Here is a 57,671-nt window from a genome sequence, read left to right as displayed (position 1 = left end):
AAAAACGGATGGACAAAGCCATTTGTGATGTTGAAAAACAAACAAACAGTATTGCAACACTCGAAGCTATTACCAATCCAATTATGGAAACACTCACGGGTGTTGCCATTGCAGGTATTATTTGTTTTTCCGGTTATCTTGCAACCCAACGCGCAGGTGTTCAAGGTGAATTTATGTCCTTTATTGTTGCTTTACTTTTAGCTTATGAACCCGCAAAAAGACTAGCAAATGTACGTGTTAAAATTGAATCTGGCTTGGTCAATATCCGTACGATGTTTGAAATACTCGATTGTCCCCTTACAGTTGTAGAACATAAAGAAGCTAAAGATCTGAATAAAACGCAAGGAACTATTCGTTTCGAACATGTTTCTTTTGCATACACTAATAACAAAATGATATTGAAAGACATCAACCTAGAAATAGAATCCGGAAAAATGACAGCATTGGTGGGACCATCCGGTTCGGGAAAATCAACCCTTATCAACCTTATTATGCGCCTCTATGACCCCACAAAAGGACGCATATTGATTAATGATCAAGACATTCGCTACACAACATTTCGCTCTCTGAGAAACCTGATGGCCTATGTAGGACAGGATACTTTTCTCTTTCAAGGAACTGTTAAATATAATATCGGGCTTGGAAAAGAAGGAGCTAGTGATGACGAAATTATCGAAGCAGCAAAAGCAGCAAATGTTCATGACTTTATTATGAGTTTGCCAAATGGTTATGATACACAGATAGGTGATAATGGCTGTAATCTTTCAGGGGGGCAAAAACAACGACTCGCTATCGCTAGAGCAATGATTCACGATAGTGAAATTCTGATTCTTGATGAAGCAACAAGTGCGCTCGATTCACACACCGAAGCACAAATTAATGAAGCTATTCATCACCTTACTAAAGGACGCACAACGATCATTATTGCTCATCGCCTTTCAACGATTGCTCGTGCTCATAAAATTGTGGTCATACAAAATGGACAACTGATTGAACAAGGTACTCAAAAAGAATTGCTAGCAAAAGAACATGGGTTTTATAAAAAACTTCATAATATCCAGTTCAAAAAATATACCTCCTAATTTCTAGATCCTTAAATAAAATTTGAAATAAAAAATGGATAGAAGGTAATGCTCCATTTATAAAAAAGACTTGTTACCAATAAAAAGCATTACTTTAATCAAAGTTGGCAAAGAATTTATAGTTTATTGAAAATAAACTTCTTGGATTTAGATGAAAACTTTACTCGCTATTTTGTTGAATGTAATTGACTTTAACCATGAAATTTCAAAAACCCCTTCCCTTCCTCAAATAAGTGTTGAAACATTCATAAGTGTTGTGAATCCTGAAAGAGAGAGCATCAAAGTTTGAAAAAATTATCGCGGATGATGATGAATCTGGATTAATACAACCTTTATCCGTGTTTATCCCTGCACTGATAATTTTTTTCTCCACACAACTTTTAAAGGACAAAGACTCTACCCAATCTGATCTGTAAACAATCTAGATTTTTATTGAGCTCATTCCTCTTGATAACAACTTATGTGATTCACTTATACAAGGCTTACCCTAAATATTCACCACGTGCTTTCAGAATACTGTGTCAAAAAGGCTTACATACCTTATATCACCACACCTCAAATGTCGGTCTTTTATGGTACAACAGAATAAGCTAACAATTATAAATTGTGTTGCAAATTATAGATACACTCCGTTTAAAAGAAAAACATTGAAAAAATAAGAGAGGTTTTATTATAAAACTTTTTTACTGTTGTAGCTTGCTTTAAAGCAAGCTTTGCTATTTTTTCTACATTTAGAAACTAAAATGATATTCCTCCAATACCTTAACTGCTTGAAGAGTTTATAAACGCACAACGTTAGTGCCTATATAAGGCTATAATTTCAATATGCAAAATGACATTCCTCTTTCTTTTAACCGCTAAAATAGAAAAATACGACATATAATTCTGATAAATATTTTTACAAAAATATCTTTTAATATACATTTTAATACTTTGATTTATAATCATAATTTGTTATTTTATATCTTAAACAAAAGATAAGATGTAATTTGCTTATTGCAAATTTTCTTTATATTTATGATGAATCAATCAAAAGCGCTTGTTGTACGTCATAAGAGATATTGGTATATGCATAAAAACTCTTAAGATAAGCAATAAAAATACCTCTACACTTTCAAGTGAAAAGATTGTCAGCAACATGAGAAGCTGGAAAATAGAATGATAATGCCGGCTTATAGCTTTAGTAAATACTTATACCTTTATTAATAATGGTAGTGTGGATTTTATACCATTCATAAGAGGTACTTTATACCATTTCACAAGCAATCTTATGAAATAGACTCAAGCGCACACTGAGAAATGTTGCTTTAAAACAAGTACATAAACTTGCAATACAATAATGTTATATTTTGGAGTACTCTGTTCGCGGAGCTATTCGTTATAAGAAAAGTGATCTCATTCAAGACACAATAAACAAAAATCTAAAATAATAGATAATTTTTATTATTAAAAAATATTGCTTTAAATGCGTTTGACAATAAAATCGATATCTTATGAATTCTCCGCTTAACGCTTTTGTTTATCACGTTCTTTAATGGAATCATGTCCTTCACATAAAAACAGAATGCCATTGTGTTGCAAATTCACCTGCTTGTTTTAAAGAAACCTCTCTCAAAGTCTTCCCCAAGCCCATTTCGCGATAACGTCCGTGAATTGTATAATGATAAATCCATTAAGCTGCCCTATCTTTACGCTTATGGAGTAACAAGCTGGCACCATTCACACTATTCTGCCAACTCCTAATGTTGCGACAGCTCTTAGCTCTCGAGATGATTCATAAGAGGCATTTTTAGTCATTTCTTAATAGTTTTATCCACACAGGATTCTCCGCTTGTAGTATACAAACCGAATGGTTTTGATTGATTCAATACGAAAGAGATTCGTACGATATGCAAAGTTCTAATTCAAGTTGAATAACAATAAATTATCTTTATAAATCAATATATTGCACACACTCCATTCTTTAGGCAACAGCACGATATGGGCTTGAAAACAAGGTAAGGTACTTCTCTAAAATAAATATATAGCAGCAAAATAACATACTATCTTTCGTGAAGATTTTGTCCCTTTAGAGAATAGCATAACAAAAATCGAATATTTCAGATATATCTCTTCACGCCTCAACAAAAAGCTTCTTCTTTTATAGGATTTCTAGTCTATGCCTCCTTCCTCAGATTTAGAAATGAGAGACAAAACGAAGAAATTGTTTTTTTAAAATTCAATCTTTAATAATCTCTTTCATAAAAGAGACCTATACTAGAATTTTGTTCATTTCCTATGGCACCTTTAGCTTTGAGATGACGCGAAATATCTAAATTAATTGTCCCTTTCGTCGTTCCATCAGACCCTGCTTCAAAACCCAAATAAATATTATTGTGTATGTAGCGTCCAATACGTAAGCCTGTATTCCCCTTCTCATTAACGATAACATCAAGATCATCAAGTCCAATTTTAGTTCGTAAAGTATTCAACAAAGATGTATTAGAACTACCTGCAAGATCAGCCGCTGCTGCTGCAAGTTGAGCAATCTGAAATGGTGATAATTCATTAAGAGAGCGATTAAAAATCAAACGCGCCAAAATCTCATCCTGAGGCAAATTTGGTTGTGATGAAAAATTAATATCAAGATTATCAACCGTCCCACTTACAGTTACAGTGACACGAATATCACCACTGTTATTGTTGGTTACAAAATAAACCGTAGGATTAAGATTACCACTAAAACTCGCTTGTCCTTGATCAAAATTAAGACGTTGCGACAGGATATCAAAACGTCCACGAATCATTCTAAACTCACCAACTGGATGCACATCATTCAATGGACCTGCTAGATTAATGCGTCCTCCCAGTTCAGCATCTAAGCCTTTTCCGCGTACAAAAAATTGATTGCGTGCTGTAATACGCATGTTTGATAGCACGACAGATGAAGATTCTTGTGTAACTATACGGCTTTTGCTTTTGTTCGTGTTCTTAACATCAGCACGTTCAAGTGTTGTTTGAATCGATTTAGTTAAATTCTTATTTCTAACATCAAGAAACTTGGCACTTTTAAAATGATCAGGAACAAAAACTTCAGCTTTTTCAACGATGATATCACCACCAAGAACAAGACTATTTAAAAAATGACCTGTCATTGTCATCTCACCTGATAATGTTGCCAGAATCATAGAACCATCATTATAATTGGCATTATCAAGATGAAATATCAAATCTGTCTCTAGACCATTAGAGATACGACCTGAAGCAGAAATTCCTCCCCCCTCAAACGAAGAAGCTGAAGCTTTTTCTATAAGGATATGATCACCTTTCAATTTGCCTTCAATGGTTATATTATTCAATCCTACATTTGTTTGTGAATCAAAAAAGCTACCGTCGCCTATAGAAATATTTCCTATCAATTGTGGCTTTGATAATGACCCATTAAGAGCTGTATCAATTCTTGCTGTACCCGTTATATGTGCACCACGTTTGGCTAATAAGAGATTAACAAAATCAAGAGGCATTATCCCTTTAACGTTTAATTTTGCCTCTGAACCATTAAGAGATACAGGCCCATGAATGGAAAGATCTAATCCTTTATCTCCAGTAGCTATCATATTTTCAATATGAAATGTCGATTTTTTATAAGAACCACGAGCATTTATATTGATTGACATCGGTCCTTTATGCGTCATAGCGCTTAAATTTTGACTAGAAAGCTCAAAATGAGCAGATGGATCCTTCATTGTTCCACCAATATCAACTTTACCTATCACTGTCCCATCAAGCGCTTGTCCTGCAATAAAACCATTCGCCAAACGTGCAGATAAATTTTGCAAATTAATATGAAAATCAAGCGCATTTTTCTCTAGAGATATACGCCCCTGAGCTTGTGCTTGTACTCCTTCTCCTGTTAAATTTGCATTCAAAGTAAGATTTTGATCTACAGTATTTCCCGTAGCAGAAAGAGAAAAAGGCATAATTTTTTTATCTTGAAAAGCAACGGTTGTCAGTCCCTCACCGTTTATATCGTAAGTTATATCAGGTTTTTTTAAATGACCACGAATCATAACCTGCCCTGTTACACTCCCTGCTGCTCCAAGATCGGATTTCCACAAATTGACTAAAGTAGCAGGAAGGGCATTCATTGTAAGTTGTAAATTCAGGGTATCTTGAATATTTCCTGCTAGGATGATGTTGCCCCCATTTATTGCAATTCCTAATTCATTGATTGTCATTCCATCTTTATCAAAAGAAATTATAGATGGCTTCGGCAATGTTGCATGAAAAGTATGTTGTTTTAAGTCCACAGCTTCAATTTGCACTTCTCGTTTTATACTTTCTGGAAGTTCCTCAACCATTAAACGACCAGAAAGCCGTGCATTGAGAGTATCATGCAACATCGCCTGGACAGTAAAAACCGTTTGTCCATTATTCCTATCAGCGTGAGCATTTAAACGATTGACCATTACCAAAGGTGTTTGAATATGTTCTGCATTGATAACTCCTTCAAACTGAGTCATGCCAAAAGGATCGAATATGTCAGCATCTATTGCCAATTTTTTTATTTTATTCTTGGAAAAATTCAAATGGTTAACATGCGCCTTCACATTGGTTTTTTGTCTGCCATTTTGTTCATCAAAAATAAAATCTCCTTTTACTTTTCCACTACCATCCTGCAAAAATAACGCTGAAAGTACGGAAATATCATCGGCATCAATATGCAGGGCTCCTTTCAAAAAACCGCCAAGTTGTTGAGAAAGATCACCCGTTATTTTTGCACTTCCCCCTCTAATATCGATATTTTTAAGTTTTCGAATTTTATGAGAATCTTCAAAAGAAGCCGATAAATGCAAAGGTTTCTTAGCAAAAATTCCTTCACCCTTTACCACCCCTGTTAAAGAAGTAACTGGTGCTGTATTATCTACAAATGCATCTATGTTAAATGTTGTGTTTTGAAGTTTCTTCCCTACAATTAATGCTTCAGAAATATGGGCACGCGTATTTAGTTTTATATGGCTATTGCGCCCTCTCGCCGTACTTTGAATTGTAAGTGCACCGCTTATCTTTGAGTCTAATTTGGACAAATCAGATATTTGAGCAGATAGATCCATTTTAGCGCTTTCATCTGAAAAATAACCATTAGCCTCTATATTTGTATATTGATTTTTCAAATTAAAATGACGTAAAGTGAAGCCCATTGTATTTCGAGCAGTGCCACCTGAAAGAGTAGTATTTCCTTTGAATAAACGATCAAAAGACTGCACGCCTATTTTCATATCGTCAGCCATTCCTGATAATTGGAGATCAAAAATGCCACTCAATAAACTGATCGTTCCTTTGGCTTTAATATCTGCATTACCAGAAAGTGATTGTTTACTGAACACTTCCAAAGGAGTTAATGTTTGAGCTTTTAAACCGAGATCGCCTTTAAAAACAAAATTCTCCATTGTCCCTTTTAACCAAGAAGAAAAACCCTGAGCCGTAACACTCAGATCATGAATCAAAATTGGTTTGTTCGAAACAATATCCGTATCTAAATGCACATGAACCGCTTGGCTTAAATTTTCTACTAACGCTCCCTTAATCTTTTTAACCCCTTGAAGCGTCCCTTTAACCTGAACACCAACATGACGAGAAGCTGCATTATCAAGATTTTCGCTTACTCCTCCCATATCAAAAATTGCATCGCGAATATAAATATTTTTATTGCTTAAATGATTTACAACCAACCGCCCATTCCAAGATTGTTGACCTTCGCGACCATAGTCAATGTTCAAAGCAAGAGTATTCGCAGGTTTTGGCACTTCTGATATAGGTAAATGAACAGACTCTTTTTCGTTATCAAGAGCCATTTTGCCATCAACAAAAAGCCGTCGCAAGAATCCATCGGCGGTTATTTCAGCATTGGCTATAACATTCATTGCTTTGTTCTGAATAACCATCTGATCAAGGTGTGTCACACCTTCTTTTGTTCTTCTTGCCTTTGCTTTTAATGTTATATCAGATTCGAAGAGACTACGATATTGAACAGGTATTAAAGGGCTCAGTGTTCCCTCTAATTTCGTAGAAAAACTCTGTCCTTCTGGAACACTTGCAAGAATAACATTACCATCTAAAATAGAATGATGATCGGACTCTAAAGAAAGTTTGATAACCAAATCATCAAAAGTACCATCACCTTTCACGACGAGACTTAATGCTGGACGTTGTTCAATGTTAAAAATATTCGCCAAAATACCATTTTGTGGTTCGTTAGCAGAAATATCAATTTGAGCTGTACGATTACTATCAGATATCTTGGTGAGAACAGAAAAAGAACCCGGTGCATCTAAACGATGCGCCGCTATATCGACATCAAAATTACCACCAGCCAAGGTGAAATTGCCTTTTAAGGACATATCAGCAGAAAAACCAAAAAGATTCTGTTCAAATGTCACATGTTGAGCTGTAAGCGTATTGATAGAAAGAGCAAGCGGCAATTTTGGTAAAGAGAACTTACCCGTCTCAAGGAAAGAAACAAAAGAAGAATTGCCTTGCGGTTTGCGTAAAAATGTAACCTGTTCTGCAGAAAGCTGGTTAATATCCATCCGCCCTCTCAGCAAAGCTAGACGATTCCAATCCATTTTAGCATTGGTAATTTTAAGCCAAACCCCTTTTTTATCACTGACAGTAATAGTATCAATTGATGTTTGAGAAGACAGTGTCCCTTGCATATTGTGTAAACGAACTTGACGATTAGGCGCTGAAAGCTTTCGTTCAATTAAAGAAACAAACCATGAGCGATCATCTGTTTTCATTTCGCTAGAGGGAAGAATGTCTCCTCTTTGCGCAAAAACAAAACCACCCACCCCAAAAAACAAAAATACAAAGAAGAAAGCTGATAAACGTACACCTTTTTTCATTAAAATGCTTGCCCTATACCCACATAAAAACCAATGCGAGGGTCACCCTTCTCTCTCTTTAAAGGAAAGGCTAAATCAACGCGTAAAGGACCAAGACCCGTCATATAACGACCTCCTATACCGGCTCCCCATTTAATTTTTTGAGAAAAATCAAAATTCGCCTTTTCCCCTACTAAACCTCCATCAAGAAAACTGACAAACCCTATTTTATCATTTAAAGAAACACGCAATTCTGCTGACCCCTCAATAAGCGCCCGTCCACCAACAACCCCATCATTTTCTGTTTTGATACCAATATTACGGTAAGCATAACCACGAACAGAGCCCCCACCACCAGCAAAAAAAAGCGTATTTGCGGGTACTTGTGCTGTATCATTCCCAAGAATTGTACCAAGCTTTGCCCGCGCAGCAACAACAAAACGATCCCCTTCATCCAACGCCCAATAAGAACGACCTTCTGCTGTTACTTTTGCAACAAAGTTGCTAAAACGCATCTCATAAAAAGGCTCAATGAAAACTTCACCATATAAACCTTTTGTTGCATTAAACTTATTATTACGACTATCGTAAATCAAGCCGCTAGGGAAACCGATTGTTGTAAAATTACGGCTCCCAAAATAGATATCACGTGAATAACCATTTGAAACTTCTACAGCAGCCTGTCCCGATAGATTACCATTAAAAATATGCGTAATACCTAATTTTCCTTTGATGGCTTTTGTCGTATAATTTTCTAAAACATCTTGTTGTATTTTTAATTCTGACCTGAAATCTGTATCTGGCGTGAGTACACCGGGCTTTACAAATGTGCCACCGAAAAGATAATCAAAATTTTTAAAATTATATGATTGCTTTTTATTGCTACCAACACCACTTATTTTTGTTTCAATTTTAAGAGTCTCTGCATGACCAAAAAGATTGTTATGCATCCAATAAGTCTCAAAACCAGCACCGTCTAAAGTTGAATAGCTACCGCCTACACCAAAACGACGCGGTTTACGTTCTTGTACAACAAGTGCAAGTGGTAAACGTCCATCTAGATTAATAGTATCAGCCTCACGTATATTGATAGCACGAAAAACACCAAGGCGCGCAAGACGTTCATTTGCCTTAGCTAACGCATCAGAATCGTATATCTGCCCTGGTTTCAATCCGGTCATCCACGCGATATAAGCTGAATCTACACGTGGTTTCTTACTTATATTACGCACATTTAAAGGACCATAATAAGCCTTTTGTCCAGGAGCAACAACAATCCGTCCTTCAACACGCAACGCAGCATGATCAGCCACGACCTCACTCTTCATAATTTTAGCTTTAGCATAACCTTGTTGCCGCCATCCTTCTATCGCCCATTTTTCTGCTTTCAAAATGGTTTCAGATTTAGCAATAGCCCCAACTTTATAGCCCAATTCTTCAATTGTGGGCATTTTATGCGCTTTACGTTTTTCAAACGGAGCTACTTTATCAATATTGGCAATACTAAAAACATATTGTGGACCAGCATTAATTGTAATAACGATATTCGATTGTGCTGGAAGTTGAGTTACCGGACTTAAATCAGCGACTTCTAAACCATTAATTTTAATGCTAATAACACCACCATAGCGTCCATCAGCATAAAGAGCAGAAAGAATTGCTCGATAATCTGAACGCGCCTTGGCGAGCAAACCAGAAGAACTGGCGGATGCTTTCTCTTTATCAGCAACAAGAGAAGAAACAGATTTAACTATTTTTATACCTTCTAATGGTGCACCTGGCGGTGCAACAACATCAACTTTATAAAATTTCTCTGTACTTTTGGCATAATGTGAAGAAGAATTTGTTTTCTTTTGACCAAAAAGAGGGATGCCGAAAAAATCAAATGCAGCAAGTGGCTGTGGAAAAGAAAAAGTAAAACACAAGCCTATAAATACACAGCGCACAGTCCCTGATTTTAACAAAATTCTTGTCTGGTATACCATAAAATCAGATACCTTATAATACACTTTGCATCTACTACGCTTTAAATAATATAAAAATAAGAAAGGTAAATATAATTACTTTGCACATTTTACACGTTTTATCACATCAAATAACACTCTGCGATACATAACGTTATCCTCGCCTTATATTTTCATAAAATTTTGCACTGTTGTATAACACGAACAGCCTCATTCTTTTTTTCTTAACATATTTATTTAGCTTATTATAAATGTTTTATTGCGTCCCATATCATCATGGTTAAATTTGTACAAATGACTTTCCATGGGAATGCTAAAAAACTGCCCACGTATATAGTTCTCTCTATAAAAAAAGCTATAGAGATGCTTCTTGATTTTTATAAATAGATATGATTGTCTCTACCAAGTCTAAAGGGGGAAAATAAATAAATGATCGCACGTATTACAACTGTTGCTTTTCGCGGTCTAGAAGCAGTCCCTGTCGATGTACAGGTTATGATTTCGTCTGGTAAAATAGGAATGGCTATTGTTGGATTAGCTGATAAGGCAGTTGCAGAAAGCCGTGAACGTGTACAAGCAGCCCTCCACGCTTGTGGACTTTCTATGCCTACTAAACGAATTACGATTAATCTTGCACCAGCTGATTTGCCTAAAGAGGGATCGCATTATGATTTGCCAATCGCCGTAGGCTTAATGCTTGCTATGGGAATCCTCCCTCCCGAAGTAGCTCAAGACTATATCATTTTAGGAGAATTATCACTGGATGGTTCACTTACCGCCGTTAATGGTGTTTTACCAGCTGCCATGACAGCTTTATCACTCGATAAAGGACTGATTTGTCCCTTCCAATGTGGACCTGAAGCAGCATGGGCAAATGCAGAAATAAATATTCTTGCCCCAGAGACTCTGCTCACTATAGTCAACCATTTCAAAGGAACCCAAATTCAAAAACGTCCACAACCGCGCCAATATACTATCGAAACTGAACTTCCAGATCTTTGCGAAATCAAAGGACAAAAAACAGCCAAACGTGCCTTAGAAGTTTGTGCTGCTGGACGCCATAACCTTTTGTTTGTAGGTCCCCCTGGTGCTGGAAAATCTATGCTAGCGCAACGCTTACCTTCCATTTTGCCACCTCTTGATAGCCGTGAGCTTTTAGATGTCTCTCTGATTGCTTCTATTACAGGAGAAACGGTTCATAATACCATTTCACTTCATTGCCCCTTTCGTTCCCCACATCATTCTGCTTCCATGGCCGCAATGATTGGTGGAGGGCTTAAAGGACGACCGGGAGAGGTCTCCCTTGCTCATAATGGTGTGTTATTCCTTGATGAATTGCCTGAATTTTCTCCACAGGTTCTTGATTCTCTTCGTCAACCTTTAGAAAGTGGGGAGTCAGTTATCGCCCGCGCTAATCACCATATTAGCTATCCTGCTCGCTTCCAACTTATTGCCGCAATGAATCCTTGCCGTTGTGGTATGGCAGGCGAAAAAAACCATGTTTGCCCTAAAGGGATACGCTGTCAAATCGATTATCAGTCCCGTATTTCTGGTCCTCTGCTTGACCGAATTGATTTACGGATTGATGTCCCTGCTTTGACGGCTATGGACCTTATGCAACCAGAACAATCAGAAAAAAGCTGCGACGTTGCCAAACGCGTCGCACGGTGCCGTACCATTCAAGCTAAACGTTTTTCAACAATGGGGTTTGATCATATTAGTACCAATGGCGATTGCCCTGCCAAAATTATAGAACAGATTGCCATTCCTGATAAAAGTGCGACCATACTCTTACGAGATGTGAGTGAAAAAATGCACCTCTCCGCACGCGCTTATCATCGCATTCTCAAAGTTGCACGCACAATTGCTGATCTTGACGGATCAGATACTCTTTCACGCTATCATCTCGCAGAAGCTATTTCCTATCGACTAGGCGCAGAAAGATTAACAGCCCTTAATTAAAAAACTACTCATCAATAAAAACTTATTGGAAAATAACGCAAATAAAGTTCTGTAAGTTTACCATCCTCTTCTAGAGATTTCAGCGCATAATTGAGTATATCAACCAATTTTTCATTCTTTTTTGCAACAGCAAGCTGCATTCCTTGCCCCAATAACTGTGGCGCCATATATGCCCCCCCAACAAAATGGCAGCAATCAACAGATTTTTGTTTTTTGAACCATAATGATAAAGCAAATCCATCATCAAAAATAAGGTCAATTTTACGCTCTTGTAATGCTTTATAGAGCTCTTCTCTCTTTTTAAACCTTTGCCATTTGGCTTTAGGAAAATAATATTGAAAGAGTTTTTCGTGAACACTTTTAGACAAAACACCACTGGTTAAATGTATCAATTGATCGCTTATTGGCTCATCGAGATTTAAACGTCGAGAAGCAACAAATCGCGCTGGAAAGCGCAAATATGACTTTGTAAAAACAAGATCTTGCTGGGTTTTACTTGTTTCTTTTAAACCCGCAATAATGACTTCTGCACCACCATTTTTAACATGTTCTACAAGCTCTTTCCAAGGAATCACTTCTATTTCACAAAGCTTCTCTAATTTTAATTTTGAGCAAATAGCGCGCAATAAATCGATATTATAACCTGTAAGATACCCCGATTGATCAATAAAATTAAAAGGAGGAAAATCAAAAGTTGTTACAAAACGCAAACGAAAGATATCCGTTGTATCAGGTTGTACCAAGTGTTCATGCGAATCAAAAAAAGAAGGCAGCCTTTCAGCTTCTGCGTAAGAGGAAAATAGAACCCCCCCTGCTACAAATAAAATACGAATAAAAATATTGTATGGATTATTGAATAAAAAGTACTGTAAACGCAATTGAAGATGTTTCACATATATAGATTTTTTTATTTTCAAAATCTCTCCCCCATTTTTCAAAACTAAGATGCAACACTTCTTAACTATTATCTAACGCACTTCACCAAAATATCTGGCGTTTAATAAATAAAATTCTTGCTATTTTTGAAACCATTGAAAATGCTTAGATTTCTGATGTTAATTTTCCAAAATGAATATATAAAAAGTAATTTTAGAGAAAAGCGATTTAATTTTTTAATATAAGAAATAAGCTGTATATACTTTAGTGGTACACTTTATTTTATCAAAATATCCCGCGTACCTTAAAATATTAAGACCATTTCCTTGCGTATCACAACCTGGGAAGTATATAGATATATTGAAGAAAAGAGTAAAAATACCCCTCAAATGCCGAGGGTTTTCTCAACATTAAGGTTGCATCAACATTTAAGAGCTGAAAAATAAAATGATGATTCTGATTTGCACTTTATTGTCACGATGGGGAAAGATGGGGGACATAAATCTTGTAGTATTCACAGGGCATTTTGCGTTATACTATTCAAACATCGTTGTAAAATGAGTTTGGGAACATTGAGAGATGCTCCTTAAAAAAGCGCGTGAATAAACAGTACAATGGCGTTTTGTTTTGAATGAGCGATGCAACCTCACGAGAATGCAAGAAACAAAAGCGTAAGATAATTCGTCATTACCCTCATTATTCAAAAACATCACCGTAGACGTTTTTTTAAATTGTAAAGTTGAATATAAAAGATGATCGTGGAAACGTGTTTTTACATTTACGCATTTATATTTTCCTCAAATGAAGCTTTTTTCACATTTTAAAGATGACGCAAACCAATATACACAATATTTTCGCTTCAATCTAACATACAAAAGTTTGAACTGCTTAGAGAGCTCGCAACCATTGTTTTAAATATATGGTAGAATTAGGATTGAAAAATTGATTTATGGATAAAACAAGTGAGACCTTTATTAGTGTAACACAAAAATGCATAACTAATTCTGAAACATTACGCATATGCAAAAATAAACAAAGTAAATAGCATCGTTTATGAAACAGCTTTTTGTATAAGTCATAAGTGTTTATTCGCCTTATATCACCGCCCTAGTGTTTTACAGCATAACAGTACACTATCATTTTATCATTCTCTCCATTATATATCGACAGATATTGAATCTAGATCTGATATACGGTAAATGTTTAATGTGGTTATTCCATAAATAACTGATCAGAACATTGAGCTTTAAAAAAGCGGATAAAATATTGAAATTGAACACAGGAATGGACTAACTTATGAGTGATGAAATAACCTCACCGGCACAAAGCCATGACTATGATGCCGCTTCTATCAAAGTTCTCAAAGGTCTTGATGCTGTACGCAAACGTCCTGGGATGTATATCGGTGATACTGATGATGGATCGGGTTTACACCATATGGTCTATGAAGTTGTAGACAATGCTATCGATGAAGCTTTAGCCGGTCATGCTACTCTTGTAAACGTCACACTCCATGCTGATGGTTCTTGTTCTGTTCGTGATAATGGACGTGGAATTCCAACAGATATCCATCCAACAGAAGGTATTTCTGCCGCTGAAGTTATCATGACACAGCTTCATGCCGGCGGGAAATTTGATCAAAACTCTTATAAAGTTTCAGGTGGATTACACGGTGTTGGTGTCTCTGTTGTGAATGCACTCTCTGTTTGGCTTAAATTACAAATCAGACGGAATGGTAAAATTCATGAAATATCATTTACCCATGGGGTGGCCGATGCTCCATTAAAAGTTGTTGGAGATTGTGATCAAGAAAGTGGAACAGAAATTAGATTTTTACCAAGTTCTGAAACCTTTACTATGGTTGAGTTTGATTTTGAAACTTTAGAGCGTCGTTTACGGGAATTGGCCTTTCTAAATTCTGGGGTTCATATTCTTCTTGTTGACGAGCGTCATGCTGACATTCAATCAGTTGAATTGCATTATGAAGGCGGATTAATAGAGTTTGTTAAATATATTGATCAATCAAAAAAAGCGCTCCTAGACACGCCTATTTACATTGCAAGTGAAAAAGATGGTATGAGCGTTGATGTTGCCCTATGGTGGAATGATTCCTACCATGAAAAGGTCTTGTGTTTTACCAATAATATTCCTCAGCGTGACGGTGGAACCCATTTGATAGGTTTTAGAAGTGCTCTTACGCGACAAATTAATGGCTACGCTGAATCTTCAGGTATTGCCAAAAAAGAAAAAGTGAACCTAACTGGTGACGACTGCCGTGAAGGATTAACAGCTATTCTTTCTGTCAAAGTTCCTGATCCTAAATTTTCTTCACAAACAAAGGACAAATTGGTTTCTTCTGAAGTGCGCCCTATTGTTGAAAGTTTGGTCAATGAAGGGCTTTCGATATGGCTGGAAGAACATCCTAATGAAGCAAAGCTTCTCATTAGTAAAGTGGTAGAAGCTGCAACAGCACGTGAAGCAGCACGCAAAGCACGTGAACTCACAAGGCGAAAAGGAGCGCTTGATATCACTTCTCTACCAGGAAAGCTTGCCGATTGCCAAGAACGAGATCCTGCAAAATCAGAAATCTTTATTGTCGAGGGGGATTCGGCTGGCGGTTCAGCAAAAAGTGGGCGCTCACGTCAAAATCAAGCAATTTTACCCCTTCGTGGTAAAATCCTCAATGTTGAACGAGCACGTTTCGACCGCATGCTCTCATCTGATATGATTGGAACACTTATTACAGCTCTTGGAACGTCTATCGGTAAAGATGAATTTTCACCGGATAAATTACGTTATCATAAGATTATTATCATGACGGATGCGGACGTTGATGGAGCCCATATTCGTACTCTGTTGCTCACTTTCTTTTTTAGACAAATGCCCGAGTTGATTGAACGTGGACATCTTTATATTGCTCAGCCTCCTCTTTATAAAGTATCGCGTGGAAAATCTTCCCAATATATTAAAAATGAAGCAGCGTTTGAAGAATTCTTGATCGATACTGGATTAGAAGAAACAACACTTGAGCTTTCAACGGGAGAAGTTCGTGCAGGAGCTGATTTGTATCAACTCGCTAAAGATGCTCGTATATTACGTCAACTTTTAAATGGTCTTCATACCCGTTATGATCGCAATATTGTTGAGCAAGCAGCAATTGTTGGTGCTTTTAATCTCGAAGCCCTTGCAACACCAGAAAAAGCGCAAAAAATAGTAGATTCTGTAGCACACCGCCTTAATCTGATTGCTGATGATATGGAGCAAGGTTGGAGTGGACAATATACAGCAGATGGAAGTTTATGTTTTGAGCGTATTTTGCGTGGTGTTAAAGATGTTGTTACGCTTGATGTGGGACTTATAAATTCAACTGACGCACGCCAAATTGATCGCATTTCTCAAAATTTTATCGACATATATCATCCTCCTGTTCTTTTACGTCGCAAAGATAAAACAGAGCGTATTTTTGGTCCTATGAGCCTTTTAGAGAGCATTTTTACAAACGGTAAAAAAGGTGTTACTCTTCAACGTTATAAAGGTCTTGGGGAAATGAATGCTGAACAACTTTGGGAAACAACGCTTGATCCCAATGCACGTTCTCTTTTACAAGTAAAGATTAATGATGCAACCGATGCAGATTCACTTTTTTCTCGTCTCATGGGTGATGAAGTTGAACCTAGGCGTATTTTTATTCAAGACAATGCCTTAAGCGTTGCCAATCTTGATATCTAAAGGTACTCTTCTGTTTTTGGCTGTGTAAATATCGTAGTTTTATACGTTGTTTTTTCGTAGTTGAACATTCCCTCTCTATTTCATTTACGATAAAAGAAAAATAAGGAAGATCATATACATGGCAATTGAAACAGAACGTGTAGGAACCAAGGGTGGCATGGAGCACTCTTTTGGTTTTACAAGAGTAGATGAAACACAAAAACAATCCATGGTGGATGGTGTGTTTCATTCTGTTGCTGAAAATTATGACAAGATGAATGATATCTTATCCTTAGGGCTACACCGTGTGTGGAAAAATTCCATGATTGCTTGGCTTTCCCCACCAGCACTTTCTCATTGGAAAGTTCTTGATGTCGCTGGCGGTACAGGTGATATTGCTTTTCGTATTCTTAATGCTTCACGCCAAAAAGCCCATGCTACAGTACTTGATATTAATGGCTCAATGCTCAGCGTTGGCAAAAAACGCGCACAAAAAAATGGTCTTGCCCCTCTGATTGATTTTGTTGAAGCCAATGCAGAAAATCTACCTTTTGAAGATCAAAGCTTTGACGCTTACACGATTGCTTTTGGAATTCGCAATGTTCCTCATATTGATCAAGCTCTTAGAGAAGCTTTTCGTGTTTTAAAGCCCGGTGGACGTTTCTTATGTTTAGAATTTTCAAATGTCGAGATGCCTTGGCTCGATAAAATTTATGATCTTTGGTCTTTCCATGCTATCCCTAAGCTAGGTCAATTTATCGCAAATGATGGCGATGCTTATCGTTATTTGGTTGAATCTATCCGCAAATTTCCTAAGCAAGATGATTTTTCCCATATGATCAAGCATGCGGGGTTTTCGCGGGTATCGTACCGCAATCTCACCGGTGCGATTGCAGCGCTGCATTCAGGTTGGAAAATTTAAAAATGGTGCAAATTTTCCCTTACTTTCAATTGATGCGTGCAGGATGGGTTTTAACACGTGAAGGTGTTTTAAGTGCTCTTCCTCATGATGGTCTTCAAGGATTTCCAGCGCTATGTCATCGTATAGCGAGTGCATTAGCACGACGCAAAACAAAAAAGAAACAGCGATCTGAAAATATTTCATATGCCATTAATAAGCTTGGACCCTCTTACATAAAACTTGGTCAATTTCTTGCAACAAGGCCTGATATTGTCGGCCGTGATATTGCGGAAGATTTGTCACAGCTACAAGATCGCGTCCAAACATTTTCTTGCACTGCCGCTATTGCTCAAATTGAAAGTTCTCTTGGTCGCTCTATTGATGATTTATTCGTAAATTTTTATCCCCCCATTGCCGCCGCTTCTATTGCTCAAGTTCATCCAGCTGAATACAGTGATGAAACTGGCCATAAGAAAAAATGTGCTGTAAAAGTTATTCGTCCCAATATCAGAGCACGTTTTTCTAAAGATCTTAGAGGATTCTATCTCATTGCTCATTTACAAGAGCGCTATATCCCTGCCTCTCGAAGGCTTCGTCCTGTTTGTGTGGTGGATACTTTAGCACAAACAACACGACTTGAAATGGATTTACGCTTAGAAGCAGCAGCTATATCTGAAATGGCTGAAAATATTCAACATGATACAGGCTTTCGGGTTCCACGTATTGACTGGGAACGGACAGGACGTAATGTTCTTACAATGGAATGGATTGATGGTATAAGAATATCCGAAACTTCCAAACTCAAAGAAGCAGGATTTGATTTGAAGGCGCTTGCTATTACGCTTATTCAATCTTTTCTTCGTCATACATTGCGTGATGGTTTTTTTCACGCCGATATGCATCCTGGTAATTTATTTGTAGATGAAAAAGGATGTATTGTTGCTGTTGACCTAGGCATTACAGGAAGGCTTGGTAAAAAAGAAAAGCATTTCCTTGCTGAAATTCTTTATGGCTTTATTACCCGCGATTACCATCGGGTTGCACGCGCCCATTTTGAGGCAGGTTATGTTCCTTCACACCATAATATCGAAAGCTTTGCGCAAGCCAACCGCGCTATTGGCGAACCAATTCACGGACAATCAGCACAAAGCATTTCCATGGCTAAATTGCTCACTTTATTGTTTGAAGTCACTGAATTATTTGACATGCAAACGCGACCTGAACTTTTATTGTTGCAAAAAACGATGGTTGTTGTGGAAGGCGTTGCCCGCACATTAGACCCCACTTTTAATATGTGGAAAGCTTCTGAACCCGTTGTCAAAGAATGGATTAGTAAAAATTTAGGACCCGTAGGCGTTGCAAAAGACTTTAGTGAAGGAGCACAAGCTCTCCTTTCGCTGGCACGCAAAACACCACAATTGGTTCAAAATTTCCAACGTATAGAAGAAGATTTCAATCAAATGAGAAAAACAGGTTTTAATCTTTCTCCTGCTACCCTCAAACAACTTGCTGTGGAACAAAGTCATAGAAACCGTTATGGTCGTTATAGTCTTTTTATCATTGCACTTTGTTGCGCTTGTCTTACTTTTTACTTTTTTCATCTTTTCTAATCTCCTTAATATGCTAAAATATCAACAATGAAATCATTGCAATCATTTTATTTCTTGGAGGTATTTTATGGCCAGTATTACCATTCGTAACCTGTCTCCTGAAACCAAAGAAGCTTTACGCATACGCGCCGCGCAAAATGGTATTTCTATGGAAGAAGAAGTCCGACGCCTTTTAAGCAATCCCACTCCTCTCACCACACAACCCCTTCATACTAGCGCTGTTGAAATGCAATCATTGAAATCAAAATCTCTCCTTCTTATTATTGGTGGAAGTATTGCATCCTATAAAGCACTTGATTTGATTCGCCGTTTACAAGAACGTGGAGCACATTTAAAAGTTGTAATGACAAAAGCAGCGCAAAAGTTTATTACGCCTTTAGCCGCTGAAGCTTTAAGCGGTGGTACTGTATATACTGATTTATTTTCACGCGAAGAAGAACACGATATCGGACATATCCGTTTAGCACGTAATGCTGACCTTATTATTTTAGCCCCTGCTACAGCCAATCGCATTGCAAAAATAGCCAATGGCATAGGAGATGATCTGACTGATTGCATTCTTTTAGCGGCACGCTGTCCACTCTTAATTGCACCCGCCATGAATCCGTCCATGTGGGCGCATCCTGCCACTATTCGCAATGTTGCACAACTGCGCGCAGATGGCGTTCATATCATCGGACCAGAAATCGGAAATATGGCTGAACGTGACGAGATAGGATATGGACGCATGAGCGAACCTTTAACTATTGTTGCTACCATAGAGGCTCTTTTGAATGGGCATGAAAAACCTCTCTCTGACCGCCATTTCATCGTTACCTCTGGCCCTACCCATGAACCAATTGATCCAGTACGTTATCTTGCTAATAGGTCTTCAGGTAAACAAGGCCATGCCATCGCAACCGCTCTTGCGCATTTGGGTGCAAAAGTAACACTTATTTGTGGACCTGTTAATCTTGCAGACCCACAAGAAATAAAAACCATTCATGTTGAAACAGCACAACAGATGTTACAAGCCGTTCAAACCGCATTGCCTGCTGATGGTGCTATCTTTGTTGCCGCTGTTTGTGACTGGCGCAGTCAAACGCAGTCTTTACACAAAATTAAAAAGAATGCTCATAAAATACCACCATCCCTTCATATGGTTGAAAATCCTGACATTTTAGCAACGATTGGACACGCTCCAAACCGCCCCTCATTGGTCATTGGTTTTGCTGCTGAAACATGTGATATCATTGCCAATGCGCAAAAAAAATGTGTTGAAAAAGGAGCTGATTTCATTCTTGCTAATGATATTTCTCTTCAACTAGATGGTACAAGTGTCATGGGTGCTGATACAAATCAAGTTTATCTCGTAAGTAGAAAAAAAGTTGAACAATGGCCCCATATGAGTAAACAACACGTAGCGCAAAAATTAGCAAACGTGATTGTATCATTTCTTGCCCCCAAAACACCTACTCCTCATGAGGAAAATATACCCCTTTGCAAATAAGAACTCTTCAAACGCGTTGATATTAAAACACCTTATAAAATAGAACTGACAATATGTGTCTATCCATCTCAATTAGTATATAATATTTCTGGTTTATAATGATAATATCGCATTGTTCATATTAAATTAGAATCCCAGATATCATAAGATTCTCTCATTCCCAATCTCTCTCATGTTGAATCAATAAAAATCATTTTCTTGCACGTTGTAAACAAGGATAACTGTATGAATACAAAACGTTTCAGAAAGAACTAAAAGCGCTTATAATGGACCGTCTCAAGAACCAAGGGCTTGTCTCGGACAACACTGAGGATGATGGTGCCAGCGTGCTCTTTTTATTAAGCGTAAAGTTAGTGATGCCCTATAAGTTTTATATTATTCACGAGAGCTTTACCCATATACCATTCACAAACGCTGTTGCGAAATGGGTGTGATGAGCCGTTGGGAAATGTTTTTTTAAAAAATCCTATCTCACCCTAGCCTTCATAAAAGCAGGATCTATTGCACCACTGTCTCGCCAGCTTATAAAAAAACAAGCTATCATTCACTTTGGCTACCATCAATTTTGACAAAGCTCTTGCACTGGATAAAATTTATAAAAAGCATTTTCTTTATTCAATGTTTTTATCCCCATATTGGTCATATTTATAATATGCAAATAAATGATTTTGATTGTTTCATGATGAGAGCAGCTAATGAGAAAATATGACAACTTTATTTTGAGCTCTTATTCGCTATGAAAAATAATGTATAAATCAATGATATTATAACATCTCAATGCAATTTGAAGCATATCTCACACTGACGCTTATAAAGAGTGTAGACAAAATTCACTGCACCACTGTCTATAAGTTTATGAAACTGAAGCCTTTATTATTTTCCTCAGTGATCGGTCTTTAAGATTAAATGTGTGTGTCCTCTCTTCAGAATACCAAGACCACAAAAACTAGAATTTTATCCATGATATCCTCACATTGTGATGTTTCATGAGAAGCATTTTTATTCCTTTATCGAAAGCTTTGTATCCATACATTGGTCTCGCCTATAATGTGTACGTAAATAATTTTTTGATGTTGAATAGAGTCTTTGAAATTAAAGAATATTTCTATATTTGGGATTTTATTCAAGTTGAAAATGATCAATTCTCTTCGATAAATTAGTGGTGTTATTATCTAAAAATTATTTGATACAATGCACCACTTGTATGAAAAGTGCTTCAATGAATGCTTACTTCATTGCACTTATAGCTTTTAAAATTCAAAATCTCATCATTTTTAAGCATCCGTGGTTTTTCCCTTTCTTTGCTTCTTCTCAAAAAACTGCTCTTCTATGGGATCGGACGGTCAATCGCCTAAGCTTATTTTTTCCACTTCTATCATATTAATCATTCTGTTGCCCAAAATTAGAATATCTACGGAGCTACTACGTTACCCCTATTCCATTGAACTCAATATTTTTTTGAAAGCGAGGGGCAAAAGCATGCCGCCAAATAGTAGAAAAGTACAGAATTTTAGGAATTGTGCAAAACAATTAAGCACTTAGATAAACGAAGTTAGATAACTCTACTGAATAAATAGAAGTAAACAACTTTTCTCCCAAATAGTTCTTATTCCTTAATTTTTTACATATATCATATAAACGGAATAATCTACACTATGTACAAAAATACTAAAAATTTCTTCTACAACAGCTACTTTTTAAATTCTTCTTTGTTTTTAAAAATCAAAATTTCTATTTATTCAAACTTTATTTTTAACAAAGAAACTTTAACCGTTTTTTATAATGTTCTTGAAAAAAATCTTGTAATTCAAAGAAAGAAAAAATTACACTGTACATACTTTAAATATATTTCTTGTTTTTTTTGCTTCTTTCCTTAGTTTATTAATCTATGATTTTTACTGCTGCTTATCGTGCTTTACAACGTCTTCTGACCTCGCAATATCGTATTATGATACTGAAAGCATTGGGGGTTACTTTTTTCATTCTCACCATTTTATGGTTATGTGTGCACCAACTTTTTGTGTCTTACTTTTGGCCCTGGATTGCTCAATTTCTTCCTGGACTTCCTAGTTGGGCGGGATGGATTGGTTTTAGCATGCTTATCATTTTTAATCTTGGTTTGGCTCTTTTGTTGGCTTTTTTGATTGCACCGATCTCAGCTATGATTGGTGGTTTTTTCATTGACTCTGCTGCTGAAATCATTGAAAAAGAGGATTACCCAAACGAGCCTATTGGACAAGCTTTGCCGTTTCAGCGTTCTCTTATCATTTCCTTTAAATTTGTTATTTTAAGCCTTCTTGGTAATGGAATTGCTTTTATTTTATTCTTCATACCAGGTATTAATTTAATTGCTTTTTATCTTATTAATGGTTATTTGCTCGGTCATGAATATTTCTTGTTTGCGGCTTACCGTTTTCGAACAGAACAAGATGCCCTTGCTTTTTTACATACTCATTACACAGCGGTTTTTGGCGCAGGATTATTGATAGCGCTTTTTGTTTCGATTCCAATTCTTAATTTAGCAACACCGCTTTTTGCAGCCGCCTTTATGACATATTTACACAAAATGCTTTCCCAAAAGACCATGGCACGCATTACACAAAAATAGTGTTCCTTGACTTTAAGGTTAATAAAACTTGCCAGCCAAAGAAAGCATAATATAAAATTTTATGCTTTATCTTTTATTAAAGCAATATATTGATTTATAATGATAACTTATCGTTTCACAACATGAGTGAAAAACCTAAATATTATGAGGGTTTCTCATTTTAATCCTATTCATATTGGATCAATTGAAATCGTTTGTTAATATGTCATAAATGGAGGTGGTGTGCGGATAAAAGTACTTTCAAAAAGGCGTGAAATATCTTTATATGAATCCTCTTAATGCAAACATTATCGTCGTATTGAAAACTGAAAAAGAATATGATGGTGCCGCTTTGTACCTTCTATTTCAGTAAAAACGGATAGCATAATGTTTTTTATACCATTCATGGAGAGTGTATACTCTTCATAAGAGAGTTTTGGAAATTATTGAAAGATATCTGTGTAAAACAAGCACGTAAATGAGTAATATAATGGTATTTTGAGCGTATTCTATTTTAATTGTAAAAAGCGTGCGCTTTAAAGAAACCTTTTGAAAAAAATCTTGCTCTGATGTTAGCGTTTCGCTAATATAGCGTTATTGTATTCATTATCTTTAATGGATTATTTTAGCCTTGTTAGCGCCTTATACTATAAGGTTTCTTTTCTTCAAAACTGTTGATACGAATGATTAATTGGATATTCATTTTTATTAAAAAATAAGGCGTTTGTTAACCATCGCAAGGAGTAAATTTTAACACCAAAGTAAAAAATACAAACATGTAAGTTCTTAAAACTTATGAGAAATTTATTATAGGGAATACTCTTCATGATGCATATGATTGTTATAATATGGGAAAAATTAAAAATTAAAAAACAAGCTATACGTACACTGATAAAAGTATTAAATAGACTCCTTTGTTCAACCGGTAAAGCAAATGTGACTGCTTAAGTTCTATATTCTTTCAAATCATGCAAAAGATGCACAATATTTAAAGGAAGGTTATAAAGATGAACTGGATTACAAATTATGTTCGTCCTAAAATTAACTCTATATTGGGGCGCCGTGAAATTCCAGAAAATCTATGGATTAAAGATCCTACCAGTGGTGAAATGGTCTTCCATAAAGATCTGGAAGCTAATCAATTTGTAGCTCCCAATTCTGGTCATCATATGCGTATCAGTGCTAAAAATCGTCTCATGCATTTTTTTGATGATGGTGTTTATACAGCTCTTGAAAATCCAAAAGTTGTAACAGATCCTTTAAAATTTCGTGACGAAAAACGCTATATTGACCGGTTAAAAGATTATCGTTCTAAACTTGGGGTTGATGACAATATTTTAAGTGCACGTGGTACGATTGAAGGCTTACCAATTATTGCAACTGTTCAAGATTTCGCCTTTATGGGTGGATCACTTGGTATGGCTTCAGGAGAAGCTATTATCAAAGCTTTTGATACTGCCATTGCTGAAAGGCGTCCGCTGGTTCTTTTTGCTGCTTCTGGTGGTGCACGCATGCAAGAAGGAACACTCTCGTTGATGCAAATGCCCCGTACAACAGTAGCAATTGAAATGTTGAAAGAAGCAAAGCTTCCCTATATTGTTGTGCTGACTAATCCAACCACCGGTGGTGTTACTGCTTCTTACGCCATGCTTGGTGATATTCACATTGCCGAGCCTGGCGCTATGATTGGTTTTGCTGGTCCACGTGTGATTCAACAAACTATACGCGAAACCCTACCAGAAGGTTTTCAAAGTAGTGAATATCTGCTTGAACATGGTATGATTGATATGGTTGTATCGCGTTTAGAAATGAAAACAACAATTGCGCGTATTTTACGCTTGATGATGAAACGCCCTGCTGTTTTTAACCCTTCCGATCCATCCCCAACAGACTCTCAAACATCGCTTTCTAGGACAAAAGCAGCTTAAGTTTATGCAACAAAGTCAAATACAAAGGGTGGTGGATGATTTACTAAAAAATTATCCGAAAAAATTTGATCTTTCTTTAGAGCGTATTGTTCACCTTTTAGAGCGTCTTGGTAACCCACATTTAAAACTTGCCCCTGTTATTCACATCGCTGGAACAAATGGCAAAGGATCTGCTTCAGCAATTTGCCGTGCTCTTTTGGAAAGTGCAGGATACCGCGTTCATGTTTATAGCTCACCTCATCTCGTCAACTGGAATGAACGCTGCCGGTTAGGTCAAAAAGGAGGTGGTCAACTTGTTACAGAAAACCAATTGGCTGAGACAATCCGTGAAATTATAAAAGTAAATCGTCAAGAGCCGATTACTATTTTTGAAATTTTTACAGCCGCTGCCTTTATGTTGTTTAGTATACATCCAGCTGATGTTGTCATTTTAGAAGTTGGATTGGGAGGACGTTTTGATGCTACCAATGTCGTTAACAAACCAGCTGTATCGCTTATTATGCCCATTGATTATGATCATGAGAGCTTTCTTGGAAATACAATTGCTCAAATCGCTTTTCAAAAAGGAGGGATTATCAAACCAAACGTTCCTGTAGTCATTGGGAAGCAAAATTATGAAGAAACTCTTGCTACTTTAATACCCCTTGCTAATAAAAATAAAGCATTTTATGCTCTCTTTGATCAAGATTATCAAAGTTATAAAGAACATGGACGTATGGTTTTTCAAAACAATCAAGGTCTCATGGATCTTCCCCTTCCTAACCTTATTGGAGACCACCAAGTTGCCAATGCTGGTGCATCTCTTGAAGCAGTTTATCAAGCGGGTTTTCAACTTTCAGAACAAACCATAAATGACGCTTTAAAAAATATTTATTGGCCCGCACGAATGCAGCATCTTACCCAAGGACTTTTGGTTGATCAACTATCTCCTGATATTGATTTATGGTTAGATGGTGGTCACAATCCTGCTGCAGGAAAAGTTATTGCGGCAGAACTTACACAATGGAGAAAAAAAACAGATCGCCCCATTATTATGATTGCTGGCATGCTTAATACCAAAGATGCTGTCGGTTATTTTCGTCCTTTAGCTAACCTTGTCGATAAAGTATATACGATACCGCTGCTTGACAATAATGCCAGTATCTCTCCAACAGACTTAGCTGAATCAGCCCAAAAAGTAGGAATCCCTGCTGCCCCAAAAGCGCACCTACAAGATGCTTTGCATAAAATTAAAATGGAATATAAAGAGGCTATTGTCCTTATTAGTGGTTCTCTTTATCTTGCGGGTGATATTTTGCGTGACAATAAAACACCACCGTGCTAGATAATTAGCTATTTTTAAAGCTTTGAAAGATAGACTTTTTAATCATGCAACTTGATTGTGCACTTTATCAACATCCTAAACTCATTACTGTTTTTGGCGGATCCGGTTTTGTAGGACGACATGTCGTTGAAACTTTGACTAAGCGGGGATATCGCGTTCGCATCGCTGTTCGTTGTCCACAAAAAGCTTATTATATGCTCCAAATAGGAGAAGTAGGACAAACCCAAATGCTTAAAACAGATATCAAGCATCGTGCCTCTGTTGCACGCGCATTGCTTGGAGCTGATGCGGCAGTGTTTTTACCCGGTAGCTTAAAACAAGCAAATCAATCGAATTTTAAAAACACACAAATTGATGGTGTTTACAATGTTGCTGAATTAACAGCAGAAACTGGTATTCCGCTCATCTATATGTCAACACTTGTGGCTAACGAGAATGCTTCATGTCTTTATGCACGTGTTAAGTTTATGGGTGAACAAATCATTCATAACAAGCATCTTCAAGCAATTATTATCCGTCCATCCGTTATCTTTGGACCAGAGGATTGTTTCTTTAACACCTTAGCAGATTTGTCACGTTTTTTACCAATTATGCCTCTTTTTGGAGGTGGACAAAGCAAATTGCAACCCGTGTATGTTGGTGACGTTGCTGAGTTTATCGTGCGCGCTTTAGATGGACAGGTTGCTTGGGGAAAAAATTATGATCTTGGTGGTCCCCAGATTATCACCTTCCAAAATGCTCTTGAAAATATACTTAAAATCATTCGTCGTAAAAAAACAATCCTATCTATGCCTCTTTCTGTCGGTCTATTGATTGGAGGAATTTTGGGAACAATCGGTAAATTGCCTTTTGTACCAACACTCGTAACAGCCAATCAGATACGTTTTTTGCAAATGGATAACATTGTCTCTAAAGAAGCTATAGAGAATGGATATACGCTAGAAGGTGTGGGTATTACCCCCAGAGCAATGGCAGCATTCTTGCCAAGTTATCTCTGGCGATTTCGTCCACATGGTCAATTTTCCCAAAACCTACTCGTCTAGAATAAATTCTTCCAAAACTGAGTTAATTATTTGATTTATAATTCATAGCGCGTTGTTAGCGGTTTTAAAATCAGAGTGTTCAATAGAGTGATGTTTTTACATTTTAAATACTCTATTCAGTATCACAAAAAATGTTTAATCGTATATCTATAGTCTTTTGATAAAAATCGTTGAAAACAGGAGAAAAGCACTTCTTATAAACTGTCTTTATCCAAGAGCAGGTGCAACATTGGAATCCTAAAGAACCGATTCTGAACTGCCTATCCATAAACATGATAATCTATGGCTTTGCATTTATATTATTTTGCTAAAAAGCTTAATAATGAGATTAAAGTAATTCTTCCTTTTTCAACAACCGCATAAGTGTGTAGAATACGAGTATACTACTTTCGATATTATCCCATAAAAATCAATATAAAAACTGTAAAGCAATGCACCATTTTTATTATTTAAAAGGTATTCCCTCTGGAGACTTTTAAAAGCTTTAAAGTTACGTGAAAAGGATAGAATTTTGTTTATATAATAAAACTTATCATGAAGATCTCCTACTCCGTCAGCAACATCACTACTCAGATCCATAAATGCATATTTGTTGCACAAATTTATGGAGATTTTAAAAGAGCTTTTTCACATAAAGAAGTCCTCTTCTTGTCTTGCATTTTTTTTTAATTTCTCCTACCGTCTCGGAAAAACTTATTTTAAAGGAATGAAGAATGGCAGCTCAAGATTTTGTTGTCAAAGATATTGCACTTGCCGCTTATGGTCGTAAAGAACTTGATATTGCTGAAACAGAAATGCCTGGTTTGATGGCTTGTCGTAAGGAGTTTTCTTCCAGTCAACCTTTGCGCGGAGCGCGTATTTCTGGCTCATTGCACATGACAATTCAGACAGCTGTTTTAATTGAAACATTAAAAGCGATTGGCGCCGATATACGATGGAGCTCTAGCAATATTTTTTCTACGCAAGACCATGCAGCAGCAGCTATCGCCGCAACTGGCATTCCTGTATTTGCCATTAAAGGTGAAACATTGGAAGAATATTGGACTTATATAGATGCAATCTTCCAATGGCCAGATGGTAATCCTTCCAATCTTATTTTAGATGATGGAGCTGACGCCACAAACTATATTTTAATGGGAAGTCGTGCAGAACAAAATAAAGATATTTTATCGCATCCCAAAACAGAAGAAGAAGAAATTTTTTTCAAACAAATACAAAAGCGTATGGATGCAACGCCAGGTTTTTTTACACGACAGCGCGCAGCAATTAAAGGTGTAAGCGAAGAAACCACAACAGGTGTAAACCGTCTTTATCAGTTACAAAAAGAAGGACTTCTACCTTTTCCTGCTATTAATGTTAATGATAGCGTCACTAAATCAAAATTTGATAATAAATATGGATGTAAAGAATCATTGGTCGATGGTATTCGACGTGGAACAGATGTGATGATCGCTGGTAAAACTGCCATTGTCTGTGGTTATGGTGATGTAGGAAAAGGTTCAGCAGCATCTCTTTCTGGTGCTGGGGCTCGTGTTAAAGTAACAGAAATTGATCCTATCTGCGCTCTTCAAGCCGCTATGGATGGCTATGAAGTTGTTAATTTGGATGATGCTGCTTCCAGTGCTGATATTATCATCACGACAACAGGCAATAAAGATGTTGTTCGTTTAGATCATATGCGACAAGTAAAGGATATGTGTATTCTTGGAAATATTGGTCATTTTGATAACGAAATCCAAGTCGCTGCCCTTAGAAATTTGCCATGGACAAATATTAAACCACAAGTTGATATGATCACCTTTCCCGATGGAAAACGCATCATTTTGCTCTCTGAAGGGCGTTTGTTAAACCTCGGGAATGCGACTGGGCATCCTTCTTTTGTCATGTCAGCCTCGTTTACTAATCAAGTTTTAGCGCAAATTGAACTTTTTACCCGTTCAGAACACTATACAAATGAAGTCACTGTTTTGCCTAAACATCTTGATGAAAAGGTTGCACGTCTACATCTGGATCGGTTAGGAATAAAATTAAGTGTTTTATCAGAAGAACAAGCCGCTTATATTGGAGTCTCACCACAAGGACCTTATAAACCAAACCATTACCGTTACTAATACGTTTCCTTGGGTTAAAAAAGGGAAAGATGCCGTGCTCAGCTTTGGTGACTATAACCCCAAAGAAAAAACTCAAAAAGAGATCCGAATCTATACGTATATATTTTGCCTTTTTTTCTTTTTTTCTCCAACATGCGCTTTTGCTCAGTCATTGGAAGGTTATTTACCATTTTTCTTCACTTTGCCGAATGGTCCATGGCTGCTTTTAGCGCTGTGTGGAGGAATTTCTTGTGCTTCACTTCTCTCGTGTATAGCTGTTACCGTGCGTGCAAAAAAAACTGCACAGAAGCCTTTGAAGATAATTCAGGCAAATTTTTCTGAAAAACTTAAATATTATGAATGGCTTCTGGAAGAAACCGAGCAATTCCTTCTTATTTGGGAAAATCCAACAACTTTACCCCGTGTTGTTGGTGCTCTTTCTGCATTGCAAAAAATAGGAATCGATCAGAAAGATTTTCAGCGTTTTGAGCTCTGGGTTGAAGAAAATTCTCTGCGAGAACTTGATTATGCATTGACTCAACTACGTTGTAAATGTCACCCTTTTGATCTTTCTATCACCACCACAAACAATGTACCGCTACAAGTTACAGGAGTCATCGCAGGAACAGTCGCCATTGCTCGTTTTCAAGATATCTCAAAACAACAGAGAGAAAATTCTCGTTTACAGAAAGATATCGCCCGCCTTCTTACTGAATTGAGAATGCAGCGTAATCTTCTTGATCTTATTCAAGAGCCCGTATGGATAAAAGATTGTGAAGGAAAAGTTTGTTTTATCAATCGCGCCTTTAGAGAAATGACAGACTTTCGTGAAGACAGTGATGACGTGGGGGATCTTTTCAATGAAAATACACAACGCAAAACAGATGAAACAGAAACTATTTTTCAAGAACATGTTCATACGGTTATTGGTGGAGAACGGCACCGTTTTCATCTCACACGTATTACAACAGCTGAAGGGATGGCAGCTTTTGCACGTAATGACAGCGCATATGAAAATCTTTCTCATGAATTAAGATATGTTCTTCAAAGCCATTGTGAAACACTTGACCAAATTTCAACAGCTGTAGCCATTTTTGATACAAACCAAAAATTAAAATTCTGTAATCATGCTTTTAAAATTTTATGGCCGTTGGAGAGTTCTTTTTTAGAAAGTGAACCAAGCCATACATTGTTTCTTGAACGTTTACGTGAAAAGGGGCTCATTGCTGAACACCCTGATTGGCGCGCATGGAAAGAAGAACTTTTAAAAGCCTATTGGCAAACAGAATCGAACCAACAAATTTGGAATCTTCCAGATGGGCGTACGGTGCGTGTTGTCTCGAACCCTCATCCACAAGGAGGTGTCACTTGGCTTTACGAAAACCTTACAGAAAAAATTGATCTTGAGCGCCGTTATAATACACTTATTAAAATACAAGGTGAAACACTTGATAAACTTTCTGAAGGTGTGGTCGTTTTTGGTACTGATGGACGCCTTCGCTTATCGAATCCTGCCTTGTCGAAATTGTGGTCTCTTCCTTATAATTTACTGGTAGAAGGAACCCATATTACACAGTTACAAAGCCATTGTTCAGCCTTAACCTTGGGGCAAGAATGGAATCAATTTACCAAGTTCATTACCGGTTTTGCTGAAAAACGTGAAACATTTTCAGGTCGTATAGATCTTAAAAATGATATGATTATTGACTATACTCTGGTCCCTCTTCCTAATGGACAAACGATGCTTACTTTTGTGAATGTTACGGACACTGTCCATGTTGCGCGTGCTCTTCAAGAAAAAAATGAAGCATTAGAAAGTGCTGATCGTTTGCGTAATGAATTTGTCCAACATGTTTCTTATGAATTACGCACACCTCTCACCAATATTATTGGATTTTCCGATATTTTACGTGATCAAATTTTCGGCTCTATCAATGAACGTCAACAAGAATATCTTGAACACATTCATTCAGAATCAGGAACTCTTTTAAATATTGTTAACGATATTCTTGATCTTGCTACCCTTGATGCAGGCATTATGGAGTTGGACATAAAATCGGTTAACATTGCCGATGCTATGATACAAGCAGTAGCACGTGTAGAAGATCGCCTTAATGGACGTCATATTACGCTTTTACAACAAATTTTTCCTTCCTTAAATTCTATTTCTGCTGATGAAAAGCGCTTGCATCAAATTTTTGTGAATGTCCTGAGTAATGCTATTAATTTTGCAACAGAGGCGAGTACTATTGAATTTTGCGTTGATGAACAAGATGATAACATTGTCTTTAGCGTTCACAATCAGGGCTCTGACATCCCAGAAGATGTCCTTGATCGTATTTTTAAACGTTTTTCTTCCCATTCACACCATGGTGGGCGTGCGGGAGCGGGTCTTGGCCTTTCCCTTGTAAAAAGTTTCGTTGAACTACACGGTGGACATGTTGAAATTCTTACCGGTTCTGGAAAAGGAACAACAGTTAAATGTTTTTTCCCACTCTCCAAAGGAGATACGATTTTTTAATTTTAACCTTTATGATAACAAAAATTTTTCATCCATTTCATGGAACTTTTAATGAATTTTAGTTTTTTTCTTGAAAATGAAGAGGCAACAAAGCTTTTTGCACAAAATTTAGCTCTTTCTTTAAAGCCAGGAGATCTTGTAACGCTGCAAGGAGATCTTGGAACTGGAAAGTCAACCATTGCACGTACAATCATTCAAACACTTGCGAACGATAACACTATGGATGTTCCAAGCCCTACTTTTACTCTTGTGCAAAGCTATCAACTTCCAAAGTTTGAAATTATTCATGCTGATCTTTATCGCCTTTCTATGGCAGAAGAAATTGATGAATTAGGGCTTCATGAAGCTCGTGAGAAAAATATTTTACTTGTTGAATGGCCAGAAAGAAATACAGCTCTTTTAGAGCTTGCCACTTTTGCACTCACTTTACACTATAAAGAACATGGGCGTCATGTAACAGTTAGATCAGCGCAACATTCCATTGAATGTTTGCAACAGTCTTTCGCAATTCGTACATTTTAAAAAAACATGAACATCATCATTTTTTAAATTGATAATACCTCAGTACTACCTATGAAATCTGAGATGATGGACAACATAAAGAAGGCTTCATGGAGGCACCAACCATGGAAGATGAAACGAAATGCTGACTCTTTTATATAACAATGACATAAATTGCAAAGGACAGCCATTAATTTATAGGAATTCATCAATTTATTTTAGAGAATCTGATACCTACAATTTTGATTTTAGAGAATAGTATAAGAGAATTTTAAATTGAAGTGATAACCCTTTAGAAGAGCATTATATAACCTGTAGTGAATTGCTTGTTTCTTTCTGCTTAAAAACTGTGAGCTTCAGAAAAGTAATTTGCAAAGTTTTTGCTTAAAATCTCCCTTTATGTGTTGAAAACACTATCTATCTCAATAGTCTTATCTAAGAAGAAATACCTTTAATGAAATTATCATTCACCCAATATTTTTAACGCGCCTATAAGGAAAGAATTGCATATATTCTTCATACAAAGCAATTTTTTATAAAAAATGGTCAATTGAATCATGCATAAAAGCACGAATTCTTAAATTCATTTAAAATTTTGATTTTTATTGTCTTTTCATTATAATATAATGCAAAAAAGAATATTTTAAAAAAGTCAAAAGGAGAGACAAAATTTCTCTCCTTTATAGTGATTATACGTGGAATTAACTAAGCCCATCTTTTATCCATTCAGAAAGACGTCCTTTAGAGGTAGCGCCAACCATATTCGATGAAATATTTCCATTTTTAAACATTAGTAATGTAGGGATAGAACGTACTCCGTATTGGGTAGCCAGTTCCGGATTTTCATCAATATTTACCTTAGCAATTTTAACTTGATTTTGCATTTCTATTGAAATTTCATCCAAAATTGGAGCAATCACTTTGCAAGGGCCACACCATTCTGCCCAAAAATCAACCACAACAGGGGTGGAAGAGGTTAGAACTTCACTTTCGAAATTGTCCTTATCAACTTTTATACACGTCATTTATTTATCCTTTATATTCACCTTTTATAGATTGGTATAATAACAATTCATATCAAGTTATTGCAAAGATAAATTATTAAAGGACTTTTTTACACTAGGGATTGTGCGTTGTGTTTGTTTGAGCGATTTTATGAAAGTAAATAAAGTGTAAAAATGCTTTGCAGGGAAAAGACTAACTTATAAGGCAACTTCACTAAGAAATGCCTCAAGTTTTTCTGGAGGAAGTTTAAAAATTTTGGCTTCTTTACTGTAGATAAGCAGAGCCTGTATATCTTTATCGGGATGAATAGCTTGCAATAATTTTCGATAAAGAGCCATTTGCAACCAATGATGGGAAGCAATAGCAGCTTCATTTTCTGGCGGGGTTCCTGTTTTAAAATCTGCAAAGATAACGCTGTTTTGCGTGATGTAGAGACGGTCAATTTGACCAGAGATTGCTTGTTCTTTTCCACGAATTTTCACAATACCCATTAAGGAGACCTCAGCACGTGAATGCTCAGAGAAAAGGGGTTTGAGATAAACATGATCTAATATTTTCCAAATATGGCTAAGAGCATCTTCTCTTTGGCTCTCATGCCAATGAGAGGCTTTGATATTGAGATAGTTTCGAGCATAATCTCGACATTTTTGTGGGGGACAATCGGGCAAATACTGTAACAATCGGTGAACGAGATTACCATATTCAATGGAAAAAGCTCTGTTTGTGTTCATGGCTCCTAAAACAGGTGAAGTGGTAAGCTGTTTTGGATTTGAGGACAGCTCTGTATCAGCTTCAATGGAAAGGCTCGCCACTGACGGTTTTAACGGTTTTGGTAACACTGGTTCTGCTGGTACTTTATGAGAGAAAAAAGCAGGCAAAGGTGGTAAGGTTTGGCATTCAGCGGAAGGAACTTTTGAGTTTATAGAAGTAGAAGAAGCAGGTGTAATGCAATAACGCCAAGCTGCAATATCTTCCGAAGAATCTTTTATAGCAAGGGCATGCGGTTCGAGGGCTTTTTTTACGAGTTGTAACCATGTATAAGATGGCGTTTTCGGACCTTTATATCCACAAATAAACAAGCGATCTTCAGCGCGTGTCATTCCTACATAAAGAAGACGCCTATATTCTTCTTCTGCACGCTCTTTTAAATATGAAATTGCTTGTTTAGAGAGTTTTGTATTAAACTTTTCATTGGGGCGCCAAATAAAGGCTTGTTTTCCGTTCCATTGTGCATTGTTTAAAGGAACTTTAAGCAAGTGAGGCGCATGCTGAGGATGCCAAATCGCACTGCCAGGATCGACTAAAAACACAACAGCAGCCTCTAGTCCTTTTGCAGCATGAACAGTCATAATGCGAATTTCTTCATTACTTTGTTCAAATTCACGTTTAATTTCTGGTTCGCTTGCACTTAATGTTTCTAAAAAAGCTTGTAATCCTGGTAATCCTGTTTTTTGAATAGTGAGCGTATAATCCATAAAAGCATCGAGCACATCATTTGCTTCAGATCCTAAACGAGACAGAATTTTTTGTCGTCCCTTATCATTGTTCAAAATATGGCTATAAAACTCGAAAACTGGTATTTTATCCACTAAAGCGCGATAATGGTTCAGCTTTTCAAAAGCATCTTTAAAAGATATCTGCGATGATATATGCGCGCACAGACTTTGCCAAAGAGAGCCGGTGCGGTGTACGGCAAGCTGATAGAGTTCCTCTTCACTAAGAGCAAAAAGTGGGCTTTTTAAAACACAAGCAAGAGAAAGATCATCTTGTGGCTGTAAAACAAAACGCGCAAGCGCCATTAAATCACGGATACTAATATGTTTGGTAAGCTGTAAACGATCAGCCCCTGCTACGGGAATATTACGGTGTTTAAGAGCACGCGAAAGAGCTGAGACAAATTGATCACGTTTACGGACCAAGATCATAATATCACTTGCACGTATTAAGCGTCCTTTTGCTGGAAGCATTTCGCCTTTTTGTAACCAGTCAGCAATCGTTTCAGCAATTTTTTCTGCTAAACGGACTTCAGGTGTATCTAAATGATTAACAGTTGCATGCCAATCTTGAGGAAACTCACTCGTTTCTTTTGAAATGGCATCCCATATAATAACTTCACCCGGACTATGAACCCGAATAGCTTCATGCACCGTTTTTGTATTTTCTGCCGAAAGTCCTTTATAGTTTTCTGGTGTTTCAAAAACAAGATCAACGCTTTTAAGAACATCTGCTGTAGAGCGAAAAGAATAATGCAGTTGTATTTTTTCAAATTGCTGATTTGTTTGTTGCACTTTTTTTTGAATAATTCGTCCATTTGCAGCAAAATTTTCTGGAGCAGCGCCTTGAAAAGAATAAATAGATTGCTTTTCATCTCCAACAGCAAAAAGAGTGCGTATGTTTGTTCGTTGGCTATACCCTGAAAAAAATTCCTGTGCCAACAGTTGAATAATTTGCCATTGCTCAGGGTTGGTGTCTTGTGCTTCATCAAGTAGAATATGATCAAGTCCCTGATCAAGTTTATAGTGCACCCATTGGCTTGCACCTTTGCGCTGTAACAAATGAAGTGTACGCTCAATAAGGTCATCAAAGTCTAAGAAGCCATTGGACTTTTTTAGATTCTTATAAATTTTGAGATAAATAGTACAGAGCTGAAAAGCAGCCATATTGAGAGTGGCAACCTTTGCGCATTGATATTTTTCTAAAAGAACAGAAAGCTTGTTTTGTTTATCTTCAAGCATTTGTTGAATAAAAGGCCAAATTTCGTCTGACTTTTTATGAGATAAATGTGAAAAATTACGCGGCTCACCTTTTGTTGTAAAATAAACATCAGAAATAATATTGAGAATATTTGTCTCATCATGCACCTTTTCTAATTGGGAAAGTTTTGCCACCATATCCTTAAAGCTTTGATTACCATTGGTTTCACAATGCTTAAGAGCATAAAGAGGAAGGCGCGCTGTTTGTTTAATTTGTTCCAGAAGATATTGATTTGTTTCATTGGGCGCTAAGTTAAAAAGCGCGCGCAATTTTTCTTCTCCATTTTCAGATAAAAGAGAAGATAAAAAATCAGACAATTTATGTTGCTTTTCAACTGTTTCATAGAGCAATTGGTTAAAAGTATGTTCGCTAATAACTTGAAGTAACTGTTGCAAAGCAGGTTGTACATCACGACGGGCTAAAAGTTCGCGACGGGATTCTTGTTGTAATTTTTTTCGACCGATATCATCGGGAAGTTCAAAATGCCCTGCAATATTGGCTTCTAACATAAATTGATGTAAGAGAGATTCACAAAAAGCATGAATCGTTTGAATTTTTAAGCCACCAGGCGTTTCTAGGGCACGCGCAAAGAGTTGCCGTGCATAAGTTAGTTTTTGCGCATTAACAGGTTTTTTTTCAAACCGTGTTAAGGTTTCTTGCAGCTGTGCATCATCGAGCTCATTCCAACTAGAAAGCGTGCGAAAAATTCGTGATTGCATAACAGCAGCAGCAGCTCTTGTATAAGTAAGGCATAAAATACGTGCTGGAGGCGTACCGTTTAAAAGCAAACGGATAACACGTTCACTTAAAACGTGGGTTTTTCCAGATCCAGCATTTGCAGAAACCCACACGTTTTTTTGGGGATGTGTTGCTGTTGCTTGTGCATCAAGAGCGGCTTCAGGAATAGAAAAAAACGTCATGATTACTCTTCTTTATGAAAACCACTTGACCATTCCCACAACCGAGCCAAATGGTCGTAGTCACCTTCATATCGTTTTGACATGGGGACAGCATGTGAGAGATAGCCTTGTTGTGGATTTTGATAATAAGTTATGAGTGCGATAAGATTTTCCCATGCATTTTCAGCAAGATTAACAGCACTTAGATAAGTTTTTCCGTCTTTTTTCTTTAAAAGAATTGATTGGGATTTAATTTCACCTTTTTTGTTAAGGGGAATGTAAAATAAATTTGAGGGTGTAAAATCTTGAAAATCTGGGAAGCCCCCTTGTATGAGTAAAGCTGTTTCTAAAGCCAATTGCGGAAATAATAATTCACGAACTTGTTTTGATAAAGGAGGCGTTCCGGTTTTGAAATCTAGAATTTCAACCGTTTTATCTGGCAAAACATCAAGACGATCAGCACGTCCTGAAAGGGTTACCCCTGTTGTTCCTATAGGGATTTTTTGTGATACCACTTCCGAATATCGCTCTCGCAGTCCTAAACTTTGTTCCCATTGAATAAAGCGTGGAGCAAGATTTTCAAAACTATTCCACCAAATTACTTCAATATCGGGTGGAAAGTTGAATTTATCAAACTCTTTACGCCCAATAGCAAGCAGTACATTGAGTGCATTTGCAGCATTTGGATTTTTCATTTGTGTGCAAAAAGCTGCAAGAATAGCGTGATAAAGTGTTCCACGTTCTGAAGCGCTAGGATCATGAATAAGTTCTTTAAGTGGTTTGAGCCTTAAGATTTTTTTGGCATAAATAGCATAGGGATCATATCGCAATGTTTCTATTTCAGTGACTGAAAAATGGCGCGGGCGTATATCAAGAGGTGGAGAAGGGCAAGGACGTTCCACCTCAGAAGTTATGCTTGTATGATCAAGCATCTTTGCCCAATGGCGTAGTATTTCACCTCGTTCACGGATTTGTTCCCAAACCTGTTTTCCTACAACTGTTTCCATGCGTTGTAGCCAGCGTGATGGAATGGAAGGCGTATGATTAACGCGCAATGCGCGACTCATCACCACTTTATCCATTCCCATTGCCCATTGAAAATCATGCGCAGAAAGACCAATACGCTGTTCTGGTGGTTCCAGAGTTAACATCATTTTCATCGGTCGCGATAAAAAAGCATCATTTCGGGTTGATATCGGCCATGATCCTTCATTAAGACCACCAATGACCACTGTATCAACCGTTTGCAAGCGCGATTCCAAAGTACCCCAGATGAATAAACGTGGATGTCCCCCAGGCGAAGGTGCGACGGAACGGGTTGCTATTATGGCAGAAAACATAGCGGGCCATTCACAAAGATGAAATGTTAATCCCGATTGATCACTGACCAATTCACACAAAAAATTTGATAAGGCTTGTCCTGCTTCATGTTGATAAAGATGTGCAAGAGAATTATCCTCATTGCGACCAAAATTTTCAAAAACCTCAACAGTTGCTATTGCAGCCTCATTGATGGTGCATTCTTTCTCTTGTTTCATAAGAGATGTTAAAGGTTCAACAGCTGTCCTCAAAAGATGACAAAGGAAACGTGCTTCTTCACATTTCTGCTGATCAAGAGCGTTGATTTCAGAATTATTATGAAAGTATGTTTCAATCCATTTTTCAAGAAATTGATCACACTCGCAAAGCTTAATACGCCCTGTATTCCCTCGAAGAACAAAAAGTTCAAAATTTTCTGCCATTTCCCGTAAACGATGACGATTTTGTTGGAGTGTTGTAAGGGGATGTTTAAGAAGAGAAAGAAAAGCAATGGGATCATCAGGTTGCAATACATTTTCTAAGATAAGTCGTAAGAGAGTTACAGGCAATGTTTGTGCAAGTGGTATTCCGCCTGAATCATTTGCTTCAATTCCAAATCGCTGTAATTCCACGGCAACACGGCGTGCTAAATTACGGTCATTTGTAATAAGGGCTGCAGTTTTTTTGGGTTTTTCAATAGCTTTGCGTAAGGTAACAGCTATAGCGAGAGCTTCTTCACGTTCATTTATAGCTTCAATAAATGACCAATCTGCACAAAGATTTTCATAATCATCACGGACAATTTGTATCCATTTATCTGTTGTAGAAGCAGGTCGGAGTGCTTCTGATAAAAGAGCCATTCGTTTTTTCTTTGTTATACTTTGTTGGCCAATTTCGCAAACATGATGACGTTGACACTCCATGAGAGTTAGAAGTTTTTTTAAATGATATTGAGGATGGCTAAAAACATTTTCTGCAGGATCAAAAAAATCACAAGCTGTTTTTTCTTTATTGCTTGTGCTTAGTGCATTCCATTGTTCTTCATCCATATGAAGATCAAGGCCAGGAAGAACAACAGCCCCTTTGGGCAGAGAAGATATAACCTTTAAAAGATGAGAAACTGCGGGCATAGAACCTGACACACCAGCAGCAATGATAGGTTTATCAGGCTGCATGCATCGCAAAGTCTCTGCATGCATTGTGAGTACTTGATTACGCCATTCAGCGGGATTACTTCGTTGTCTTTCTTTCAAGATTTTTGGCCAATTTTGCGTAACAATAGTCAAGAAATCGAGCGTTATTTGCCACCATTCAGCGACCATATCAGGTGCAATATTTTTAAGTTCTGACCAATCTGCTCCTTCTGCTTCAATTTCATCCATCAAATGTGCTAAATCTTGCGCAAGCCAAATCGCATCAGCACTATGAGCCGGAATAAGTACATCTTCTGTACCAAACATGGCACGCAGATGCGCAGGCAAATTTTCACGCCATGGACGGATAAGGCGCGCTAAAAGTAAAAGACGTTCGCTTTCTCCAATAGGTGGATCGAGAGCGCTGGTATGATTTTCAACAAAAAGAAAACTGTCTTCATCGACATCTCCTAGAGCACGAATGGTTGGCAAAAATGTTGATTGTGTATCACTTCTTTCAACAAAGGCTAAACGCAAAGCGCGAGCAGCACGACGTGTCGGAACATAAATAAGGCTATCGGCAAGGGCTGTTTGAATATCTCCATTGGGAGCGAAATTATCAATAAGGCTACCAGAAAGTAGTGCATCAACAAAGTGAGGCAAAAAAGCAGTTCCCGGAGAAATAGAAAAGACATGCGGTTTATAGGTCATATGATCTCATATTTGGGATAACAAATTTCAGCTTATTGATTATTTGTATTATTTTGACTGTATACAATATTTATACAAGGAAAAACTGAAAAGCTATGTTTATAAAGCAGATTTTTTAGTTTAGATTTAAAAAATATCAAAATAAATCATATGTCTTAAGTCATCGCGAAAAATATATAAAATTTTTCTGATATTTTTCAACGTAGAATTGGCTACAGTTTATTCTCTAACTCAAATAGGTAATATAAAAATAAATATTAAAGTTTTAAAAGGTTCTAGAGGTACCAGTGCGCTGTAACTCTTTTAATAATAAATAAATTTACCGTATTTTTTATACAGTTCAATCTAAAAATATCCTTTACATACTCCATCACTTTCAGAAAAAAATAGATATCATGATATTGCAAAACTTAAAAAATCAGTTTCATAAATAATATTTTAGAATCCCATAAAAAGCTTGGAAAAAAAATATTTCCACATTTCACAGCGCAAACAGATTACTTTGAGGGAGAGAGTTTTGCGAAAGTTTATCGTGCAAGCCTCTATCTTGCTAGAATTACATCCCTTATGCAAAATAGAATGCCCAAAAATATCATTATGTTACAATTTTATATGTTTGTTTTTAAAGGGACATTTTCCATTGTACTTGATCTTACCTCGTCATGTCATCCCGTAAATAATATAAATGAATAGTATAACGTAAACTTCCGTGAATGGGATGAGATACATCACACACCACCATCATTACATCATAACGCTATAACCACCATCATCATTTTTACCCTCACCCAATATTTTGAAAGCTCTTGGCTATAGAGAAGATCTATAAGAGGTATTGTATTTCTTGCTTCAAGTGTTTTACGCACACACCAATCCTACTTATGATTTTTAAACAAATGATTTTGATTGTTCCCATATAAAAAACGATAAATTATCATTATAAATCAAATTATTGTAGAAAAGATTTTTCTTTATTTTAAGAGCGTACTTGATAATCTTTAAAAGCAGAAAATTTTATTTTAGGAGCTCTTTCTGCTTCATAATTTAATGAAAAATGGTTCTCCGCTAAAAAAACTGGATCACCTTCTAAATCATACGCAATAGCAGAGCGGTGATTGCTGAGAAACTTTTGCAACTCATCTTTGCTCTGCGCTGAAATCCAACGGCATAAATTAAAGCGTGCAGACTCAAAATTCACTGGCAAAGAATATTCTATTTTTAATCGCTCTTTTAAAACATCAATTTGCAAAGCACCAATAACACCAATGAGAGAAGGCGACCCATCATCAGGAATAAACAATTGCACAACCCCTTCTTCAGCCATTTGTTGCAAAGCTTCTTTGAGCTTTTTTGCTTTCATTGGATCGCCCAAACAAACACGACGCAAAATCTCTGGTGCAAAATTTGGTACTCCCTTAAAGAGGATATCTTCTCCTTCAGTCAAAGTATCGCCGATACGCAATGTTCCATGATTAGGGATTCCTACGATATCACCAGCATAGGCTTGATCAGCAATTTGGCGCGAACGCGCAAAGAAAAATTGTGGAGCCGAAAGTGTCATCGGTTTTCCTGTTCGGACCAACTTTGTTTTCATACCACGTTCAAGTGTTCCCGAGCATACCCGAAAAAATGCAATACGATCACGATGATTAGGATCCATATTCGCTTGAATTTTAAAAACAAATCCCGTCATTTTAGGTTCAGTTGCTATGATATTGCGCTGATCTGCACTTTGATCACGAGGACTTTGACCAAAATCAATAAGTGCATTGATCAAATCACGAACACCAAAATTTCGTAAAGCTGAACCAAAATAAACCGGAGTCATATGACCTTCACGGAAAGCTTGAAGATCAAAATTCTTGCAAACACTTTGAGCAAGTTCTACCCCTTCAATAAAAGTGGAACGTTGATATTCAGGGAGTAAATGGACAACCTCTCTGGGATTTGAAACTATTTGCTGTGTTATCTCATCATCTTTTTGACGAAAACGATTATGATGAAGGTCATAGGTACCAACAAAATCTTTACCCGTACCAATTGGCCATGTTATAGGCGCGGTATCAAGAGCAAGCTTTTCTTCAATTTCATCTAAAAGCTCTATAGGATCACGTGCCTCACGATCCATTTTATTGATAAAAGTAACAATAGGAATATCCCGCATCCGACATACTTCAAACAATTTTAATGTTCTAGGCTCAATCCCGCGGGCCCCATCCAATACCATGATAGCACTATCAACAGCTGTAAGCGTGCGATAAGTATCGTCTGCAAAATCTTCATGGCCTGGGGTATCTAGGAGATTAAAAATATGATTTTCATATTCAAACGTCATCACCGAAGTCACAACGGAAATACCACGATCACGCTCAATATTCATCCAATCAGAACGGGTTTGAATACGATCTTTTTTGGCTTTTACTTCTCCTGCAAGTTGAATAGCACCACCAAACAATAAAAGCTTTTCTGTTAATGTTGTTTTCCCCGCATCTGGGTGAGCAATAATTGCAAATGTACGGCGTCGCTTTACTTCCTGCACTCTTCGTTCCATTATTCCTCCACAGGACGTGCAAGTGTTTCAGCAATCAGTGCACGCATTTCATTAATCCCATAAAGCGCTATAAATGATCCCCATCGTGGACCTCGCTCTTGTCCAAGAAGGACTTCATACAACATTTGAAAAAAAACATTGGAAACACCAGGCCCACCTTCAGGGCTTTTTTTGCTATGATCTTGATAGCGTTCCGTTAACCTTGCAACATCAAGAAGCATATTTTGTAATATGTTGCCATCAACAGTTTCAGGTAAATGAGCTAATTTTTCATCAATTTGTGCTAATGTTGCTCGTTCGCTATCATCTGGTATACGAAATTTCTTGTTTGGTTTAACAAAAACATCAAAATATTTAATGGCAAACTTCACCAATTGATCAAGTTCTGGATAAGTTTGTGCATTTGCTTCTTTAGCGTAACGAGAAATAAAACCCCAAAGAACTTCTGCATTCTCCGCATTTGAAGCACTTACCAAATTTAAAAGCATCGCAAAGGATACAGGCAAATCAACCTGCGGTGGACAACCATTATGAATATGCCATACAGGATTACTGAGCCGTTCTTGCCAACTTTGACGACCATAAGCAGAAAGATGAGCATAATATTCATCCGCAGCTTTAGGAATAACATCAAAATAAAGCCTTTTTGCTGTTTTAGGTTTTGAAAACATATAAAGCCCTAAACTCTCTGTTGGGGCATATGTAAGCCATTCATCAATGGTTAAGCCATTTCCCTTGGATTTGGAAATTTTCTGCCCTTTCTCATCTAAAAAGAGCTCATAGTTGAATCCTTCTGGGGGCTTTCCACCTAATACTTTACAAATTTTAGAAGAAAGATTTGTGGAATCGATAAGGTCTTTTCCGGCCATTTCATAATCAATGCTAAGTGCTGTCCAACGCATTGCCCAATCTACCTTCCACTGACACTTAACTTTGCCCCCTGTAACCTCTGTTTCTATGGTTTCTCCTGTTTCAGGTTCAATATAAGTGACAGTCCCTTTTTCAACATTACGGGCAATCATCGGTACCTGTAATACTTTTCCAGAAAAGGGAGAAATCGGTAGAAAGAGTGAATAGGTCGCTTGCCGTTCTTCACCTAATGTTGGTAAAATAATTGCCATCACCTTGTCATAACAAGCAAGAATTTTTAAAAGTGTTTCATCAAAACGACCAGAATTGTAATAATCCGTAGCACTTGCAAATTCATAATCAAAACCAAAACGATCAAGAAAAGCCCGTAAACGTGCGTTATTGGCCGCTCCAAAAGAAGGATAATCATCTCCAAAAGGATCAGGTACACGGCTCAACGGTTGACCAAGATAATGTTCCATCTTCTCGCGATCTGGCACATTCTCAGGAACCTTGCGCAAACCATCCATATCATCAGAAAAACAAAGCAACTTCGTTTTTATTTTATTCTCTGTAAGAATATGAAATGCATGACGCACCATGGTTGTACGTGCAACTTCCCCAAAAGTTCCGATATGCGGTAAACCAGAAGGTCCATAACCGGTCTCAAATATTACACTGTCTGGATAACCCGTCTTTTCATACCGTTTGATAATCTTACGTGCTTCTTCAAATGGCCAAGTTCTCGATTGAGCAGCCGCATCCTTTAATTCAGGCGTAAGGCTAAGGGCATCACACTGATTACGCATCATTATTTATCCTAAAAATTACACTCTTTCAAAATAGGGTGTATGGTTCTTGAATTTATTCGTCAATAATAGCAAGCAAAAAGATGAAAATTTCTTTATACTCTTAAGTCACTATACAAAAACCGCCCTCGTTATAAACATATTTTGTTCTGATAAAAATCAAAAACATTCAATATTATAAAGCAAAATTGACCTGTTTTGATTATCGAAGCCTTCATTGCTATTATTATCATGGGTTTTGCTTATTATATTTATTAGCGCAGAAGATAAGCTTCTAGTATTGAACGAAAGAACGGTAAAAACCAACAGAAAAATGCTTAAACTAGGCATTTCATACAAAAGCACTAATCCATATTACACTTGTCACCGTAATTTTCTATTTCTTTTCTTTATCACCTTGATGACGCATTGCTAATGTACGCAAACGTAGAGCATTTAATTTAATAAAACCAGTTGCATCTCTTTGATCATAAACACCTTGATCATCCTCGAAAGTTACTAACTCACTGGAATAAAGTGATTTCTTACTTTGGCGCCCTTCAATAATTACATTCCCCTTATAAAGCTTTAACGTGACTTCACCTTCAACATGTTCTTGAGATAAATCAATAGCTGCCTGCAACATCTTACGTTCCGGCGAAAACCAAAATCCATAATAAATGAGTTCTGCATAACGTGGCATCAACTCATCTTTTAGATGAGCTGCGCCACGATCTAACGTTAAAGATTCTATAGCTCTGTGAGCCATCAAAAGAATGGTTCCACCTGGTGTTTCATAAATACCCCGCGATTTCATACCTACAAAGCGATTTTCTACCAAATCTAACCGACCAATACCATTATCGCGCCCGTAACGATTTAATTCTGCAAGTAAAGTTGCAGGAGATAAATTTTTTCCATTGATTGAAACAGCATCACCTTTTTTAAAGCCAAGAGTAATTCTGGTTGCTTTATCTGGAGCATCTTCCACCGAAAGAGTACGCATATGGACATATTCAGGAGCAGGAAGTGCTGGATCTTCTAAAATCTTTCCTTCTGATGAAGAATGCAATAAATTTGCATCCACTGAAAAAGGCGCTTCACCTTGCTTATCCTTTTCTACAGGAATTTGATGAATACGAGCAAATTCAAAGAGATCTGTCCGACTCTTAAAATCCCAATCACGCCATGGAGCAATAATCTTTATATCAGGATTAAGCGCATAAGCGGAAAGCTCAAAGCGTACCTGATCATTGCCTTTTCCTGTTGCTCCATGAGCAATGGCATCTGCCCCTGTTTCCTCAGCAATTTCAATAAGGCGTTTTGAAATAAGTGGACGTGCAATTGATGTTCCTAAAAGATAAGTCCCCTCATAAACGGTATTGGCTCGAAACATCGGAAACACAAAATCACGCACAAATTCTTCGCGCAAATCTTCAATGTAGATCTCTTTAACACCTAGCATTTCAGCTTTACGACGAGCAAGTTCTAGCTCTTCTCCCTGCCCCAAATCTGCTGTAAAAGTTATAACTTCAACACCTAGCGCACTTTGCAACCATTTAAGAATAATTGACGTATCCAATCCACCTGAATAAGCCAAAACAACTTTTCTAATATTTTGCCACTTTTTCATTTTAACGTTCTATATGAGCTACTTTTTTATTTCTACCCAAAAATCAAAACGATGCAAGAAATATAAAAATAAATTCTTTTTAAGCAACATTAAAAAGACGCAAAAAGCGTAAATAAAGGCACCTCAAAGTATAAATAGTGAACACTGCTTAAAAATAAAAGGAGATTTACGTGTCATTTCTACCGGAGTGGTCTATTGTTGTACAATTTGCTTTAGCATCGTTGATTTTAGCACTTATTCCAGGACCAGATATGATGCTTTCTGTAGGACGAACCATTACACAAAGCAAAAAAGCTGGAATTATGTGCGCCTTGGGTAGTGCAACAGGGTTTGCCATTCAGGTTACGGCTGTAGCACTTGGCTTATCAGCGCTTATTTTTGCTGCCCCACATACTTTTGTTCTTCTGAAAATTGTTGGCGCCTTTTATCTTTTATGGTTTTCCTTTCAAGCTTTACGGAGAAACCCCACTTTTTCCTTTGAACAGACATCTTCTAAATCTCAAAGCGCTAAACGTAACTATCTTGCTGGTATTGGGATTAATCTTCTCAATCCTAAAGTTATACTCTTTAACGCGACATTCTTACCACAATTTATCAATGCGAATGATCCTATGGCAACACAAAAATTGCTCTTTTTAGGACTCTCTTATATCCCTATTTCTTTCCCCATTACAATTGCAATCGTTTTTACAGCGCATAAACTTACCAAAACTCTCAAAAAGAACCCTCTTTATATTCGCTTTCTCGACTGGCTTATTGCTGGTACTTTTACCAGCTTTGCCCTCCATCTCCTTGTGGTTACAAAACATTGATTTATAAGTGTAATGTATCGCTTTTAATTTAAATAAAAAAACAAATATTATAAGATTTTTTCATTTCAAACCTGTTTGTTTTGAATAAAACAATACCTTTCCTTTGTACATCACAAGAGAAGCTGGAGTTTTCGTATGGATAAAAACTATCTAAGAAAAGAATAAAAACACCTCTTATGAACCATCTCAAGTGCTAAAAGCTGTTATAACATTGGGAGCTAAAAAATAGAATGGTGGTACCAATTTACACCTTTATTAAACATAAAGGTGTAGGAGTACAATACATTTCACAGAAGCTTTTTGTTATACTCCTCACAAGCATTATCGTGATATGAAGAGTGCACTAAGAGATACTTAAAAAACATATCAATGGATAACTCAATGGTATTTATATTTTAGATCCTCTGTTTTGCTTGTGAAGCGTGATCTTATTTAAGAAAATAATAAACAAAAGCATGAGGCACTGCACAATCTCCACTTTTTAAAAGATATTACCGTAGATGCTTTTAAAAGACATAAAACCGAATTAACGAGTATGATAATAAGGTAGAAATTAGTTATAATCCTTAAGACCTCATATTCCCTCTAAATTAGGTTTCCTTCTTATTTCAGAGATTATGTAAACAGACTATAGACAATCTCTTACCCCATTTAGCATATAAACGCTGAAACTGTTCGTCTAGCACTTATCCATCTTAATCTCTGTCTCACATATGCCATCGCATGAAGTTTCGATATTAAATTACAAACAAAAAAGTATAGGCCTCGATATCGCTGAAAATTGCGTTACCTAATGACCAATGGCATTTTCAAGTCGTAAACGTTCAGATTTACGTAAGCGCTCTGAAGCTGATTTAAGCTGTCCACATGCAGCTAAAATATCGCGTCCACGCGGTATCCGAATAGGAGAAGCATAGCCCGCTTGATTAACGACATCAGCAAAACGCTCGATTTGCTCCCAATCAGAACATTGATAATTACTCCCTGGCCACGGATTAAAAGGGATTAAATTAATCTTAGCAGGAATCCCTTTCAATAACTGAATCAATCGCTTAGCATCATCTAAACTATCATTGATATCTTTCAGCATAACATATTCAAATGTGATTCGTTTTGCATTGGAAAGACCAGGATAATTACGGCAAGCCTCCATTAGTAAAGCAAGCGGATATTTTTTATTAATGGGAACAAGCATATCCCTTAGTGTATCGTGTACTGCGTGGAGTGAAATTGCTAACATAACACCAATTTCTTCTCCAGTTCGGATAATTCCAGGAACAACTCCACTAGTTGAAAGCGTAATTCGACGTTTTGATAAAGAAAGTCCATCGCCATCAGAGGCAATCAATAAAGCTTTTTTAACAGCTTCAAAATTATAAAGAGGTTCTCCCATTCCCATCATAACAATATTGGTAATTTTTCGTCCTTCAATGGGAACAATTGCTCCATCAGGGGTATTCTTATCAGGAAAATCACCCAAACAATCACGTGCAACCAATAATTGTGCCAAAATTTCTTCTGCGGTCAGATTACGAACAAGCATCTGCGTTCCCGTATGGCAAAAAGAGCAGGTTAACGTACACCCTACTTGCGATGAAAGACATAAAGTACCACGTCCTTCTTCAGGGATATAAACCGTTTCAATTTCAACAGGCCTTCCAGCTCCACGTGCAGGAAAACGTAAGAGCCATTTACGCGTACCATCTTTTGATATTTGTTCTCCAACAATTTCTGGGCGCGCAATGGAGAAATGACACTTAAGTGTTTCTTGCATTGCTTTAGAAATATTCAGCATCTCATCAAAATTTGAAACACCACGCACATAAAGCCAATGCCAAAGCTGACGCACACGCATACGCGTTTGATGCTCTGGTACACCAACTATCTTTAAAGCTTGCGCCATTTCATCTTGCGACAAACCAATTAAAGAGAGCTTAGAACTCTCCTTCACGACCACATTATCTGTTTTTCGTGCAAAACATGAACCAACTGGTCTAAGGTCATAGGAAATGGCCATTGCTTTCCAATTCACATCACTATTTTAGAGTTATCGAAACCTTAATGGCACTTTTGAGCTGCATTTAATGCAGCAGTGACCCCTTTTAAGGAATAAGTATAAGTGGTATGCGTTCCTCGTTTTGATATCGCTTGCACTGTCATATTGCTTCCAGCACGCATAGCAGAAACAAGCTGCTTTTCTAGCTCTGATGACGCCAGCCAAGCTGAGGAATCTTTCGTGAAAAAATCAAAGTCCTTACCTCCAATGGTCACTGTCACTCTCGACCCTTCTTGAAGGGTATAACCAGCCATAAACTGCGGTTCAAACGAAATAGGTGAATGAGAACGCTTGGTAACCAAGAAAAAGTTATCACCATGATTAACTGTCGTTGGAAGAGCCTTCAAAGGTACCGATAACACATAGCAAATCGTATTTTTGGGCGATTTATAAGAATAGGCTCCCCACGCTTCAAATTGATTTAAACGGCTTGGCGTTTGTGCATATGCCACTCCCGCTGTAACAAGAACCATTACAGATGCAGCAATAACAGTCTTTTCAAACATCTTCATTTAGCTCACTTCTTTAGTCTCTAACAAGATTTTCTTCATTGGAAAAATTCAACAAAAACTCCTCGATATTCATGTGTTATTGTCCTAATTCCTTCAATAAGCGAAATATTTTCACACTAATCAAAATAGATTTCTACGTTTCATTGTGACCTTTTAATCGTTACCAAAACATAAACTTCTTATTCAATAACCACATTAAAAAATAATATCTTCATTTTACGCTACTTATTTCGTTTTTGTATAAAAAACGATTTCTTTAAGCTATAGAACTTCAAAACGAGATGAAAATATACCATCACTCTGTTAAGAAATAAACCATACTCTTTATATCACAAGCAATCTGATGCAAAATTTTGAAAATACACCCCGGACTCCCCGCAAAAAAGCTTAATCGCCTTACGAATATCACTTCTCGACTTTATGCATTCAATATATTTATGTTCGCAAAATACTCCATCTTTTACTCATTATAGTGCATTCATATTTCGTATTCAATATCGTCCCGATAACACTTTTTCTCAATCTTCAAAAGACCTTGTAAAAATAATAAAATATTATCAAGATATTAATAATAAAACATAAAGAGTTTAGATTCTATCTCAATAATCACATACAACTTTGTTTCTTTTGATCTTATTTCCCTATATATTTCATCTCCAATTATTAATTTCTAAAATGATTTTAGTAGCTTATAATAGCTTAATCGTATTATTTTAATGTATTAGACGATATTTTTCTTTCTGTTATAAAAAACTTCTTAAGAATTCTTTGGGAAAGTCTCCTTATCTTATTTCTAAGTAATTTATAAAAAGAAATATAAAACTTTTTTCTATAGCAGTTCTAACATTACCGTTTTTTAAACAATATTTTAATCAATTAAAGACACTTAAATAAATCTTCCTATGCATAAAAACTCTTTCACCCAACCTAAAGGTATAATTTTCATTCTTACCGTACAAAATTGTTCTTTAGCATGAGCTCTATACAACAGCAGACATCTAAATCATATCTATAAAATAGTTGATCTCTCCACTTGTGAAGAAGAAAGCTGGCACCATAACACTATTTTCCAGCTCCCAATGTTTTGCTACAATTCTCGATACTTGAGACGATTCATAGGAAGCATTTTTACCCCTTTCTTGTACAGTTTTTATCCACACGCTAATTCCGTTTACAACATGCAAGGAAATGGTTTTGATTGATTCAACATAAACAAGTTTGGAATGAGAGAATTTTACAATATTCGGATCTCTCATCCAACATGCGAAATAGTGAATTATATTTAAAATCAATATCTTGCTATACTGAAGATACAATATATCTCTTATTTCTTCTTGAGCATTAAAATATTATCCCTAAACACTCAAACTCAACTTACAAAAAAATTCAATGCACAAATAAACTTTTCTGTTGATTTCTTTCCCGCTTTCAAAGGACGAACATTCCTAATCCAATCTGGACTGAAAAAGTTTGGATTCTTGTCGAGCGGTCTCCTCTTTTCTTCCCACTCATGTGATTCACTTAACTAAAGGCTCTACAGACAAGTCCTGCTTAAAAATATTTACCACGCACTCTAAAAGCACTTAATATATTAAGAAGACTTACAGAATTTATCTCACCATATCTCAAATGATAGTGTTTTTACAGTATAACAGGATAAAAGAATCCACGAACATAATAATTAGATGCTTTAATATACGAGAACAAGAAAGGAAAAGCCCTACATAACCTTTTGTTATTAGTCTTAAGATGCAAATTATATTATTTCCTACGCTCTGTAGTGCATACCTCGCAATTTATACGCTCATAATAACTTTTAAGCTGCATTTGATTCTGAAGTTTGAATCAATAAAGCATAAAGCGCATTGGCATTATGCGTACTGCGCAACTTTTGTACAACATCAGTGTGACGCAAAACACGTGCGATCTGTGATAAAGCTTTTAAGTGATCTGCACCAGCATTTTCAGGTGCTAAAAGGAGAAAAACGAGATCTATAGGTTCGTCGTCAAGAGCTTCAAAATCAACAGGACTTTCAAGACGTGCAAATATACCAATGATCCGATTAATATCAGGTAATTTTCCATGAGGAATCGCAATACCTCCACCCAAACCCGTTGAACCAAGCTTCTCGCGTTGTAAAACAACATCAAAAATCACATGCTCACTAAGACCTGTTAGCTTGGAAGCTTTTTCGGCTAAAATTTGCAGAACCTGTTTTTTCGAATTAGCATTAAGAGCCGGAATGATCGCTTCCGGTGCTATTAACTCACTCAAATTCATACTTTAATTTTCCTCTTACACGCTAAAATGCTCATCAATAAACCTATAAACGCTATAGATACTTAATGTTCTTTCACTTTTCGCAACATCGCATGTGTTTTTACTTTTCAATTTATAATGGGTGATAGCTCAATACATCTCATATCACTTCTAAAACAATAATAAATAGTATTCGGATCATCATTAACGGCATGAGAAACCAAACAAATGAAGTTGTTCATAAAGTTAATTTCCTTACGACTCTAGAAAAGTCCATTATTCATAAATTTATTAAACTTGTCATAAGAGTTGATGTATAATCCGCCATCAGAGTTTTTCTTTCTTTAAAAATGAGCCCTTAAATTAAGATGAAAAGCATACTGAGCAAAATGGACCTTTACTTTGAAAATTACTGTATAGCTTGAACATCGACTTATAACAAGAATATAAAGATTTTTAGAAATTTAATGATTATTTTAAAAGATTTATAGATTTAGCCTGATATCTGTAGCCAAGCTCCTATTTTCAAATAGACCATGTAAACCAATAAAATACGACAACTCCTATTGAATAACCGCAATATATAAACCGGTGCTCCCATCAAAATACCTAAAACAGCATCATCGATATATTATTTGATTCGACAGAGAAAAATATGATAAATATCTCTTACCTTTCAATAACACACGCATTTATTGAGCGCTTCGTTTATCACTCATTATCACGTTAATCTAGTGATATCTTTTTTATGATACAATTATGAGTAAGCTAAACTTATAAAACAACAAACTAACCTCTAATGATGAAGCCTTTTCCACCACTCAATAACAACATTAAGGTTATAGTCATAAAAGAAGTTTTGGCATAAATAAGGAAATTTTCAGTAATAATGTTTGGTTAAACTTAAATGGAAACTCGTGAAAGCTGTAAAATCAAAGAGAAAACTGATTTCCCAAATAAATTCTGCGTACATCAACGTTGTTGATAATATCGTTAGGACAACCGTGAACTAACACCCGCCCTGTATGAATAATATAAGCGCGATCGACAAGCCCTAATGTCTCACGCACATTATGATCCGTTATTAAAACACCAATGCCACGCCTCGTTAAATGACGAATAAGTTGTTGAATATCGAAAATAGCGATAGGATCAATTCCTGCAAATGGTTCATCAAGTAACATAAAATGGGGACGAGAAGCTAAAGCGCGCGCAATTTCAAGTCTCCGACGTTCACCTCCAGATAACGAAAGTGCAGACATTTTACGTAAATGATCAATTTTAAATTCATGTAAAAGGCTATCTAACTCTTCACGTTGTTTAAGGCGATCTTTTTCAACGACCTCTAAAACAGCTTTAATGTTATTTTCTACTGAAAGACCACGAAAAATAGACGCTTCCTGTGGAAGATATCCAATACCTAAACGCGCACGTCGATACATCGGAAGATGCGTAATATCAAATCCATCAATTTTAATGGATCCTCCATCAGATTTTATAAGCCCTGTCACCATATAAAAACAAGTTGTTTTACCTGCCCCATTGGGCCCTAAAATGCCAACGGCTTCTCCCGTACGAATACCAAAAGAAACACCATTAACAGTTCGTCTTCCTCGATAAACTTTAATCAAATTACTGGCAATCAAGGTCCCTTTTAAGGGATTTTTTGAAGCTTCACTTTCAAGATTATACCTATCGGTCTGTTTTTTTCTTTTGATTCCAAACATGAAATCTTAATGGCCATTCTTTTGATTTTGTTTTAAAATAATAGAAACACGACCTTTTTTCTTAGGCGTCTCACAACCTTCTAAAAAAGCCTTTCCGCTTTCCATATTTGCCGTTAGTTTGCACCCCGTTGCCACATTGTCACCATCAGTTAACACAACATGATTCCCTGTCAAACTCATCATTTTTGACTTTCCATCAAAAACACCTTTATCACCCGTAGCAACTTGCGTAGCAATTTTTATATAAACTTTTCCTAAAGCTTCCATTTTTTGTATACTCGACGAACCAAATAAAGAAACAGATGATGCCTTTGTATCTTCCTTGTTTTTATCAATTTCTTTATATGCTTTATCGTAGTAAACAACTAATTCTGCCGTTTTTAAAAGACGTTCACCTTGTACCACTGAAACATCACCCTTAAAAAGCGCTATCCCTTCTTTATCACGTATTTCCAAAGAATCTGCATGAAGTTCTACCGGTTCTTTATCGCTTGATAGACTTATTCCAAAATGAGCCACTTCAGCATATCCTAAAACTGCTCCTTCTCCTAACATTCCCATGCTAAAAGCTAACATCACACCTATCCATCTTTTGTACGATTTCATTATTTCAATTCTTCTGTTTGTATATACACATACTTCCCTTTATAAATATCCTTTAAAGATTTGTATTGATATTGCGTTATTGCTTTTGAAGCACTAAATGCACACCACCATGGAAATATATGTTTTTTCCTTTTTCTCGAATTTGTAAGGCGTTTGCGGCAAGATTCAAACCGGCTTGCTGAATATTAACACGTTGATCTGTTTTTAACTGTCCCTCGGATAAGTTAATACTAGCTGACATAAATCGTACCATCATCCCATCATTCGTCGTAATCGTGAATGGCTTATCCAACTGTAAAAAACCATTAATGTTATCGTAAACTCCCCCTTGTGCGACGAGAAAAACCTGTCGTTGTTGGCCCATAAATGCTCTAGCTGTAATGTTTTGCAACCCAATCATTCCAGCGTGTGTATGGTCTTGAAATGCCTTTTCTGCTTTAAGCCAAAAAGGTTCATGAGCACGCGTATACCCTTCTAATTTTGGATTGAGCATCGTCAAATTCATCACGCCACTTTCTCCATTATTCAAAGGCATAGAATCAGAAGTAACGGGAACCAAGAAAAACGTAAACCAGCAAAAAACCAGCGCTGAAATCAACGCTAAGAGAGGTAAAAAAATTTTTAATATGCTAATGCGACGCGAATGACGGGATGCTTTTTTTAAAACATCTCCAAAAGATGATTGCGTTGAAAAGGCTTCATAATGATTGTGTACGGACATACTCTCCTGATCTCTTAAATCCTCCGCATTTTTAATCTGTATACCCTTTATAGAAGGTATTTTCAAATTTTGTTTCTTGCAATTTGTTTTTTCTTGATTTTATTTTGCTTTTATCCGTTTATATATTGTAATATGCATGGAGTGCACAATTACAAAATTTTTTTGTGTGAAAGTGAGGCTATTGTGGTAAAATCAGAGCTTGTACAAATTATCGCTCGTCATAACCCGCATCTTTTTCAACGGGATGTGGAGAATATTGTAAACGCTATTTTTGAGGAAATTGCAACAGCACTTGCAAATGGCAATCGCGTTGAACTTCGTGGATTTGGAGCTTTTTCTGTAAAAAGCCGTTCAGCCCGTAATGGACGTAATCCACGAACAGGTGAAGCCGTTTCTGTTGAAGAAAAGTGGATTCCTTTTTTTAAAACTGGCAAGGATTTACGCGACCGTCTTAATCAGTGAGAAACTTATGATAATTAAACGTATTCTTCTAACAAGTATCGGTGTGATTCTCGCAGCGGTTTTGATTGTTTTTATCGTGGCTAATCGTCAAATGGTTCCGTTAACCCTTGATCCTTTTCGAGCAAATCCTGAAAGTTTTACTTATCATGCTCCCCTCTTTATATGGCTCTTTATTTTCTTTGGTTTTGGTATTTTATTAGGAAATCTGATCAGTTGGTTTTCCTATCACAAATACAAAAAAGCTCTCAAAAAAAGTAAAGCCGAGATTGAAAAATTGAAAACATCTATCACAAATCTGGTGTAATGGTGTTTAAATGAAATCTTTTCTCTCTGTATTTTATATTCAGTACAGAGTTAAAAGTGCTCTTCTTCTTTTTTTATACATGTTTTAATTGACTTTAGCTTTTTTGCACTTTTACGAAACATTTAAGAGCTTTATAATATATTTTTATACCTCATATACCGTGATACAAAACATGCCCGCACAATGCTTTCAATTCTCCCATAACAATAGATATCCGCAGGAAAAGCTGCCCCTTATTTTAGAAACGGGTATAAGCGAAAACTATGCTCTCATTGATTCTGGTCATGGACAAAAATTAGAACGTTATGGAGCTCACCGCATTATTCGACCAGAAGGTCAAGCACTATGGAAACCCGCTTTACCACAAAAACAATGGGCTGATGTTGATGCTATTTTCACAGGAAACCTTGATGAAGAAGGGGTTGGGCGTTGGCATTTTCCTAAAAAGCCACTTGATGAAACATGGGCTCTTGCTTGGAATGGATTGTCTTTTCTAGGCCGTTTTACTTCCTTTCGTCATGTGGGGGTTTTTCCTGAACAAGATGCCCATTGGCGCTCTATGGAAGAACAAATTGTTAAAGCCGAACGCCCTATAAAATTGTTGAATCTTTTTGGCTATACAGGTATTGCCTCTTTGATTGGAGCACGAGCGGGTGCGAATGTTACCCATGTTGATGCTTCTAAAAAAGCCATTGCGTGGGCAAAAGCTAATCAAGAAAGAGCAGGATTACCAGATCATTCTATTCGCTGGATTTGCGATGATGCTATGAAATTTGTCGAGCGTGAACTGCGTCGTAAGAAAAGCTATGATATGATTCTTCTTGATCCCCCTGCTTATGGGCGTGGACCCCATGGTGAAATTTGGCAACTGTTTGATCATTTACCCGCTATGATCACAAATTGTCGTAAACTTCTCTCTGATAAACCGCTCTCTGTTGTCCTTACGGCTTATTCTATTCGTGCTTCCTTCTTTGCACTTCATGCTTTAATGCGTGATGCATTTGTAAATCTTGGTGGTACGGTCGAATCAGGAGAACTCATTTTGCGTGAAGAAGTTGCAGGACGTGCTCTTTCTACTTCTCTTTTTAGCCGTTGGATTGCTTGAATATGTGTAGACCCAAAACTGGTAGAGTGAAAGAAATTACCTCTCTTAGCAACCCCATCATAAAAAATCTTAAAGCACTTAGCCAAAAGAAAAACCGTAATAGAGAAGGTCTTTTCATGGCAGAAGGATTGAAATTGGTCATTGATGCTCTCAATCTTGGCTGGATAATACAGACGCTTATTTTTTCTAAAAGTGAAATCGGTAATGCTACTATCGAAAATACTGCCGCACGTGCTGTAGCCAACGGTGGTTTTGTTATTAAAGCCTCACAAAAGGTTATGGAATCACTTACCCGACGCGATAATCCACAAACAGTTATTGGTATTTTCAAGCAAAAATGGCACTCTTTTGAAATGATAAAAGGGCAGATTAAAGATGTTTACATCGCGCTTGATCGTGTACGTGATCCTGGAAACCTTGGTACCATTATTCGAACCGCTGATGCTGTAGGTGCTAAAGGTGTTATTTTAATTGGCGAGACAACAGACCCTTTCTCGCCTGAAACAGTACGTGCAACCATGGGATCTATTTTTTCTGTACCACTTTATCGTTTTGATGAAAACGGCTTTTTAAACTGGTCTTCTCACTTTAAAGGTATGATTGTTGGAACACACCTCAAAGGTTCTCTGGATTATCGCACACTTGACTTCAAAAATGGCCCTATTATCCTTTTAATGGGGAATGAAAAACAGGGATTATCAGATCTTCTTACGAATCGGTGTGATAAACTTACGCGTATTCCACAAAGCGGACGAGCAGACTCGCTTAATCTAGCTGTAGCAACAGCTGTTATGCTTTATGAAATCCGTCGCCCCTATTTAATACTGGAACCATGTGAGGAAAAACATGATTCGTAAATCACTCCCTTTTCTTCTCTTGGGCTTGGCTTTTACAGTAGTACTTGATCAAGCTGTTAAATACTGGGTTATGCACAATATGCCTTTAGGAACAGAAATTTCGCTTATTCCTTTTCTTTCCCTTTATCATGTGCGCAATTCTGGCATTGCATTTTCGTTTTTTTCTTCCTTTTCTCAG

General features: G+C 36.9%; 35 protein-coding genes and 1 pseudogene (2 of these 36 cut by a window edge). 20 read left to right on the top strand and 16 right to left on the bottom strand.

Annotation, left to right across the window (positions count from 1 at the left end; translation table 11 throughout):
* On the top strand, positions 1-1,082 hold the 3' portion of the coding sequence (locus ACFILT_RS02490; RefSeq protein WP_375679517.1) for an ABC transporter ATP-binding protein. Its footprint begins 685 nt before the window's first position; 1,082 of the gene's 1,767 nt are visible here — the last part of the coding sequence; its start codon lies off the left edge, out of view; the stop codon is at positions 1,080-1,082.
* A gap of 1,509 nt (positions 1,083-2,591) precedes the next feature.
* Here the strand turns inward: ACFILT_RS02490 and ACFILT_RS02485 are convergent.
* From ACFILT_RS02485 to ACFILT_RS02475, 3 genes and pseudogenes are all read right to left on the bottom strand, one after another.
* Positions 2,592-2,869, bottom strand: a pseudogene (locus ACFILT_RS02485) (integrase arm-type DNA-binding domain-containing protein); the annotation flags it as partial.
* Between the two features lie 438 nt (positions 2,870-3,307).
* On the bottom strand, positions 3,308-7,966 hold the full coding sequence (locus ACFILT_RS02480) for a translocation/assembly module TamB domain-containing protein (RefSeq protein WP_375679516.1): 4,659 nt from the start codon (positions 7,964-7,966) through the stop codon (positions 3,308-3,310).
* Positions 7,966-9,930 (bottom strand): autotransporter assembly complex family protein, encoded by a 1,965-nt coding sequence (locus tag ACFILT_RS02475; protein ID WP_375678835.1) that lies wholly within the window; start codon positions 9,928-9,930, stop codon positions 7,966-7,968. Before ACFILT_RS02475 ends, ACFILT_RS02480 begins: the two co-directional genes overlap by 1 nt.
* A 408-nt stretch (positions 9,931-10,338) precedes the next feature.
* Here ACFILT_RS02475 and ACFILT_RS02470 point away from each other — a divergent pair, with 408 nt between their 5' ends.
* Positions 10,339-11,871, top strand: coding sequence for a YifB family Mg chelatase-like AAA ATPase (locus ACFILT_RS02470; RefSeq protein WP_375678836.1), 1,533 nt, complete (start codon positions 10,339-10,341; stop codon positions 11,869-11,871).
* Between the two features lie 11 nt (positions 11,872-11,882).
* On the opposite strand, the gene ACFILT_RS02465 is transcribed toward ACFILT_RS02470, so the two are convergent.
* On the bottom strand, positions 11,883-12,788 hold the full coding sequence (locus ACFILT_RS02465) for a transporter substrate-binding domain-containing protein (protein WP_375678837.1): 906 nt from the start codon (positions 12,786-12,788) through the stop codon (positions 11,883-11,885).
* A 1,255-nt stretch (positions 12,789-14,043) separates the two neighbouring features.
* Here ACFILT_RS02465 and gyrB point away from each other — a divergent pair.
* The 11 genes from gyrB to tsaE all read left to right on the top strand — a co-directional run bounded on the left by gyrB (position 14,044) and on the right by tsaE (position 32,470).
* Positions 14,044-16,476, top strand: a complete 2,433-nt coding sequence (gene gyrB / locus ACFILT_RS02460; protein ID WP_375678838.1) for a DNA topoisomerase (ATP-hydrolyzing) subunit B — start codon at positions 14,044-14,046, stop codon at positions 16,474-16,476.
* A 118-nt stretch (positions 16,477-16,594) separates the two neighbouring features.
* On the top strand, positions 16,595-17,377 hold the full coding sequence (ubiE, locus tag ACFILT_RS02455) for a bifunctional demethylmenaquinone methyltransferase/2-methoxy-6-polyprenyl-1,4-benzoquinol methylase UbiE (protein WP_375678839.1): 783 nt from the start codon (positions 16,595-16,597) through the stop codon (positions 17,375-17,377).
* Between the two features lie 2 nt (positions 17,378-17,379).
* A complete protein-coding gene (gene ubiB / locus ACFILT_RS02450) occupies positions 17,380-18,966 on the top strand; it encodes a 2-polyprenylphenol 6-hydroxylase (protein ID WP_375678840.1) in 1,587 nt (528 codons plus the stop codon).
* 67 nt (positions 18,967-19,033) lie between these two features.
* Positions 19,034-20,455, top strand: a complete 1,422-nt coding sequence (gene coaBC / locus ACFILT_RS02445) for a bifunctional phosphopantothenoylcysteine decarboxylase/phosphopantothenate--cysteine ligase CoaBC (RefSeq protein WP_375679515.1) — start codon at positions 19,034-19,036, stop codon at positions 20,453-20,455.
* Positions 20,456-22,343: 1,888 nt separating this feature from the next.
* Positions 22,344-23,063 (top strand): sulfate transporter family protein, encoded by a 720-nt coding sequence (locus tag ACFILT_RS02440; protein ID WP_375678843.1) that lies wholly within the window; start codon positions 22,344-22,346, stop codon positions 23,061-23,063.
* A gap of 986 nt (positions 23,064-24,049) precedes the next feature.
* Positions 24,050-24,970, top strand: coding sequence for an acetyl-CoA carboxylase, carboxyltransferase subunit beta (accD, locus tag ACFILT_RS02435; protein ID WP_375611366.1), 921 nt, complete (start codon positions 24,050-24,052; stop codon positions 24,968-24,970).
* 4 nt (positions 24,971-24,974) lie between these two features.
* Entirely contained in the window at positions 24,975-26,294 is a 1,320-nt protein-coding gene (locus ACFILT_RS02430) for a bifunctional folylpolyglutamate synthase/dihydrofolate synthase (RefSeq protein WP_375675477.1), read from the top strand.
* 44 nt (positions 26,295-26,338) lie between these two features.
* On the top strand, positions 26,339-27,337 hold the full coding sequence (locus tag ACFILT_RS02425; RefSeq protein WP_375678844.1) for a complex I NDUFA9 subunit family protein: 999 nt from the start codon (positions 26,339-26,341) through the stop codon (positions 27,335-27,337).
* Positions 27,338-28,050: 713 nt separating this feature from the next.
* Complete coding sequence (ahcY, locus tag ACFILT_RS02420) at positions 28,051-29,448, top strand: adenosylhomocysteinase (protein WP_375620877.1); 1,398 nt, start codon at positions 28,051-28,053, stop codon at positions 29,446-29,448.
* Positions 29,449-29,482: 34 nt separating this feature from the next.
* Entirely contained in the window at positions 29,483-31,948 is a 2,466-nt protein-coding gene (locus tag ACFILT_RS02415; RefSeq protein WP_375679514.1) for an ATP-binding protein, read from the top strand.
* Between the two features lie 51 nt (positions 31,949-31,999).
* Entirely contained in the window at positions 32,000-32,470 is a 471-nt protein-coding gene (gene tsaE / locus ACFILT_RS02410; RefSeq protein WP_375617471.1) for a tRNA (adenosine(37)-N6)-threonylcarbamoyltransferase complex ATPase subunit type 1 TsaE, read from the top strand.
* A gap of 680 nt (positions 32,471-33,150) precedes the next feature.
* On the opposite strand, the gene trxA is transcribed toward tsaE, so the two are convergent.
* From trxA to addB, 3 genes are all read right to left on the bottom strand, one after another.
* Positions 33,151-33,474, bottom strand: coding sequence for a thioredoxin (gene trxA / locus ACFILT_RS02405; RefSeq protein ID WP_375611361.1), 324 nt, complete (start codon positions 33,472-33,474; stop codon positions 33,151-33,153).
* 177 nt (positions 33,475-33,651) lie between these two features.
* Complete coding sequence (gene addA, locus ACFILT_RS02400) at positions 33,652-37,128, bottom strand: double-strand break repair helicase AddA (protein WP_375679513.1); 3,477 nt, start codon at positions 37,126-37,128, stop codon at positions 33,652-33,654.
* A gap of 2 nt (positions 37,129-37,130) precedes the next feature.
* Complete coding sequence (gene addB / locus ACFILT_RS02395; RefSeq protein WP_375679512.1) at positions 37,131-40,250, bottom strand: double-strand break repair protein AddB; 3,120 nt, start codon at positions 40,248-40,250, stop codon at positions 37,131-37,133.
* 317 nt (positions 40,251-40,567) lie between these two features.
* Between addB and ACFILT_RS02390 the strand changes: the two genes are divergently transcribed.
* Complete coding sequence (locus tag ACFILT_RS02390) at positions 40,568-40,684, top strand: type II toxin-antitoxin system RelE/ParE family toxin (RefSeq protein ID WP_375645451.1); 117 nt, start codon at positions 40,568-40,570, stop codon at positions 40,682-40,684.
* Between the two features lie 542 nt (positions 40,685-41,226).
* On the opposite strand, the gene ACFILT_RS02385 is transcribed toward ACFILT_RS02390, so the two are convergent.
* From ACFILT_RS02385 to ACFILT_RS02375, 3 genes are all read right to left on the bottom strand, one after another.
* Positions 41,227-42,801 carry a peptide chain release factor 3 gene (locus ACFILT_RS02385; protein ID WP_375678848.1) on the bottom strand — a complete coding sequence of 525 codons (1,575 nt, stop codon included), beginning with the start codon at positions 42,799-42,801 and terminating at the stop codon, positions 41,227-41,229.
* Complete coding sequence (locus tag ACFILT_RS02380) at positions 42,801-44,462, bottom strand: lysine--tRNA ligase (RefSeq protein ID WP_375679511.1); 1,662 nt, start codon at positions 44,460-44,462, stop codon at positions 42,801-42,803. The genes ACFILT_RS02385 and ACFILT_RS02380 overlap by 1 nt, the downstream gene beginning before the upstream one ends.
* Before the next feature lie 373 nt (positions 44,463-44,835).
* Positions 44,836-46,071: an argininosuccinate synthase gene (locus ACFILT_RS02375; RefSeq protein WP_375679510.1), complete on the bottom strand. Its 1,236-nt coding sequence runs from the start codon at positions 46,069-46,071 to the stop codon at positions 44,836-44,838.
* Between the two features lie 170 nt (positions 46,072-46,241).
* Between ACFILT_RS02375 and ACFILT_RS02370 the strand changes: the two genes are divergently transcribed.
* Positions 46,242-46,883 carry a LysE family translocator gene (locus ACFILT_RS02370; RefSeq protein WP_375612781.1) on the top strand — a complete coding sequence of 214 codons (642 nt, stop codon included), beginning with the start codon at positions 46,242-46,244 and terminating at the stop codon, positions 46,881-46,883.
* A 790-nt stretch (positions 46,884-47,673) separates the two neighbouring features.
* Here ACFILT_RS02370 and rlmN read toward each other — a convergent pair.
* From rlmN to lptC, 6 genes are all read right to left on the bottom strand, one after another.
* The gene (rlmN, locus tag ACFILT_RS02365; protein ID WP_375678851.1) at positions 47,674-48,900 is read right to left on the bottom strand and encodes a 23S rRNA (adenine(2503)-C(2))-methyltransferase RlmN; all 1,227 of its coding nucleotides are present in this window, start codon (positions 48,898-48,900) and stop codon (positions 47,674-47,676) included.
* 41 nt (positions 48,901-48,941) lie between these two features.
* Positions 48,942-49,445: an invasion associated locus B family protein gene (locus ACFILT_RS02360; RefSeq protein ID WP_375611465.1), complete on the bottom strand. Its 504-nt coding sequence runs from the start codon at positions 49,443-49,445 to the stop codon at positions 48,942-48,944.
* A 1,822-nt stretch (positions 49,446-51,267) separates the two neighbouring features.
* Complete coding sequence (gene ptsN / locus ACFILT_RS02355) at positions 51,268-51,732, bottom strand: PTS IIA-like nitrogen regulatory protein PtsN (RefSeq protein ID WP_375606109.1); 465 nt, start codon at positions 51,730-51,732, stop codon at positions 51,268-51,270.
* A 911-nt stretch (positions 51,733-52,643) separates the two neighbouring features.
* Positions 52,644-53,438, bottom strand: a complete 795-nt coding sequence (lptB, locus tag ACFILT_RS02350; protein ID WP_012754448.1) for an LPS export ABC transporter ATP-binding protein — start codon at positions 53,436-53,438, stop codon at positions 52,644-52,646.
* A gap of 6 nt (positions 53,439-53,444) precedes the next feature.
* Positions 53,445-54,044, bottom strand: a complete 600-nt coding sequence (locus tag ACFILT_RS02345; protein WP_375612778.1) for an LptA/OstA family protein — start codon at positions 54,042-54,044, stop codon at positions 53,445-53,447.
* 76 nt (positions 54,045-54,120) lie between these two features.
* Positions 54,121-54,765 carry an LPS export ABC transporter periplasmic protein LptC gene (gene lptC, locus ACFILT_RS02340; protein WP_375679509.1) on the bottom strand — a complete coding sequence of 215 codons (645 nt, stop codon included), beginning with the start codon at positions 54,763-54,765 and terminating at the stop codon, positions 54,121-54,123.
* Between the two features lie 183 nt (positions 54,766-54,948).
* Here lptC and ihfB point away from each other — a divergent pair, with 183 nt between their 5' ends.
* From ihfB to lspA, 5 genes are all read left to right on the top strand, one after another.
* Positions 54,949-55,227 carry an integration host factor subunit beta gene (ihfB, locus tag ACFILT_RS02335; RefSeq protein ID WP_273790186.1) on the top strand — a complete coding sequence of 93 codons (279 nt, stop codon included), beginning with the start codon at positions 54,949-54,951 and terminating at the stop codon, positions 55,225-55,227.
* Positions 55,228-55,234: 7 nt separating this feature from the next.
* Positions 55,235-55,531 (top strand): lipopolysaccharide assembly protein LapA domain-containing protein, encoded by a 297-nt coding sequence (locus ACFILT_RS02330; RefSeq protein ID WP_273790185.1) that lies wholly within the window; start codon positions 55,235-55,237, stop codon positions 55,529-55,531.
* A gap of 172 nt (positions 55,532-55,703) precedes the next feature.
* Complete coding sequence (locus ACFILT_RS02325) at positions 55,704-56,636, top strand: class I SAM-dependent methyltransferase (RefSeq protein WP_375678853.1); 933 nt, start codon at positions 55,704-55,706, stop codon at positions 56,634-56,636.
* A 2-nt stretch (positions 56,637-56,638) separates the two neighbouring features.
* A complete protein-coding gene (locus ACFILT_RS02320) occupies positions 56,639-57,493 on the top strand; it encodes a TrmH family RNA methyltransferase (protein ID WP_375678854.1) in 855 nt (284 codons plus the stop codon).
* Positions 57,483-57,671 carry the 5' portion of a signal peptidase II gene (gene lspA / locus ACFILT_RS02315; protein ID WP_375678855.1) on the top strand. Its footprint extends 315 nt past the window's final position, so the window shows 189 of its 504 coding nt (coding positions 1-189); its start codon is at positions 57,483-57,485; its stop codon lies off the right edge, out of view. Before ACFILT_RS02320 ends, lspA begins: the two co-directional genes overlap by 11 nt.

Source organism: Bartonella sp. AP7XZML, assembly GCF_042195745.1.
Lineage (GTDB): Bacteria > Pseudomonadota > Alphaproteobacteria > Rhizobiales > Rhizobiaceae > Bartonella.
This window is presented reverse-complemented; position numbering and strand designations above follow the sequence as displayed.

Excerpts from the sequence above, each read along its gene's own strand:
- ACFILT_RS02480 (WP_375679516.1), bottom strand. The coding sequence starts at position 7,966 with ATGAAAAAAGGTGTACGTTTATCAGCTTTCTTCTTTGTATTTTTGTTT.
- ACFILT_RS02475 (WP_375678835.1), bottom strand. The coding sequence starts at position 9,930 with ATGGTATACCAGACAAGAATTTTGTTAAAATCAGGGACTGTGCGCTGT.
- ACFILT_RS02470 (WP_375678836.1), top strand. The coding sequence starts at position 10,339 with ATGATCGCACGTATTACAACTGTTGCTTTTCGCGGTCTAGAAGCAGTC.
- gyrB (WP_375678838.1), top strand. The coding sequence starts at position 14,044 with ATGAGTGATGAAATAACCTCACCGGCACAAAGCCATGACTATGATGCC.
- ubiE (WP_375678839.1), top strand. The coding sequence starts at position 16,595 with ATGGCAATTGAAACAGAACGTGTAGGAACCAAGGGTGGCATGGAGCAC.
- ubiB (WP_375678840.1), top strand. The coding sequence starts at position 17,380 with ATGGTGCAAATTTTCCCTTACTTTCAATTGATGCGTGCAGGATGGGTT.
- coaBC (WP_375679515.1), top strand. The coding sequence starts at position 19,034 with ATGGCCAGTATTACCATTCGTAACCTGTCTCCTGAAACCAAAGAAGCT.
- ACFILT_RS02440 (WP_375678843.1), top strand. The coding sequence starts at position 22,344 with ATGATTTTTACTGCTGCTTATCGTGCTTTACAACGTCTTCTGACCTCG.
- accD (WP_375611366.1), top strand. The coding sequence starts at position 24,050 with ATGAACTGGATTACAAATTATGTTCGTCCTAAAATTAACTCTATATTG.
- ACFILT_RS02430 (WP_375675477.1), top strand. The coding sequence starts at position 24,975 with ATGCAACAAAGTCAAATACAAAGGGTGGTGGATGATTTACTAAAAAAT.
- ACFILT_RS02425 (WP_375678844.1), top strand. The coding sequence starts at position 26,339 with ATGCAACTTGATTGTGCACTTTATCAACATCCTAAACTCATTACTGTT.
- ahcY (WP_375620877.1), top strand. The coding sequence starts at position 28,051 with ATGGCAGCTCAAGATTTTGTTGTCAAAGATATTGCACTTGCCGCTTAT.
- tsaE (WP_375617471.1), top strand. The coding sequence starts at position 32,000 with ATGAATTTTAGTTTTTTTCTTGAAAATGAAGAGGCAACAAAGCTTTTT.
- trxA (WP_375611361.1), bottom strand. The coding sequence starts at position 33,474 with ATGACGTGTATAAAAGTTGATAAGGACAATTTCGAAAGTGAAGTTCTA.
- addA (WP_375679513.1), bottom strand. The coding sequence starts at position 37,128 with ATGACGTTTTTTTCTATTCCTGAAGCCGCTCTTGATGCACAAGCAACA.
- addB (WP_375679512.1), bottom strand. The coding sequence starts at position 40,250 with ATGACCTATAAACCGCATGTCTTTTCTATTTCTCCGGGAACTGCTTTT.
- ACFILT_RS02385 (WP_375678848.1), bottom strand. The coding sequence starts at position 42,801 with ATGGAACGAAGAGTGCAGGAAGTAAAGCGACGCCGTACATTTGCAATT.
- ACFILT_RS02380 (WP_375679511.1), bottom strand. The coding sequence starts at position 44,462 with ATGATGCGTAATCAGTGTGATGCCCTTAGCCTTACGCCTGAATTAAAG.
- ACFILT_RS02375 (WP_375679510.1), bottom strand. The coding sequence starts at position 46,071 with ATGAAAAAGTGGCAAAATATTAGAAAAGTTGTTTTGGCTTATTCAGGT.
- rlmN (WP_375678851.1), bottom strand. The coding sequence starts at position 48,900 with ATGGCCATTTCCTATGACCTTAGACCAGTTGGTTCATGTTTTGCACGA.
- ACFILT_RS02360 (WP_375611465.1), bottom strand. The coding sequence starts at position 49,445 with ATGTTTGAAAAGACTGTTATTGCTGCATCTGTAATGGTTCTTGTTACA.
- ptsN (WP_375606109.1), bottom strand. The coding sequence starts at position 51,732 with ATGAATTTGAGTGAGTTAATAGCACCGGAAGCGATCATTCCGGCTCTT.
- lptB (WP_012754448.1), bottom strand. The coding sequence starts at position 53,438 with ATGTTTGGAATCAAAAGAAAAAAACAGACCGATAGGTATAATCTTGAA.
- ACFILT_RS02345 (WP_375612778.1), bottom strand. The coding sequence starts at position 54,044 with ATGAAATCGTACAAAAGATGGATAGGTGTGATGTTAGCTTTTAGCATG.
- lptC (WP_375679509.1), bottom strand. The coding sequence starts at position 54,765 with ATGTCCGTACACAATCATTATGAAGCCTTTTCAACGCAATCATCTTTT.
- ACFILT_RS02330 (WP_273790185.1), top strand. The coding sequence starts at position 55,235 with ATGATAATTAAACGTATTCTTCTAACAAGTATCGGTGTGATTCTCGCA.
- ACFILT_RS02325 (WP_375678853.1), top strand. The coding sequence starts at position 55,704 with ATGCCCGCACAATGCTTTCAATTCTCCCATAACAATAGATATCCGCAG.
- ACFILT_RS02320 (WP_375678854.1), top strand. The coding sequence starts at position 56,639 with ATGTGTAGACCCAAAACTGGTAGAGTGAAAGAAATTACCTCTCTTAGC.